Origin of the sequence: Acutalibacter sp. 1XD8-36, assembly GCF_009917525.1 — a bacterium.
Lineage (GTDB): Bacteria > Bacillota > Clostridia > Oscillospirales > Acutalibacteraceae > Acutalibacter.
The window spans coordinates 222,013-275,913 of record NZ_QZDU01000001.1 but is presented as its reverse complement, the minus strand read 5'-3'; the positions used below and the strand labels follow the sequence as shown (position 1 = coordinate 275,913).

Annotated in this window: 69 protein-coding genes and 1 tRNA gene (2 of these 70 cut by a window edge); 59 read left to right on the top strand and 11 right to left on the bottom strand. The window is 53.6% G+C overall.

Annotated elements, in window-relative coordinates; translation table 11 throughout:
* Window positions 1-298: the start of a pyruvate:ferredoxin (flavodoxin) oxidoreductase gene (gene nifJ, locus D5270_RS01660; protein WP_166542453.1), read on the bottom strand. It extends 3,374 nt beyond the left edge of the window; the window shows 298 of its 3,672 coding nt (coding positions 1-298); its start codon is at window positions 296-298; its stop codon lies off the left edge, out of view.
* Window positions 299-536: 238 nt separating this feature from the next.
* Between nifJ and D5270_RS01655 the strand changes: the two genes are divergently transcribed.
* The 3 genes from D5270_RS01655 to D5270_RS01645 are packed head-to-tail and all read left to right on the top strand — an operon-like array spanning window position 537 to window position 2,755.
* On the top strand, window positions 537-1,508 hold the full coding sequence (locus D5270_RS01655) for a ComEC/Rec2 family competence protein (RefSeq protein ID WP_166542452.1): 972 nt from the start codon (window positions 537-539) through the stop codon (window positions 1,506-1,508).
* Window positions 1,480-1,701, top strand: a complete 222-nt coding sequence (locus D5270_RS01650; RefSeq protein ID WP_166542451.1) for a DUF3006 domain-containing protein — start codon at window positions 1,480-1,482, stop codon at window positions 1,699-1,701. Before D5270_RS01655 ends, D5270_RS01650 begins: the two co-directional genes overlap by 29 nt.
* Window positions 1,691-2,755, top strand: a complete 1,065-nt coding sequence (locus D5270_RS01645) for a sugar-transfer associated ATP-grasp domain-containing protein (protein ID WP_166542450.1) — start codon at window positions 1,691-1,693, stop codon at window positions 2,753-2,755. Before D5270_RS01650 ends, D5270_RS01645 begins: the two co-directional genes overlap by 11 nt.
* Before the next feature lie 75 nt (window positions 2,756-2,830).
* On the opposite strand, the gene D5270_RS01640 is transcribed toward D5270_RS01645, so the two are convergent.
* Window positions 2,831-4,027, bottom strand: a complete 1,197-nt coding sequence (locus D5270_RS01640) for an FtsW/RodA/SpoVE family cell cycle protein (RefSeq protein WP_166542449.1) — start codon at window positions 4,025-4,027, stop codon at window positions 2,831-2,833.
* A gap of 203 nt (window positions 4,028-4,230) precedes the next feature.
* Between D5270_RS01640 and D5270_RS01635 the strand changes: the two genes are divergently transcribed.
* The 18 genes from D5270_RS01635 to D5270_RS01550 all read left to right on the top strand — a co-directional run bounded on the left by D5270_RS01635 (window position 4,231) and on the right by D5270_RS01550 (window position 23,673).
* Window positions 4,231-5,901, top strand: a complete 1,671-nt coding sequence (locus D5270_RS01635; protein WP_166542448.1) for a formate--tetrahydrofolate ligase — start codon at window positions 4,231-4,233, stop codon at window positions 5,899-5,901.
* Entirely contained in the window at window positions 5,888-6,337 is a 450-nt protein-coding gene (gene tsaE, locus D5270_RS01630; protein ID WP_166542447.1) for a tRNA (adenosine(37)-N6)-threonylcarbamoyltransferase complex ATPase subunit type 1 TsaE, read from the top strand. The genes D5270_RS01635 and tsaE overlap by 14 nt, the downstream gene beginning before the upstream one ends.
* Entirely contained in the window at window positions 6,337-7,038 is a 702-nt protein-coding gene (gene tsaB / locus D5270_RS01625; RefSeq protein ID WP_166542446.1) for a tRNA (adenosine(37)-N6)-threonylcarbamoyltransferase complex dimerization subunit type 1 TsaB, read from the top strand. The genes tsaE and tsaB overlap by 1 nt, the downstream gene beginning before the upstream one ends.
* Entirely contained in the window at window positions 7,035-7,481 is a 447-nt protein-coding gene (gene rpiB, locus D5270_RS01620; protein ID WP_166542445.1) for a ribose 5-phosphate isomerase B, read from the top strand. The genes tsaB and rpiB overlap by 4 nt, the downstream gene beginning before the upstream one ends.
* A 39-nt stretch (window positions 7,482-7,520) precedes the next feature.
* Window positions 7,521-8,132, top strand: a complete 612-nt coding sequence (gene upp, locus D5270_RS01615; protein ID WP_166542761.1) for a uracil phosphoribosyltransferase — start codon at window positions 7,521-7,523, stop codon at window positions 8,130-8,132.
* An 88-nt stretch (window positions 8,133-8,220) separates the two neighbouring features.
* Window positions 8,221-9,477, top strand: coding sequence for a M16 family metallopeptidase (locus tag D5270_RS01610; protein ID WP_243150048.1), 1,257 nt, complete (start codon window positions 8,221-8,223; stop codon window positions 9,475-9,477).
* Complete coding sequence (gene yfmH, locus D5270_RS01605; protein WP_166542444.1) at window positions 9,477-10,748, top strand: EF-P 5-aminopentanol modification-associated protein YfmH; 1,272 nt, start codon at window positions 9,477-9,479, stop codon at window positions 10,746-10,748. The genes D5270_RS01610 and yfmH overlap by 1 nt, the downstream gene beginning before the upstream one ends.
* A gap of 26 nt (window positions 10,749-10,774) precedes the next feature.
* Entirely contained in the window at window positions 10,775-11,752 is a 978-nt protein-coding gene (gene lgt, locus D5270_RS01600) for a prolipoprotein diacylglyceryl transferase (RefSeq protein ID WP_166542443.1), read from the top strand.
* Window positions 11,730-12,611 (top strand): bifunctional methylenetetrahydrofolate dehydrogenase/methenyltetrahydrofolate cyclohydrolase FolD, encoded by an 882-nt coding sequence (folD, locus tag D5270_RS01595; RefSeq protein ID WP_207709270.1) that lies wholly within the window; start codon window positions 11,730-11,732, stop codon window positions 12,609-12,611. Before lgt ends, folD begins: the two co-directional genes overlap by 23 nt.
* Before the next feature lie 38 nt (window positions 12,612-12,649).
* On the top strand, window positions 12,650-14,551 hold the full coding sequence (dxs, locus tag D5270_RS01590) for a 1-deoxy-D-xylulose-5-phosphate synthase (protein ID WP_330587322.1): 1,902 nt from the start codon (window positions 12,650-12,652) through the stop codon (window positions 14,549-14,551).
* A gap of 1 nt (window position 14,552) precedes the next feature.
* Window positions 14,553-15,341 (top strand): TlyA family RNA methyltransferase, encoded by a 789-nt coding sequence (locus tag D5270_RS01585; RefSeq protein WP_166542442.1) that lies wholly within the window; start codon window positions 14,553-14,555, stop codon window positions 15,339-15,341.
* A 9-nt stretch (window positions 15,342-15,350) separates the two neighbouring features.
* Window positions 15,351-15,887, top strand: coding sequence for a hypothetical protein (locus tag D5270_RS01580; protein WP_166542441.1), 537 nt, complete (start codon window positions 15,351-15,353; stop codon window positions 15,885-15,887).
* 22 nt (window positions 15,888-15,909) lie between these two features.
* Window positions 15,910-16,743 carry an NAD(+)/NADH kinase gene (locus D5270_RS01575; protein WP_166542440.1) on the top strand — a complete coding sequence of 278 codons (834 nt, stop codon included), beginning with the start codon at window positions 15,910-15,912 and terminating at the stop codon, window positions 16,741-16,743.
* Window positions 16,744-16,773: 30 nt separating this feature from the next.
* Entirely contained in the window at window positions 16,774-17,226 is a 453-nt protein-coding gene (gene argR, locus D5270_RS01570) for an arginine repressor (RefSeq protein ID WP_166542439.1), read from the top strand.
* A 51-nt stretch (window positions 17,227-17,277) separates the two neighbouring features.
* Window positions 17,278-18,936: a DNA repair protein RecN gene (gene recN, locus D5270_RS01565; protein ID WP_166542438.1), complete on the top strand. Its 1,659-nt coding sequence runs from the start codon at window positions 17,278-17,280 to the stop codon at window positions 18,934-18,936.
* A gap of 385 nt (window positions 18,937-19,321) precedes the next feature.
* Entirely contained in the window at window positions 19,322-19,786 is a 465-nt protein-coding gene (locus D5270_RS01560; RefSeq protein WP_166542437.1) for a GNAT family N-acetyltransferase, read from the top strand.
* Window positions 19,787-19,800: 14 nt separating this feature from the next.
* Window positions 19,801-21,021, top strand: coding sequence for a tyrosine--tRNA ligase (gene tyrS, locus D5270_RS01555; RefSeq protein ID WP_166542436.1), 1,221 nt, complete (start codon window positions 19,801-19,803; stop codon window positions 21,019-21,021).
* Window positions 21,022-21,114: 93 nt separating this feature from the next.
* Window positions 21,115-23,673 carry a YfhO family protein gene (locus D5270_RS01550; RefSeq protein WP_243150045.1) on the top strand — a complete coding sequence of 853 codons (2,559 nt, stop codon included), beginning with the start codon at window positions 21,115-21,117 and terminating at the stop codon, window positions 23,671-23,673.
* Between the two features lie 46 nt (window positions 23,674-23,719).
* Here D5270_RS01550 and D5270_RS01545 read toward each other — a convergent pair whose 3' ends face one another.
* The 5 genes from D5270_RS01545 to asd all read right to left on the bottom strand — a co-directional run bounded on the left by D5270_RS01545 (window position 23,720) and on the right by asd (window position 28,092).
* Window positions 23,720-24,175 (bottom strand): ACT domain-containing protein, encoded by a 456-nt coding sequence (locus tag D5270_RS01545; protein ID WP_166542434.1) that lies wholly within the window; start codon window positions 24,173-24,175, stop codon window positions 23,720-23,722.
* A gap of 19 nt (window positions 24,176-24,194) precedes the next feature.
* Window positions 24,195-24,953 carry a 4-hydroxy-tetrahydrodipicolinate reductase gene (gene dapB / locus D5270_RS01540; protein ID WP_166542433.1) on the bottom strand — a complete coding sequence of 253 codons (759 nt, stop codon included), beginning with the start codon at window positions 24,951-24,953 and terminating at the stop codon, window positions 24,195-24,197.
* Window positions 24,954-24,955: 2 nt separating this feature from the next.
* Window positions 24,956-25,915 (bottom strand): radical SAM protein, encoded by a 960-nt coding sequence (locus D5270_RS01535; RefSeq protein WP_166542432.1) that lies wholly within the window; start codon window positions 25,913-25,915, stop codon window positions 24,956-24,958.
* A 157-nt stretch (window positions 25,916-26,072) separates the two neighbouring features.
* On the bottom strand, window positions 26,073-26,969 hold the full coding sequence (dapA, locus tag D5270_RS01530) for a 4-hydroxy-tetrahydrodipicolinate synthase (protein ID WP_166542431.1): 897 nt from the start codon (window positions 26,967-26,969) through the stop codon (window positions 26,073-26,075).
* 43 nt (window positions 26,970-27,012) lie between these two features.
* A complete protein-coding gene (asd, locus tag D5270_RS01525; protein ID WP_166542430.1) occupies window positions 27,013-28,092 on the bottom strand; it encodes an aspartate-semialdehyde dehydrogenase in 1,080 nt (359 codons plus the stop codon).
* 177 nt (window positions 28,093-28,269) lie between these two features.
* On the opposite strand from asd, the gene queA reads away from it, so the two are divergent.
* On the top strand, window positions 28,270-29,304 hold the full coding sequence (queA, locus tag D5270_RS01520) for a tRNA preQ1(34) S-adenosylmethionine ribosyltransferase-isomerase QueA (protein ID WP_166542757.1): 1,035 nt from the start codon (window positions 28,270-28,272) through the stop codon (window positions 29,302-29,304).
* Window positions 29,305-29,360: 56 nt separating this feature from the next.
* Here the strand turns inward: queA and D5270_RS01515 are convergent, their stop codons facing one another.
* From D5270_RS01515 to D5270_RS01505, 3 genes are all read right to left on the bottom strand, one after another.
* Window positions 29,361-31,103, bottom strand: a complete 1,743-nt coding sequence (locus D5270_RS01515; protein ID WP_166542429.1) for a recombinase family protein — start codon at window positions 31,101-31,103, stop codon at window positions 29,361-29,363.
* A gap of 84 nt (window positions 31,104-31,187) precedes the next feature.
* Window positions 31,188-31,847 carry a hypothetical protein gene (locus tag D5270_RS01510; RefSeq protein ID WP_166542428.1) on the bottom strand — a complete coding sequence of 220 codons (660 nt, stop codon included), beginning with the start codon at window positions 31,845-31,847 and terminating at the stop codon, window positions 31,188-31,190.
* 45 nt (window positions 31,848-31,892) lie between these two features.
* The gene (locus tag D5270_RS01505) at window positions 31,893-32,288 is read right to left on the bottom strand and encodes a helix-turn-helix domain-containing protein (protein WP_166542427.1); all 396 of its coding nucleotides are present in this window, start codon (window positions 32,286-32,288) and stop codon (window positions 31,893-31,895) included.
* Window positions 32,289-32,435: 147 nt separating this feature from the next.
* Here D5270_RS01505 and D5270_RS01500 point away from each other — a divergent pair, with 147 nt between their 5' ends.
* The 8 genes from D5270_RS01500 to D5270_RS01470 all read left to right on the top strand — a co-directional run bounded on the left by D5270_RS01500 (window position 32,436) and on the right by D5270_RS01470 (window position 36,960).
* Window positions 32,436-32,654, top strand: a complete 219-nt coding sequence (locus D5270_RS01500; RefSeq protein ID WP_166542426.1) for a helix-turn-helix domain-containing protein — start codon at window positions 32,436-32,438, stop codon at window positions 32,652-32,654.
* Window positions 32,655-32,711: 57 nt separating this feature from the next.
* Window positions 32,712-33,209, top strand: coding sequence for a helix-turn-helix domain-containing protein (locus tag D5270_RS01495; RefSeq protein ID WP_166542425.1), 498 nt, complete (start codon window positions 32,712-32,714; stop codon window positions 33,207-33,209).
* 3 nt (window positions 33,210-33,212) lie between these two features.
* Window positions 33,213-33,755 carry a YopX family protein gene (locus D5270_RS01490; RefSeq protein ID WP_166542424.1) on the top strand — a complete coding sequence of 181 codons (543 nt, stop codon included), beginning with the start codon at window positions 33,213-33,215 and terminating at the stop codon, window positions 33,753-33,755.
* Window positions 33,756-33,788: 33 nt separating this feature from the next.
* A tRNA-Gly gene (locus D5270_RS01485) sits at window positions 33,789-33,861 on the top strand.
* A gap of 69 nt (window positions 33,862-33,930) precedes the next feature.
* Window positions 33,931-34,797 carry an anti-CBASS protein Acb1 family protein gene (locus tag D5270_RS01480; protein ID WP_243150043.1) on the top strand — a complete coding sequence of 289 codons (867 nt, stop codon included), beginning with the start codon at window positions 33,931-33,933 and terminating at the stop codon, window positions 34,795-34,797.
* Window positions 34,748-35,095, top strand: coding sequence for a hypothetical protein (locus tag D5270_RS16670; protein WP_243150042.1), 348 nt, complete (start codon window positions 34,748-34,750; stop codon window positions 35,093-35,095). The genes D5270_RS01480 and D5270_RS16670 overlap by 50 nt, the downstream gene beginning before the upstream one ends.
* Window positions 35,082-35,801 (top strand): phage neck terminator protein, encoded by a 720-nt coding sequence (locus D5270_RS01475; RefSeq protein WP_166542423.1) that lies wholly within the window; start codon window positions 35,082-35,084, stop codon window positions 35,799-35,801. Before D5270_RS16670 ends, D5270_RS01475 begins: the two co-directional genes overlap by 14 nt.
* Before the next feature lies 1 nt (window position 35,802).
* Window positions 35,803-36,960, top strand: a complete 1,158-nt coding sequence (locus D5270_RS01470; protein WP_166542422.1) for a DUF3383 family protein — start codon at window positions 35,803-35,805, stop codon at window positions 36,958-36,960.
* A gap of 218 nt (window positions 36,961-37,178) precedes the next feature.
* On the opposite strand, the gene D5270_RS01465 is transcribed toward D5270_RS01470, so the two are convergent.
* Window positions 37,179-37,406, bottom strand: coding sequence for a hypothetical protein (locus tag D5270_RS01465; RefSeq protein WP_166542421.1), 228 nt, complete (start codon window positions 37,404-37,406; stop codon window positions 37,179-37,181).
* 43 nt (window positions 37,407-37,449) lie between these two features.
* On the opposite strand from D5270_RS01465, the gene D5270_RS01460 reads away from it, so the two are divergent.
* The 29 genes from D5270_RS01460 to D5270_RS01325 form a co-directional block, all read left to right on the top strand.
* The gene (locus D5270_RS01460) at window positions 37,450-38,592 is read left to right on the top strand and encodes a phage tail protein (protein WP_166542420.1); all 1,143 of its coding nucleotides are present in this window, start codon (window positions 37,450-37,452) and stop codon (window positions 38,590-38,592) included.
* Window positions 38,593-38,596: 4 nt separating this feature from the next.
* The gene (locus tag D5270_RS01455) at window positions 38,597-39,223 is read left to right on the top strand and encodes a phage baseplate protein (RefSeq protein ID WP_166542419.1); all 627 of its coding nucleotides are present in this window, start codon (window positions 38,597-38,599) and stop codon (window positions 39,221-39,223) included.
* Between the two features lie 11 nt (window positions 39,224-39,234).
* Window positions 39,235-39,543: a phage baseplate plug family protein gene (locus D5270_RS01450; RefSeq protein ID WP_166542418.1), complete on the top strand. Its 309-nt coding sequence runs from the start codon at window positions 39,235-39,237 to the stop codon at window positions 39,541-39,543.
* Window positions 39,544-39,953: 410 nt separating this feature from the next.
* Complete coding sequence (locus D5270_RS01445; RefSeq protein ID WP_166542417.1) at window positions 39,954-40,151, top strand: hypothetical protein; 198 nt, start codon at window positions 39,954-39,956, stop codon at window positions 40,149-40,151.
* Window positions 40,144-40,671, top strand: coding sequence for a hypothetical protein (locus D5270_RS01440; protein ID WP_166542416.1), 528 nt, complete (start codon window positions 40,144-40,146; stop codon window positions 40,669-40,671). The genes D5270_RS01445 and D5270_RS01440 overlap by 8 nt, the downstream gene beginning before the upstream one ends.
* A gap of 74 nt (window positions 40,672-40,745) precedes the next feature.
* On the top strand, window positions 40,746-41,585 hold the full coding sequence (locus tag D5270_RS01435; protein ID WP_166542415.1) for a phage protein: 840 nt from the start codon (window positions 40,746-40,748) through the stop codon (window positions 41,583-41,585).
* Window positions 41,586-41,643: 58 nt separating this feature from the next.
* Entirely contained in the window at window positions 41,644-42,093 is a 450-nt protein-coding gene (locus D5270_RS01430; RefSeq protein WP_166542414.1) for a Gp138 family membrane-puncturing spike protein, read from the top strand.
* A gap of 12 nt (window positions 42,094-42,105) precedes the next feature.
* Window positions 42,106-42,396, top strand: a complete 291-nt coding sequence (locus D5270_RS01425) for a PAAR domain-containing protein (protein ID WP_166542413.1) — start codon at window positions 42,106-42,108, stop codon at window positions 42,394-42,396.
* 4 nt (window positions 42,397-42,400) lie between these two features.
* Entirely contained in the window at window positions 42,401-42,763 is a 363-nt protein-coding gene (locus D5270_RS01420; protein WP_166542412.1) for a hypothetical protein, read from the top strand.
* Entirely contained in the window at window positions 42,745-44,181 is a 1,437-nt protein-coding gene (locus tag D5270_RS01415) for a hypothetical protein (RefSeq protein ID WP_166542411.1), read from the top strand. The genes D5270_RS01420 and D5270_RS01415 overlap by 19 nt, the downstream gene beginning before the upstream one ends.
* Window positions 44,174-44,848, top strand: a complete 675-nt coding sequence (locus tag D5270_RS01410) for a DUF2612 domain-containing protein (protein ID WP_166542410.1) — start codon at window positions 44,174-44,176, stop codon at window positions 44,846-44,848. The genes D5270_RS01415 and D5270_RS01410 overlap by 8 nt, the downstream gene beginning before the upstream one ends.
* 3 nt (window positions 44,849-44,851) lie before the next feature.
* Window positions 44,852-45,583: a hypothetical protein gene (locus tag D5270_RS01405; protein WP_166542409.1), complete on the top strand. Its 732-nt coding sequence runs from the start codon at window positions 44,852-44,854 to the stop codon at window positions 45,581-45,583.
* Entirely contained in the window at window positions 45,583-45,831 is a 249-nt protein-coding gene (locus D5270_RS01400; protein WP_166542408.1) for a hypothetical protein, read from the top strand. Before D5270_RS01405 ends, D5270_RS01400 begins: the two co-directional genes overlap by 1 nt.
* Entirely contained in the window at window positions 45,824-46,426 is a 603-nt protein-coding gene (locus D5270_RS01395) for a hypothetical protein (protein WP_166542407.1), read from the top strand. The genes D5270_RS01400 and D5270_RS01395 overlap by 8 nt, the downstream gene beginning before the upstream one ends.
* A gap of 60 nt (window positions 46,427-46,486) precedes the next feature.
* Complete coding sequence (locus tag D5270_RS17200) at window positions 46,487-46,711, top strand: DUF6273 domain-containing protein (RefSeq protein WP_442858584.1); 225 nt, start codon at window positions 46,487-46,489, stop codon at window positions 46,709-46,711.
* A 247-nt stretch (window positions 46,712-46,958) separates the two neighbouring features.
* Window positions 46,959-48,041, top strand: a complete 1,083-nt coding sequence (locus D5270_RS01390) for a reverse transcriptase/maturase family protein (RefSeq protein WP_166542406.1) — start codon at window positions 46,959-46,961, stop codon at window positions 48,039-48,041.
* Between the two features lie 23 nt (window positions 48,042-48,064).
* Window positions 48,065-49,846, top strand: coding sequence for a DUF6273 domain-containing protein (locus D5270_RS01385; RefSeq protein WP_166542405.1), 1,782 nt, complete (start codon window positions 48,065-48,067; stop codon window positions 49,844-49,846).
* Window positions 49,815-50,087, top strand: coding sequence for a peptidoglycan recognition protein family protein (locus D5270_RS01380; RefSeq protein WP_243150041.1), 273 nt, complete (start codon window positions 49,815-49,817; stop codon window positions 50,085-50,087). Before D5270_RS01385 ends, D5270_RS01380 begins: the two co-directional genes overlap by 32 nt.
* Window positions 50,035-50,370 (top strand): hypothetical protein, encoded by a 336-nt coding sequence (locus D5270_RS01375; RefSeq protein ID WP_166542404.1) that lies wholly within the window; start codon window positions 50,035-50,037, stop codon window positions 50,368-50,370. Before D5270_RS01380 ends, D5270_RS01375 begins: the two co-directional genes overlap by 53 nt.
* Window positions 50,367-50,744, top strand: coding sequence for an aminopeptidase N (locus D5270_RS01370; protein WP_166542403.1), 378 nt, complete (start codon window positions 50,367-50,369; stop codon window positions 50,742-50,744). Before D5270_RS01375 ends, D5270_RS01370 begins: the two co-directional genes overlap by 4 nt.
* Window positions 50,741-50,983 carry a hypothetical protein gene (locus D5270_RS01365; RefSeq protein ID WP_166542402.1) on the top strand — a complete coding sequence of 81 codons (243 nt, stop codon included), beginning with the start codon at window positions 50,741-50,743 and terminating at the stop codon, window positions 50,981-50,983. The genes D5270_RS01370 and D5270_RS01365 overlap by 4 nt, the downstream gene beginning before the upstream one ends.
* Window positions 50,984-50,999: 16 nt before the next feature.
* The gene (locus D5270_RS01360; protein WP_166542176.1) at window positions 51,000-51,488 is read left to right on the top strand and encodes a hypothetical protein; all 489 of its coding nucleotides are present in this window, start codon (window positions 51,000-51,002) and stop codon (window positions 51,486-51,488) included.
* 3 nt (window positions 51,489-51,491) lie between these two features.
* Window positions 51,492-51,809 carry a hypothetical protein gene (locus tag D5270_RS01355; protein WP_166542401.1) on the top strand — a complete coding sequence of 106 codons (318 nt, stop codon included), beginning with the start codon at window positions 51,492-51,494 and terminating at the stop codon, window positions 51,807-51,809.
* A complete protein-coding gene (locus D5270_RS01350) occupies window positions 51,806-52,279 on the top strand; it encodes a helix-turn-helix domain-containing protein (protein ID WP_166542400.1) in 474 nt (157 codons plus the stop codon). Before D5270_RS01355 ends, D5270_RS01350 begins: the two co-directional genes overlap by 4 nt.
* Before the next feature lie 207 nt (window positions 52,280-52,486).
* Window positions 52,487-52,984, top strand: a complete 498-nt coding sequence (locus D5270_RS01345) for a hypothetical protein (RefSeq protein ID WP_166542399.1) — start codon at window positions 52,487-52,489, stop codon at window positions 52,982-52,984.
* An 11-nt stretch (window positions 52,985-52,995) separates the two neighbouring features.
* Complete coding sequence (locus D5270_RS01340) at window positions 52,996-53,193, top strand: hypothetical protein (protein ID WP_166542398.1); 198 nt, start codon at window positions 52,996-52,998, stop codon at window positions 53,191-53,193.
* Window positions 53,194-53,205: 12 nt separating this feature from the next.
* Complete coding sequence (locus D5270_RS01335) at window positions 53,206-53,415, top strand: hypothetical protein (RefSeq protein WP_166542397.1); 210 nt, start codon at window positions 53,206-53,208, stop codon at window positions 53,413-53,415.
* Window positions 53,408-53,839 carry a DUF7659 family protein gene (locus D5270_RS01330; RefSeq protein ID WP_166542396.1) on the top strand — a complete coding sequence of 144 codons (432 nt, stop codon included), beginning with the start codon at window positions 53,408-53,410 and terminating at the stop codon, window positions 53,837-53,839. The genes D5270_RS01335 and D5270_RS01330 overlap by 8 nt, the downstream gene beginning before the upstream one ends.
* Before the next feature lie 4 nt (window positions 53,840-53,843).
* Window positions 53,844-53,901, top strand: the beginning of a protein-coding gene (locus D5270_RS01325) for a hypothetical protein (protein WP_166542395.1). Its footprint extends 458 nt past the window's final position; 58 of the gene's 516 nt are visible here — the first part of the coding sequence; the start codon lies at window positions 53,844-53,846; its stop codon lies beyond the right edge, outside the window.

The following is a 53,901-nucleotide window of genomic DNA, read 5'->3' as shown; positions in this document are numbered from 1 at the left end:
TCTTGTACATATTGGGGATCATCAGCAAGAGGCCCTGGGACGCGGTATAGGTGGTGGTCAGCGCGCCAGCGGCAAGGGAGCCGTGGACAGCGCCGGCAGCGCCGGCCTCAGACTGCATCTCGGTGACACGCACCTCGCGGCCGAACAGGTTTTTACGGCCTGCGGCAGCATACTTATCGGTCTCGTCGGCCATCACGGAAGAGGGCGTGATGGGGTAGATGGCGGCAACGTCGGTAAACGCATATGATACATGCGCGGCGGCGTTGTTGCCATCCATGGTCTTCATTTTTCTTGGCATTTTAACGATTTCCTCCTTTTAGGATGCTCGGTGTGCCGGGCGGACAGAGCCGTGCCTCGCACTTACCAATACATTTTACCATCAATTTCGTTTTCTGTAAAGGGATTAAATCGTTTATTTTGTGATTTTTTTGTACCGGACCCCGAGATTTATTTATGAGGCTGTTGCACAAACATGAATTTTGCGCTATAATACACGTTGCAGGGCAGTAAAAACATCATTCGCGGGGTTATGGGATATGCCAAAACATTTTTCGCCACCAAGAAAACCTGTTCTGGCGGTGTGGCGCAATAGGCTGGGCATGTGTTTTGCGGTCCTAACGCTGGCATTCTCCCTAACGCAGCCTGGACAGAGCTTTTTTAACTGGGCCTGCTACGAGCTGGGCTTCAATGACCATAGGAGTGAAACGGGGCTTCTGGAGGTACACATCATTGATGTGGGCAAGGCAGATGCTATTCTGATACGCAGCGGGGGGCATACGGCGCTGATAGACGCGGGAAAGCCTATATCCTCAGGCACTGTGGTGGATTACCTCATCCGGAATAATGTAAACTATCTGGACTTCCTGATAATGTCACATCCGGACAGTGACCATATAGGAGGTATGCCCGGTTTGCTCAAGGAACTCGGCGTGGGTACGTTTATCCGGTCCGGGACAAGCTATTTTTCCGGCGAGGGCTTTGAGCTGCAAGAGCTTCATGATGTACTGGAGTGGAAAAATATAGACACCGTGAAGCTGGAGCTGGGGGACAGTTTTGCTGTGGGAGAGGCGATATTCACAGTGGTGGGGCCTGTGGGCAGCTTCGAGGATCCTAATAATTCATCACTGGTGCTGCGTATGGACTGCAAGGACTTTTCAGCGATGTTCTGCGGGGATATGGAGTACGAGGCTGAACAGGCGCTGATTCTCAGCGGACAGGATATTGACGTCGACTTGTTGAAGGTGGGGCACCATGGCAGCAATACGTCCAGCAGCCTGCGGTTTGTGTATGAAACCTCGCCCAAATATGCGGCGGTTTCTACTGCGCTGGACAGGAACCAGCTGCCAAAAGACGAGGTGCTGGAGCGCCTGGAAAACTGCGGGGCGGAGATATACCGTACAGATACGGACGGAAATATCGTCTTTATATATGACGGAGAGAACGTCCGGGCCAGATTGGATAAGGAGGAGCGTACAAATTATGAAACAGTTGATAATAGACCGTTTTGAGGGCAAATTTGCTATATGCGAGGACGCAGAGGAGAAATACTTTGCCATAGAGACATCTGAGCTGCCTGATGGGGCTAGGGAGGGGGATGTACTCAGGATAACCGACGAGGGCGAGCTGCTGCTGGACCAGGAGGCCACTAATGCCCGTCGGGAGAAAATCGCCGCAAAGCAGCACAAAGCCTTTGGACTATAAGCAGGGCTGTTGGGCAGACTATAATGCAAAGGATGTGTTTCTAATGGGCAAGCTGAGCTATATCCTGGGCCGAGCGCTCAGGATGGACTATGGCGAGATGTTCCGTACAGTTGGGATCGTCCACGGTATCACCGGGCGAAACAGGCCCGCTGTGCTGGCAGATATTGTCAGCTGTGGACTGCGTTATGGCGCGGGCTTTAACGACTATCTGCTCTGTGAGTTTTACAATCTGACCCCGGAACAGAGAGCGACCTACGTTACACGTAGTGTGAATAATACACTAGTACAGATGCTGAATGACCCGGAGTATTACAAGTATTTTGACTATAAAAGCGCGTTTTACAGCACTTTTGCGGAATTTATAGGCCGGGAATGGCTTGATTTTCCTGCAATTTCCAAGGAGCAGTTCGCCGAGTTTGTTAAAGACAAAGATGCTATTATTGTTAAACCCAACAATGGCACTGGCGGAAAAGGTGTTGAAAAGCTGACAATAGCCGACTACAAAAGCATCGACATGCTTTTCAGCAAACTGAAAGAGGACAATATCGGTGTGGTTGAGGAGGTGCTGAAGCAGCACCCCGGTCTTAACGAGCTGAATCCATACTCGGTAAACACCCTGCGCATTGTAACTATACGCAACGAGACAGGCGGGCATATACTCTACGCCCACCTGCGTATTGGTAATGGAGGCCGCCCAGTTGACAATCTTCATTCCGGCGGCATGTTCGCGCCAATCGACCTGGACACCGGCAGAATACAGTACCCTGCCTACGATAAAGACCGCAAGACCTATGAGAAACACCCAATGAGCGGCGTGACTATACAGGGAATGCAGATACCCCTTTGGGAACAGGCGAAGGAGCTCTGCCTGAAAGCGTCTGAGGTGGTACCGCAAATGCGCTATGTGGGCTGGGATGTGGCGGTAACCCCTGAGCGTCCGGTGCTGGTGGAGGGGAACAACCTGCCGGGATATGACATTCTGCAGATGCCTCCCCATACCCCCGACAAAATAGGTATGCTGCCTAGATTCAGGGAGTTTGTGGACGGTATATGAGCATAAGGAAAAAGCCGGTACGGTAATAAGCCGCACCAGCTTTTTGTGTATATTGTACGTATTTACTTTAGACATTCAGAGTTTCTTTATCTTATAGGCCGGGAGAATAGGAGGACTGTGCTTTAAGTGCAGGCCGTCTATCTCCTTGCGCCTCATGTGAACACTCTGCACCAGCCCGAAGCCCAGATAAAGGCACATGGAGGAGGAGCCTCCAGCGCTGAAGAATGGCAGGGTAATGCCCATGGCTGGAAGGATAACAAGGCACATACCGATGTTCCACACAGACTGTAGGGCTATAATGCCGAAGAAGCCGAAACAGATATATTTCCCCAGGTCGTCCCTTGCGGAGTTTGCAACGTGGAGCACCTTCATCATGAACAGGAACAGCAGTGCGATAATTGCCACACTTCCTATGAAGCCAAGCTCCTCGCCCGCCACAGAGAAGATATAATCGCTCTGCTGGAAGGGCACAATATTGCTGCGGACTCTCGGACCCTGCCCAAGTCCCTGACCTTTAAGGCCTCCGCTCCCAATGGAGATACGCCCCTGCCACTGCTGGAAACCGTCTCCAGCACGGATATCCGGGTCGGTGTCCAGGTTGAACACCGCCACAAAACGGTTTTTCTGGTAGTCCTTCAGCACATACTGCCATACAATAGGCAAGGCAACAAGGACCACGCCGGCAAGCATTGCAAAATATCTCAAAGGTACGCCGGCGGCAAGGGTCATAAACAGGAACATGGCAAAAAATCCGATAGTGGCTCCGGTGTCGCCCTGAAGCTCGCACAGGCCCATGGGGATTGCAGCGTGCAGGCAGAGCATGACAATCTGAGGAAAGCTGCCGATTTCACCGCGTTTTTTGACAATGTCCAGATGTTTTGCAAAGGTTACCATAAAGGCTATCTTCACAAGCTCACTGGATTGGAAGGTCCGGCTGCCAATGCGTATCCACGCCCGGGCATCAACACCGCCGGAGCCCATGATACGCTCGCCGAAAAAATAGGTATATATCATGAGAAATACGGAAAACCCCGCAATGAGATACCAGAAGTTGGCAATATCAGCATAATCCATGGCGCTGACAATTACGGCGCCGACAGCCCCCAACACAATGGGAAAGAGCTGGGCGCGGAAGTAGTTCACTGAGATGGACTGTGAAACGCTGTGGAGCAGCAGCAGGCTGTAGGTGCACATAGATATCAGGAGTATCCAGAGGATAATGTCTGCACGTTTCAGATAACTAAAAATACTTTTTCCAATACTATTAAGCATATATATTCCCTTATTTTTCTCAAAAGCTTGACTTCAATATTATGTTGACCTATTTTGATATTATAACACATTACCCCTCAGAGGGCAAGACAGAAAACCATGTTTGCCCCTTTTTTCCGATTCGCTCTTTACTATTTCGCGAAGATACACTATAATGGTAAGGCCATTTAGAAAAATTTGCTGGAAAGGTGTTGACTAAAGCCATGCTGACAGACATTGAAATCGCCCAGAGTGTGGAACTGAAGCCCATCAAGGAGATAGGCGAAAAGCTCGGGCTCACAGAGGACGAGCTGGAGTTCTACGGCAAGTACAAGGCCAAAATAAGCGAGAGGGCAATGGAGAGGCTTCGGGACCGTCCCGACGGCAAGCTGATACTTGTGACCGCAATTAACCCAACTCCCGCCGGCGAGGGTAAGACCACCACTACTGCTGGACTGGGACAGGCTATGGCGAAGATAGGCAAGAATGCCGTTATAGCCCTCAGGGAGCCATCATTGGGGCCAGTGTTTGGCATTAAGGGCGGCGCCGCAGGGGGCGGCTATGCTCAGGTGCTTCCTATGGAGGATATCAACCTCCATTTCACTGGGGACATGCACGCCATAACCTCAGCCAACAATCTCTGTTGTGCAATGCTTGATAACCACCTGCAGCAGGGGAATACTCTGGGAATAGACCCAAGGCGTATTCTCATAAAGCGCTGTCTTGACATGAACGACCGGGCGCTGCGCAATGTGATAGTGGGCCTCGGCGGGAAGATAAACGGCGTGCCCAGAGAGGACAATTTTATTATCACTGTTGCCAGCGAGGTTATGGCTATACTCTGTCTTGCTAAGGACACGGTAGACCTAAAGGAGCGCCTGGGAAATATTCTGATAGCCTATGACTATGAGGGCAAACCGATTTATGCAAAGGACATTAAGGCCGAGGGTGCAATGGCTGCGCTCCTGAGGGACGCCATAAATCCAAACCTGGTACAGACTATAGAGGGCACACCGGCTATCATGCATGGCGGCCCATTTGCCAACATTGCCCACGGCTGCAACTCGGTGCGGGCCACAAGGCTGGCGTTAAAGCTTGCAGATTACTGCATAACAGAGGCAGGCTTCGGCTCAGATTTGGGTGCGGAGAAATTTATGGATATTAAGTGCCGCATGGCAGGACTTGCTCCGGACTGTGTGGTGGTGGTAGCTACAGTACGCGCCCTGAAGTACAACGGCGGCGTACCAAAGGCCGAGCTGTCAACTGAGAATGTGGAGGCGCTGGAGAAGGGGATTGTCAACCTAAAGGCGCATGTGGAGAACATGCACAAATTTGGTGTACCTGTAGTTGTAGCTATCAACCGCTTTGGTACAGACACTGACGCTGAGCTGAAGGTGATTGACGGCTGCTGCAAGGAGCTGGGAGTGAGCTACGCCCTGTCTGAGGTTTTTGGAAAGGGCGGCGAAGGCGGTATGGAACTGGCAAAGACTGTCTGCGACGTAATAGACAGCAGCGAGAGCAATTTTGCCCCTATCTATCCTGATGATGCCACAGTTGAAGAGAAGATAGGCGCTATTGCCGGGAAAATATACGGTGCTTCCGGCGTGACCTTCACAAATCAGGCCAATAAGTCGCTTAAGGAGATAAAAGCTCTGGGAGGCGATAAAATGCCGGTATGTATTGCAAAGACCCAGTATTCACTGTCCGACGACCCGGCACTGCTGGGGAGGCCCACAGGCTTTACAGTGACTATCAGGGACCTGAAGCTGTCCTCAGGCGCAGGGTTTGTGGTTGCGTACGCTGGCGATATTATGACTATGCCGGGACTGCCCAAGGTGCCTGCCGCAGAAAAAATAGACGTGGACGACAATGCGGTGATTCATGGATTGTTCTGACAAGGAGAAAAGCTTTACAACAAACTTGCCCAGTGAAACCCAGGCCCTGGCAGAACGTATAGCCGCTGGGCTCCACGGTGGTGAAGTGATTGCCTTTACAGGCGGCATGGGGGTGGGCAAAACTGCCTTTACCCGCGGGCTTGCTGTCGGCCTTGGTGCTGGGGATGTTGCCAGCAGCCCAACCTTCGCCATAGTGAATGAGTATGAGGGCAGGCTGACGCTGGAGCATTTTGACATGTACCGCATTGAAACTTGGGACGACCTGTATTCCACCGGCTTCTTCGATTATCTTGACACAGACCGGGTGCTGGCTATTGAGTGGAGCGAGAATATTGAAGGTGCTCTGCCTGAGGATACTATATATGTAGATATCCGTCCGGGCGAGACTGATGACCAGCGGGTGATAACCGTCAGAGGCTGGAAGGGGGAACTATAATGCTTATATTGGGGATAGAATCCTCCGCCGGGCCGGCGTCAGCAGCGGTTGCACAGGATGGCCGCCTGCTGGGGGAGTTCTTTGTAAACACTAAACAAACCCACAGCCAGACGCTCCTGCCCATGGTAGAGGCGCTGCTGCAAAACCTTGGGCTTGGGTGTAAAGACCTTGACTGTATAGCTGTATCCAATGGTCCGGGGTCGTTTACAGGGGTGCGTATCGGAGTGTCGTGTGTAAAGGGGTTGGCCTTGTCGCATGGTATTGCTTGCTGTGGACTGTCTACACTGGAGGTCATAGCTTATAGCGGCGTGGGCTTTGTGGGCAGCATTATTTGTGCGGCAATGGACGCACGGTGCGGGCAGGTATATAATGCTATATTCGAAGCCACTCCAGAAGGGCTTGTGCGCCTGACAGAGGACCGGGCAATTTCAATAGAGGAGTTGGGCAGGGAATGTGAGCATTACGGGCGGCGGCTTGTGCTCTTTGGAGACGGAGCTGCTGTTTGCCATAAGGAGTTTGCCGCCTGGGGCGCTGGATTGGCCCCGGAGGCGGTTAGGTTCCAGAGGGCCGGCAGTGTGGCGCTGCTGGCAGAGGGCAGACAGTGGATTTCTTCCGGGGAGTTGCTGCCAGCCTATCTGCGTATGCCACAGGCTGAAAGGGAACTGAAAGCAAAGCTGAAAAACAGGGAGGAAACAAAATGAAACTTGCAATAGGCTGCGACCATGGCGGGTTTAAGCTTGCCGGGGTATTGAGGGCCCACATGAAGGATAAAGGAATTGAGTATGTGGATTTCGGCACACATAGTACGGATTCAGTGGACTACCCTCTGATAGCAAATCAGGTGGCAAAGGCTGTGTCAGGCGGCGAGGCTGACCTGGGCGTGCTGGTGTGCTCTACGGGTATAGGCATATCCATTGCTGCCAATAAGGTAAAGGGCATACGTGCGGCGGTGGTTACAAACGAGCTCTGTGCAGAGCTTACCCGCAGCGACAATGACTCCAATATCCTGTGTATGGGAGGAAAGGTCGTGGATGAGGAGACTGCTGTGAAAATATTTGACACATTTGTAAATACACGCTTTGAAGGGGGCCGTCACGCAAGGCGTGTCGGGCAGATAACTGATATAGAGGCAGGCAGACTATAAGGAGGGAATACCGTGAAAAAATATGATAATGTCTTTGTTATGGACCATCCGCTTATACAGCATAAGCTGACATTTCTGCGCAGTGTGGAGACTGGCACTAAGGAATTTCGGGAATTGGTGAGCGAGATTGCCAACCTGATGTGCTATGAATCTACCAGGGACCTTCCGCTGATGGATGTTGAGACGGTGACACCCATGCAGAAGACTACCACTAAGGTGATAGCCGGACGCAAGCTGGCATTTGTCCCCATACTCCGGGCGGGCCTTGGAATGGTGGACGGTATGCTTAATCTTGTGCCCTCAGCTAAGGTAGGGCATATCGGCCTTTACCGGGACCATGACACGCTAAAGCCAGTGGAGTATTATAACAAGCTGCCCCAGGATATCACCGAGCGGGACGTTATAGTGCTGGACCCAATGCTGGCGACAGGTGGCTCGGCTATGGACGCCATCACCATAGTGAAGCGCAGCCAGCCCAAGAGTATCAAGTTTTTGTGCATAATTGCCGCCCCCGAAGGGCTGGAGGTGCTGACAAATGCCCATCCGGATGTACAGATATACTGTGCAGCTGTGGACGAGAAGCTAAATGAGAACGGCTATATCCTGCCTGGTCTGGGCGACGCCGGGGACAGGATATTCGGTACTCTGTAAAGAAAGCTTTTCATTTCTGGAAAAATGTGATATAATATACAGGACAATGTATTCTGACCGTATAATTTTAAAATAAGGAAGCGTTTGGATGAGCGAAATTATGACATATCCCATCAGCGACGCGGTTACGCTGAAAAGCTTTACCGACCCAAGATTCAAGACCATGCGGGTGTCGGTAAATATGCTGCTGCCACTTAATAAGTCCACTGCGGCAAGAAATGCTATACTGCCGTCACTGGTGGGCCGGGCCACTCGGGAGTACCCGGACTACACGGCATTGGGCCGCAGGCTGTCATACCTGTATGGCGCTAGCCTGGGCTCAGGGGTGCAGAAGATAGGGGAATACCAGGCCTTGGGGCTGTCCGCAGGGGGGATTGCCAGCAGGTATGCCTTTGGCGGTGAGGATATGTTTGCTGAGCTCAGCGGCCTGCTGCTGGGAGTCCTCTTTGACCCGCTGCAGGATGAGAACGGCCTGTTCCCGGAGGATGGCTTTACGCAGGAGAAGCGTCAGCAGTTGGAGCAGAAGGACGCGGAGTTCAGCGACAAAATGATATACGCCCACCAGCGCTGCCACGAGCTGCTGTTTGAAGGCAGGCCCGCCGGTTTGGACCGCCTGGGCAGCAGAGAGGACATTGAAGCTCTGACTCGTGAGGACCTTCGCGGGGCGTGGGAAGAGCTTTTGGTTGGGGCAAGGTTTGAGATATTCACATTGGGCGACTGCCAGCCGGATGTTGATGCACTGAGGGAGAGATTTTCAAAGATAGGCATGGCCCATAAGCTTCAGCCGGTGCCCTATGAGAAGCCCGAACTGAAAAGGGTGACCGAGTGCCAGCCGGTAGCCCAGTCCAAGCTGACTATGGCCTTTAGAGCACAGGTGCCGGCGGAGGAGCGGCTGCTGTTCCAGCTCACCAGCGCTGTGCTGGGCGAGCCCACCAGTTCTAAGCTTTTTCAGAATGTGCGGGAAAAGCAGAGCCTTTGTTACTATTGCGACAGCGCTTTCTCCTGGGTAAATAACGCCATGTTTATAGAGAGCGGCGTTGAAACAGATAACCTTGACCGGGCCGAGGAAGCTATACTGGCCCAGCTTACCGCAATGCAAAAAGGTGAAGTCAGCGAGGACGAGCTAAAGTATGCTAAACGATATATGTGCAACCATCTGCGCGCTGTGAAGGACTCACTTCACAGGGTGGAGAGCTGGTATATGAGCAGGGCTTTCGACCAGCCGGACATGTCCCCGGAACAGGCGGCAGGCATTTTGACCGAATATACTGTGGATGACGTGGTGCAGGCGGCAAACCGGCTGCAGCCGGCGGTGGTCTACAAGCTGAAAGGGGGCGGGGAATAATGGAGCTTCAAAAAATCGAAAGTGCCAGGACGGGAGATTTTTACTATAAAGGAAGTCACCCATCCGGCCTTGACATCTATCTGTACCCAAAGGAGAACGGCTCCAGTACCCGGGCGATGTTCGGCACAAAATACGGCTCCATTGACAGTTGCTTTCAGCTCAGCGACGAGACAGAGCCGGAGACTGTCCCTGAAGGGATAGCCCACTACCTTGAGCATAAGCTTTTTGAGAGCGAGGACGGCGACGCATTTGCCAGGTATGCGGAGACTGGGGCTAACGCCAACGCTTTTACGGGCTTTGAGTCCACCTGCTATGTGTTCTCATGCACAGACCGGCTGTACGACTCCCTGCGCATACTGCTGGACTTCGTTCAATCTCCCTATTTTACCGAGGAGACGGTGGCTAAGGAGCAGGGCATTATCGGACAGGAGATAAAGATGTATGAGGACCTGCCGGGGTGGAGGGTGTTTTTCAACTATCTTCAGGCCATGTACCATAAGCACCCGGTGAGAGACGATGCGGCAGGGACCATTGAGAGCATTGCAAGGATAACCCCCGAGTACCTGTACCGCTGTTATCACACTTTTTATAACCTGAATAATATGGCCCTGGTGCTTGCAGGCAGGTTTGATGTTGATAAAGTGCTGGAGGTCTGTGACGAGATGTTGAAGCCCTCGCCGCCTGTGAGTGTTAAGCGGGTGTTTCCTGAGGAGCCGGACACAATAGTCAAGCCTGTAATAGAGCAAAAGCTTTCGGTAGCCATGCCGGTGTTCCAGTTTGGATACAAAGGGAGCGCCATGAATAAAACTACAGAAAAGGACCTTGCCGCAATGAGCGCCCTGCTCAACATACTAGCGTCTGACGCTTCTGTAATGTTCCGCAGGCTGCTTGACAGTGGGCTGATTAACGAGGCGAGCTTCAGCAGAGACTATTTTGAGGGCTCCGGATATGCCACCGTAATGTTTGGGGGAGAGTCCAGGGACCCGGAGGCCGCCGCGTCAATTATCCGCGAAGAGGTTTCGAGGCTGCAAAGGGAAGGTATCCCGGAGGAGGATTTCCGGTGGGCCAAGCGCAGCCTGTATGGGGAGAGTATATCAGCCTTAAACCATGCGGCGGGTATAGTAAGCTGGATTATGGATTTTACCTTTAAGGGGTTAGAACTGTTCACATATATTGACGCCCTGGCAGAGCTTACCCTGCCCCAAGTCCAGGAAAAGCTGGACTCACTTCGGGACGACCGCAGCGTGTTGTCGGTGATACGCCCAATTTAGTTCGCAGGAAAGGATGGATTTATCAGGTGGAGCATTTAGTTGAATTTCCCGGTCTGGGGATAAACGTCAAGGTCAACGAAGTGGCGCTCCAGGTGACAGAGAGCTACAGCATCCGCTGGTATGGGGTGATAATTGCCTTTGGCTTCTTACTGGCCATTGTCTATGCTTGGAGCAGCGTAAAGAAAATGAATATAGATTCAAACAAGCTGATAGACGCGGTTATAGCCGGAACTGTCGGCGGAATAGTCTTTGCCCGCCTGTATTATGTGGTGTTTTTCCACGACGGCAGCGGGCATAACAGGTACTTTGAGAATCCCATAGAGATTTTGAAGATACACGACGGCGGCATTGCCATATACGGCGGAATCATAGGCGCTCTTCTGGTAGGTGGCCTTGTAGCCAAGTGGAGGGGGCTGCGGGTACCGGCTGTTTTGGATATAGTCTGTCTTGGCTTCCTTATAGGCCAAGGCATTGGGCGCTGGGGAAACTTTGTAAATCAGGAGTGCTTCGGAGAGCCCACAAATCTGCCCTGGGGAATGGTAAGCGACAATACCGGCGGCGTGGCGGTGCACCCCTGCTTCCTGTATGAATCGCTCTTATGCCTTCTGGGATTTGTGCTGCTGCACATATTTACCCGAAAATACCGGAGGTACGACGGTCAAACCTTCATTCTGTATATCATCTGGTATGGCGTGGTGCGGTTCTTTATAGAGGGCACCCGCACGGACAGCCTGCTCATTTTTGAAAATGGGCCGAAGGTGTCCCAGGTGGTGGCAGCGGGCTGTGTGGTGGTTGGAGTGGTACTGCTGGTACTCTTCCGAAACAGGAACGACCTTTCCGGCTGCGGCAACAGATATGTTATGGAGTCATTAGGGCTGATAAAGACAGAGGTTGACCCAGCCCTGAAGACCAGCACTATCTTTGGGGACCTGCCCCCTGTAGAGGATGATAAAAAGCCTGAGACAAAAACTGAAGCTTCCAATGAAGAAAAAGAAAGCAGGTGAGGAATTGGCACTGCGTATAGACGGAAAGGCCGTTGCAGCCAAAATCAAGGCCCAGGTGGCCGGGGAAGCTGCTATACTGGCGGAAAAGGGCATTGCTCCCGGACTTGCGGTAGTTATAGTGGGCAGCGACCCGGCCTCGAGAATTTATGTAAACAACAAGAAGAAGGCCTGCCAGGAGGTTGGCATATACTCAGAGGAGTATGCCCTGCCGGAGGGGACGACCCAGGAGGAGCTGCTGGCTCTTGTGGATAGGCTGAATCACGAGCCCAAAATCAGCGGTATTTTGGTACAGTCTCCGCTTCCAAAGGGACTCAACGAATCCGCGCTGGTAGAAGCTATCGACCCAAAGAAGGACGTGGACGCTTTTCATCCATATAATGTGGGCAAGCTCATGCAGGGCAGGCAGATATTTTTGCCGTGTACCCCTGCTGGAGTGATTGAGCTGCTTAAATCAGCCAATGTGGAGATAGCCGGGAAAAGCTGTGTGGTGATAGGCCGCAGCGATATTGTGGGCAAGCCAATGGCTATGCTCCTTATGCAAAATAACGGTACTGTTACCATCTGCCACAGCAGAACCCAGAACTTGGCGGAGATATGCCGTGGTGCAGATATCCTGGTGTCCGCAGTGGGCAAGGCAGGCTTTGTCACCGGGGATATGATAAAGCCCGGGGCGGCGGTTATAGACGTTGGCATGAATCGTGACGAGAGTGGGAAGCTCTGCGGCGATGTGGTATTTGAGGAGGCCGAGAAGGTTGCCGGGTGCATTACGCCTGTCCCAGGCGGGGTGGGCCCCATGACTATCGCAATGCTCATGCAGAACACAGTAACCGCAGCAAAGCTGCAAAACGGCATTAGCTGAGAATCTAGTGAAAGGAACGGCCCGGCGTGCCGGACCGTGTGGCGTGGTTTATGGGTAAACTGCTGGAAAAAATCCGCTCGCCCCAGGACCTTAGGCAGCTGAGCCGCCCGGAGCTGGACTCACTATGTGAGGAGATGCGCGAGGCCATAATCCAGACGGTGTCCGACAACGGCGGGCATCTGGCCTCAAACCTCGGGGTGGTAGAGCTTACGGTGGCTCTGGGACTGGTATTTTCGCCTCCTGAGGATGCCCTGGTATGGGATGTGGGTCATCAGAGCTACCCGTATAAGCTGCTTACCGGCCGCTATAACGAGTTCTCAACACTGAGGCGGGAGGGAGGGCTTTCCGGCTTCCCCAACCGGGATGAGAGTCCTTGTGACAGTTTTACCAGCGGACACAGCAGTGCGTCCATATCCTCGGCCCTGGGCCTTTCTGAGGCCTGCCGCCTGCAGAGCAAAGATGGCTATGTGGTGGCAGTTATCGGTGACGGAGCACTCACCGGCGGGCTGTCCTTCGAGGGCCTTAACAACGCCGGACAGCACCGCCGAAATCTTATAGTAATACTCAATGACAATACCATGTCCATATCAAAAAATGTGGGCTCTCTGGCTAGATACCTCACTTACATGCGCACGAAACCAGGTTATATCAAAGCAAAGAGCAGCGTTGAGGACGCACTCGGGCACCTGCCGCTGGTGGGGAAGCCAATAGCCAGGCTTATGCGCAGGGTTAAGAGCAACATCAAGAAAATATTATATAACTCAACTATTTTCAGTGACCTTGGATTTGCCTATTATGGCCCATTTGACGGTCACAATATCAAGGAGCTGTCCGAGACTTTTGAGGCCGCTAAGCTGGTGCGCAAGCCAGTGCTTATCCATGTGCGCACATATAAAGGCAAGGGCTATCAATACGCTGAGCAGTCCCCAACTTTATATCACGGTATATCCAGCTTTGACGTGGATACCGGCGACCCGGGCGAAAAGGCTCAGAGTTTCTCGGATGTGTTCGGGCAGACCCTCTGCCAACTGGCCCGAGAGGACGATAGAATCTGCGCTATTACCGCCGCTATGGCTGAGGGTACAGGTTTAGCTGGCTTCAGGCAGCAGTTTAAAGGCCGCTTCTATGATGTTGGCATAGCTGAGGAACATGCGGTGACTTTTTCCGGGGGGCTGGCAGTTGGAGGTATGCTGCCAGTATTCGCTGTATACTCAACTTTCTTACAGCGCAGCTACGACCAGCTCATACACGATGTTGCCATGCAGAAAATCAAGATACTTCTTGCCATAGACCGTGCCGGGATTGTAGGTGAGGACGGCATGACCCACCAGGGATTGTTTGATGTAGCTTTCCTGCGGACTGTGCCGGGTGTTACACTATACTCACCCACATATTTTCAGGAACTGCGTGAGCAGCTGGCGTACCTGGCAAAGGGCGGCAGCGGGATATGTGCGGTACGTTATCCGAGGGGACGGGAGCTGTATAAGCCCTCATATTTCCATAGCGGAATAGAGCCTTTTTCAGTGTACGGTCCGCCCGAAGCTGAGACATGTATTGTCACCTATGGCAGACTGTTCTCCTTTGCTGCAGAGGCTGCGGACAAACTTAAAGCCTGTGGTACAGACGTGAAGCTTCTGAAGCTAAACCGGGTGATACCCATCGAGTGCGCCGCTGCAAGGGAAGTTATCAGTTGCCGCCAGGTATTTTTCTTCGAGGAGGGTATCCGTCAAGGGGGAGCAGGTGAGCATTTCGCCAGTCTGCTGCTGGAGGAGGGCTTTGCCGGAAAATACGTGCTGCGGGCTATAGACCAGCCTTTTGTGAAGCACGCGCCAATGTTCCGGGCCCTGGAGACGCTAGGACTGAACGCTGAGGGTATTATGAAAACTGTGTTGGAGCACTTCGGAGAGGAGGAAGATAGGCTTGCCGAAAAAGAGGCTTGACATGCTGGTGCTGGACAGAAATCTCGCTCCTAGCCGTGAGCGGGCAAAGGCGCTTATTATGTCCGGGGATGTCTACGTGGACAATCAGAAGGCTGATAAGCCTGGAGACCTCTACTCTGAGGATGCCCAGGTTGAATGCCGGAGTAGCGGGATGAAATATGTGAGCCGCGGTGGATTGAAGCTTGAGAAGGCTATGGAGGTGTTTGGTCTTAAACTAGCTGGATTTACGTGTATGGACGTGGGGGCATCTACCGGCGGTTTTACCGATTGTATGCTGCAAAATGGCGCTAAAAAAGTTTACTCTATTGATGTTGGCTACGGCCAGTTAGCATGGCAGCTGCGGAATGATTTTAGAGTCGTAAACCTTGAGCGCACCAATGCACGATATCTCTCCCAGGAACAGGTGCCGGAGGACATAGACTTCTTCTCGGTAGACGTATCGTTTATATCACTGACTCTGGTGCTTCCGGCTATACGTGAGCTGCTGGGTATGAGTGGACGGGGAGTGTGCCTTATAAAACCACAGTTCGAGGCGGGCCGGGATAAGGTAGGCAAAAAAGGTGTTGTTCGAGACCCGGCGGTGCATTCGGAGGTTATAGAAAAAATAATTGGTTTTGCACTTGGTAACGGTTTTTCGGTGCTGGGACTGGATTTTTCGCCGGTGAAAGGGCCTGAGGGGAATATAGAGTACCTAATTCTGCTGGAGAGGTCGGATTCACCGGAGCTTAGTGTGGAAGTGTTGGGCCTGGGGGATGTCGTGGAGGCGTCCCATAAAAGCTTGGACAAATAGGAGGAAGGCGTGATACTTTACCACTATTTTGACCGAAGGACAGGTCCTTTCCGCACTCTTTCGGATTTACTGGAAGACGAGGCCAAGGCCCTGCTGGAAGAGGTGAAAAGAGAACGTCCAGGCTCCCAATGCGCTCAGAGGCACGATAAATATGTGGAGTACCGGCATAACTGTGAGGCCATACTTCGCAGGGAATTTACAAAGAAGGGCGGGGTTATCCGCAGGCAGTCGCCTTATTATATGGTGGTAGGGCATAGCCCGTGGCTTAGCACCTGGTATGAGGACTGCGGAGTAGTTAAAATCCATGCTAGGGAGTTCGACGTACAAACGCTGTCCTTCACTTACGGAGACTCAATGCCCACATTCAGTCCAACAATAAACGACGGCAGAGAGTACCGGCACCAGCTTTACACATATGACGAGATACTGACAGTTATTGATAAATACGGCCTGCCCCAGGACTGGAACGATGACGGCAGCCAGGGCCCGGAAAGATATATTGAAGTCCACGTGTGGAGCGACGAGACCATATCTCTATATAGATGACCCGGATGGGAGGCATTACCCCATGAAAATAGCCATAGCGCCCAATCCAGCAAAAAAGCAGGCGCCATCCTTAGCAGAAGAGGCCGCCCGGGTACTAAATTCTGCCGGATGTGAAACTGTCCACATAGCTGGAATGTATGAGGAGGGTGTACCGCACAGTGAGGCTGCAAAGCTTATTAACTGCTGTGATGTACTCATAGCCGTAGGTGGGGACGGCACAATTATTAATGCAGCAAAGCTTGCCGCTGAGTTAAATAAACCACTTCTGGGCCTCAACGCCGGGAAGCTGGGTTTTACAGCCGGGCTTGAGCCGGAGCAGATGCACCTGCTGCCAAAGCTGGCCCAGGGGCGGTGGCGGGAAGAGCGCCGGATGATGCTGGAGGTTTCCCTATATTCTGACGAGGGACAGCGAAAATTCTACACGCTGAACGACTCGGTGGTATCAGCTGAGCTTGCGAAGATAGTGGAATATAGGGTAGCTATAGATGATAATTCCGGTTACCTGTACCGGGCCGACGGTTTCATTGTGGCGACGCCCACAGGCTCTACGGCTTACTCCCTGTCTGCCGGTGGGCCGGTGGTAGAGCCCACCTTGGACTGTATGATATACACACCCATTTGTCCTCACTCACTTTTTAACCGTAGTGTGATGTTTGCCCCGGACACCCGGCTGGTAGTGGACATTCCCCGGAACAGAGGCAGGCTATTCTTAACTATAGACGGGGCAGCCCCGGTGGAGCTGAAGGCCGGCGACAGGATGATATTTGCCAGAGCAAGGCGCTGCGCCAGGTTTATAAAACTGACAAATAATAATTTTTACGATATACTAAACCAGAAACTGCTGGAAACTCAATAATTAAGGCTTACCTGCCGGAAAGGAATACCCATGAAAACCCGACGCCATGCCAAGATTTTAGAGCTGATACGAGAGCACGACATAGAAACTCAGGACGAGCTTATCCAATACCTGCGAGAGGCGGGCTTTGATGTGACCCAGGCCACTGTATCCAGGGACATTAAGGAGCTACGACTGATAAAGACCCTGTCCGGCAGCGGCAGGTACAAATATTCCACCGGCAGCGACGGCGGCATGGATATGTCCTCGAAGTTCCATTCACTGTTTACAGACAGCGCAATTTCAGTGGACAGCGCTATGAATATCCTGGTGATAAAATGTATGGTGGGCATGGCTCAGGCGGTCTGCGCGTCTATGGACGCTATGTACTGGAAGGATTTTGTGGGCACCCTGGCTGGTGACGATACCATATTTGTGGTCTGCCGTACAGAGGCCGCTGCCAGAGAGACCCAGGACGAGTTGCGGAAGCTGCTCATGAACTGATTTTTCAGTCAGCAAACTTGATAAAACTGCGGAAACAGGAGGCTTTTGCGCGTGCTTTCAGAGCTTTTTATCAACAATATTGCCGTGATAGAGCGGGCATCTATAGACCTGGAGCCGGGATTTACCGTGCTGACAGGCGAGACCGGTGCGGGTAAATCAATGATAATCGACGCTATCCATGCTGTGCTGGGAGAGCGCACCTCAAAGGAGCTGGTGCGTACCGGCGAGGCTTCGGCATCGGTGTCGGCAATGTTCACCGGCCTGTCAGAGGATGCACTGGAGATACTTGACAGCCTATCCGTGCCCAGAGAGGAGGACGGCTCCCTTTTGGTACAGAGGGACATAAAACTGGAGGGCAGGTCTGCCTGTAAACTCAACAGCGTGCCCGCAACGGTGTCTATGCTAAAGGCTATTGCCCCAAGGCTCGTAGGAATACATGGCCAGCATGAGAGCTATGAATTGCTCTCGCCTGAGCTGCATATGACATATATAGACAGCTTCGGAAAACTGGAGAATCTTTTGGAAAAATACCAGGCAGGCTATAAACGGCTTCGGGAGCTCCAGCGGCAGTTGCGGGAGCTGGATACAGACGAGAACGAAAAGAGCCGCCGTATGGACCTTTTGCGTTACCAGATAGATGAGCTTGAGGCGGCGAACATAAATCCCGGGGAGCGGGAAGCCTTGACGCAGAGCCGGGACATTGCCAGAAACGGAGAGCGCATTTCTTCTGCGGTGGAGATGGTGAAGGCTTTGCTTGCCGGTGACGAGGAGCGCGGAGGGATACTTTCCGATGTTTCGATTGCCGCCGGAGAGCTTGAGCGCATGTCAGGATACATGTCCCAGCTGGAGGAGCCGGTGCAGAAGCTACGGGAGGCTGGGTTCCTGCTGGAGGATGTGGATGCCGTCCTACAGGGCATATCTGTGGACTTTGACCCCGCAGCTTTGGACGAAATAGAGAGCAGGCTTGATATGCTGTACCGGCTGGGGCTGAAGTACGGCGAGAGCGAGGAGCAAATGCTGAGATATCTCGAGGACTGCCAGGAGGAACTGCACAAAATAGAGTTCTCCGACGAGGAAAAAGAGCGCCTGAGCGTTGAGTATGAACAGGAGAAGCAAAAAACTATAGCTCTGGCGAAGGAGCTATCTCAAAAGCGTCACACAGCCGCAGAACGCTTTACAAAACAGGTGAAGTCAGAGCTGGCGTTTCTGAACATGCCCGGGGTGGAGTTTGTTACCCAGATAGAGCGTGTGCCTCTGACACCAACCGGATGTGATAAGCTGCAATTTTTAGTCTCGGCAAATAAGGGCGAGCCTCCAAAGCCCTTGTCGAAGATAGCTTCCGGCGGCGAACTGTCCAGGATAATGCTGGCGGTTAAGACAGTGCTTTCGGGCCGGGACAAGATAGACACGCTTATTTTCGACGAGGTAGACGCCGGTGTCAGCGGCGCGGCGGCAAACCGTATAGGTGAAAAATTGCGACAGGTGAGCAAAAACCGGCAGGTGCTCTGTATCACACATCTGGCTCAGATAGCGGCCATTGCGGACCATCACCTTCGTATCAGTAAGCATGTGGAGAAGGGGCGCACATACACCCAGGTGGACCCTCTGGACCTTGAGGGACGCAAGCAGGAGCTGGCTAGGATAATCGGCGGGGACGAAATAACCCAGCTTCAGCTAGACATGGCTGAGGAAATGCTAAAAAGGACTTGACAAACCACGATTTATAGGGTAGAATAACTTCAATGGCTATGATGGAATAATGTAGGTGCCGCTCTATATGGCAAAGAGAGCCCGCGGCTGGTGTAAGCGGGAGCATGGCAGTGCCGAAGATACCTTCCTGAGCCGCCTTTCGGAACGTAAATACTTTTTTATGGAGAGTATTTACCAGTAGGAAAGGCCGTGAAGCGCACGTTACAGCGCCAGGGTATAACAGGTTTCGGTTCTATTGGGGCTCAAGCTGTCGTACCTGTGGAGACCGTTGCCGTGAGGCTTCGGTGAACTGAGGTGGTACCGCGACGATGTTCGCCCTCTGTTAAAGCTATGCTGGCGCAGGCTTTCACAGAGGGCTTTTTGCGTTGGCAGGAAGGTGATGAATATGGTAACACTAAAGCTTGCGGGCATGAAAGACGCCGGTGCCCTATTGGCTATACAGAAACAGGCGTTTCGAGCGCTGCTGGAGAAGTACCAGGACTACAGCACGAATCCAGCTATGGAGCCGATGACAACCCTGAAGCGCAAGCTTTCTGAGCGCGACTATTATTTTATCCTGATGGATGACGAGAAGGTGGGGTATATTGGCGTTAAGCATACAGAGGGCCTACTGTGTATAACGCCAGTCGGCCTGCTGCCAGAGTATCAGGGGAGAGGGATAGGGCATGAGGCGCTGAGGCTGCTGGAAGGGCTGTATCCTCAGAACCGGAGGTGGTCCCTGGGCACCATCCTGCAGGAGCAGGGGCTGTGCCGGTTTTATGAGAGCCTTGGATATAAACGCACCGGGGAAATTACCAATATTCAGCCGGGCATGGATGAGGTCGGATACGAAAAAATACTAGAAAATTGAAAGGATGACAGGAAATGCAGATTTTTGAGGAGCTGGAGGCAAGGGGGCTTATAGCCCAGACAACGGATAAGGAGCATTTGAGGGACCTGTTCAATAACGGTAAAGCGGTATTTTACATCGGCTTTGACTGTACCGCCGACAGCCTGACCGCCGGACACTTCATGGCACTTACAATGATGAAGCGCCTTCAGATGGCGGGCAACCGGCCCATTGCCCTTATAGGAGGCGCAACTACCATGATAGGCGACCCGTCCGGACGTACGGATATGCGTCCCATGCTTACCAGGGAAGATATCGACCATAATGCCGAGTGCTTTAGGCGGCAGATGGAGAAGTTTGTTGACTTTGGAGAGGGTAAGGCAATAATGCTCAATAACGCCGACTGGCTTACGAGCATTGGATATATTGACATTCTGCGGGAGGTGGGCGCCTGCTTCTCGGTAAACAATATGCTCCGGGCAGACTGCTATAAGCAGCGTATGGAGAAGGGCCTTTCCTTCCTTGAGTTCAACTATATGATAATGCAGTCCTATGACTTCTACCATATGTACCAGCATTACGGCTGCAATGTCCAGGTTGGCGGCGACGACCAGTGGAGCAATATGCTGGGAGGCACGGAGCTCATACGCCGAAAGCTGGGCAAGGATGCTCCGGCCCTGACCATAACCCTGCTTACAGACTCACAAGGAAAGAAGATGGGCAAAACTGCCGGAAATGCTGTCTGGCTGGACCCCAACAAGACTTCTCCTTTCGACTTCTACCAGTACTGGAGAAATGTGGACGACGGCAGCGTTATCAAGTGCCTGCGTATGCTCACCTTCCTGCCAATTGAGCAGATTAACGAGATGGCGGAGTGGAAGGACAGCCAGCTTAATCAGGCAAAAGAGGTTCTTGCCTTTGAGCTCACCAGGATGGTCCACGGAGAGGAAGAGGCTCAGAAAGCCCAGGAGGGTGCAAGGGCCCTGTTCAGCGCCGGAGGCAATACTACTAATATGCCCACAACTCAGCTTGTTGAGAGCGACATGGCAGATGGGCAGATAAGTGTCCTTGACCTGCTGGTAAAAACAGGCCTTGCCAGCTCCAAGGGCGAGGGCCGCAGGCTGGTCCAGCAGGGAGGGGTTTCCGTCAACGAGGAAAAAGTTGCCGATATCTCAGCGAGCTTCACTGAGAGCCAGCTAAAAGAGGGACTTGTTATTAAAAAGGGAAAGAAAGTGTTCCACAAAGCAGTACTGTAAATCTATGGGATGTAAGAATACTGTAAGATATTGTTTTAAAAGTTGAAAGAGAAATTTTGGATTACCGCAATAAAAATATGGCATACTTTCTTTATGAGAAAAGTATGCCATATTCATTTATATGCGGCAATTTGCTGTGCGGTTGTTTTGAGCATTATATACGCTGTCTTTGGCCTCTATCCTTTTGGTGAAAAGACTCTGGCATGGTGCGATATGTCACAGCAAGTGATACCGTTATTGATGGAGCTGAAGGATGTCCTCTCAGGAAATTCCGGATGGTTTCTGAATCTGCAAAATGCCGGGGGTATGAGCTTCTGGGGAGTATTCTTCTTCTTCCTGTCAAGTCCATTCCATCTGTTTGTGCTGTTTGTGGAGAAAGCGGATATTTACCTGCTGGTAAATATCCTTGTGTTGATAAAGTTATCCCTTGCCGCTGCCTCTGCATCTGTATTTTTCAAACGGGAAGCACCCAACCTGCTGCCGCCCGCTCATTTGGCACTATGTATAAGCTATGGGCTATGCGGATATGGGCTGATGTACTACCAGAACTTAGTCTGGCTGGACATGCTCTACCTGTTCCCACTTACAATGCTGGGCTTTGTCAGACTGATAGAGAAGGGGAGAGCAGGATTTCTCACCGTATGCCTGACACTAAGCATTATATTTAACTATTATCTCAGCTATATGCTGTTTCTCGGCATGATAATATGCGGTACTGTCTTCATATTTGGATATGTGCAGAAAGAACGGCGCGGAGAGCTGGCGGGAAAGCTGGGGCTAAGCGCAGTTATTGCATTGCTGCTAACGGCGGCAATCTGGCTGCCATCTTTATTACAGTGCCTGGCCTCTGCCCGCACAGATGGGGGAGTGATGCAATCGCTCCGGTCCGGCAGGCTGCTTACAGATTTGAGGACAACCGCGCCGGTGCTTTTGTGTACTATAGGGGCAGCGTTAGTACCATTTTTCAGCCGCTTTTTTATAAAGACACCAAAAACCCGGGTCATCACAATCTGCTGGGCAATAACTGTTTTACCTATGGTAATAGAGCCCATAAATAAGCTGTGGCATATGGGCAGTTATCAGGCGTTCCCGGTGCGGTATGGGTATGTGCCCATATTCTTAGGCCTTTGGTATCTGGCTCTGGGGCTGGACTCGCCGCATAAAGCCAAGGCAAACCCAAAGGGCATGTTATGGCTGGTGCCAATATTGGCGCTGCCGGCCATAGTTGGAGGGTATGTTCTCTATGCACATTTTGATGAGATAAGTTCATATACCTCAAAGCTATGGGTAAGCACAGAAGGGGCGCTGTACCTGTCGCTGTTCTGGCTTGCATGCTTTATGGCAATGCTTGGGGTGTGCCATGCCGTGGGACGTTCTCATAAGCTTACTTCCTGGGCGCTGATGGGTATTGTGCTCATACAGTCAGCCGTGCAGATACCTGCATTTGTAGGCTCCTCAGCCAATGTACCTTCGCGGAGTCAGGAGGTAATTTCAGCCCCCAAAATCAGTGATGAAGGTCTGTACCGTGTCAAACAGGAGAGAAAATTCTGTCATGTAAATCTGCTGGGAGGCATGGGCTATCCCACTCTAAACCACTATACATCCCTGACCGACGCCAGATATCTGGCTGCAATGAAAAAGCTTGGATATTCGTCATACTGGATGGAAACCTCCGGGTGCTGCGGTACTGCAGCCAGCGATATACTTCTGTCAAATAAATATGTCTTAGATGAAAACTTAAATTGGACTGCAACCAGCAGTGGAAATTTGGGGTATATTGTGCCGTCAGGGATACTTCCGGAGGCACTGAAGCTTGGTGACCGCCTGCAACTGCAAAATGAGCTTTGCAAAAGGCTGACCGGCGGCGAGGAGTTGTTTGCAAAATATGAGCCAATCGATGGGGAGCCAGCTGAAAGCAATAGTGAAATACATCTGGAAGAAGGTATCCTGCGTTACCAAATCAATGTAAAAGAACGGGAAACCTTGTACTTCGACGCTTTTGACTGTATTTCTACAAGGCTGCGTGAGGCTATAAACGACGGCTTTTCGGTATCGGTGAACGGAGAGCAGGTAGCAGAGAGCTATCCGACCCAGCGCTGCAACGGTATACTGAGACTGGGAAGTTTTGAGAACGAGACTGTTGATGTGGAGATAACCGTCCGCAAGCCCATGGAGCTGTGCTCATTTGGAGTGAGGGGCTTGAAGGACACGGATGTTCTGACAAACTCGCTGCCAAATGCCGATTTACAATATAAAAACGAAGATATTGTTGGCTCTGCTGACGCTCAGAGTGGGCAATCACTTTTCCTGTCAGTGCCATGGTACAATGGGATAAAGGTGCGGGTGAATGGACAGACGGTGCATGTGAAACAGGTGTTGGACTGTTTTATGGAGATACCGCTGCCGGAGGGACATAGCGAAATCACGGTCAGCTATATACCAATGGGCATAATACCGGGTACAGTTATAAGTGTCTCCTCAATGCTTTTGGTGATAATATACCGAATGTATAGAGGAAAACATTTGGTACGTGTAGCGACAGATATATGGTATAAGAGTGCACCAACAGCGCTGAAGCTTGGATTTATAGCCGTTATGCTTATCGTATACCTGCTTCCGTTGGTGTTTTGGGCAACAAAGTTTACTATATGAAAGACCTCCCGGAAAGCCGGGAGGTCTTTGTAAACGTACTGAAACTTTACAGAGCGTTTTGTATAGCAGTGAGCACCGTGTCAAAATCAGCCTCGGTAACAAGCAGGGAAATCTCTACCTCGGATGTGGTAATAAGCCGCAGGTCAGCCTTCGTACCCGCTATGGCGGAGAAAACCTTTGCCGCAATGCCGGGGGTGTTCTTCATCGCGGGGTCATATACAGAAATTTTGTGGTTAACAGAGCTGACGATAACATTTACGTCGGTCTCTTTCTTCAGCTTGGTGGTGAAAGCCAGTACATCCACCAGGTCATTGTCAGAGATAGTGAAGGATAGGCCGGTGAAAGCCCCGTGGGTTGGGGCCATGGATATCATGTCGATGTTGATATTATACTCTGCGATGGACTCAAATATGGTCGCGATAGAATCCACTTGAGCTGGGAAGCCAACCAGTGTTACCAGTGTGATATTGTCAACAGTGCTTATAACAGTGCCTGTGCTCATGCTGCTGTGCCCTCCTTTTTTATATTCCTTCGCGGACCAAATCGCCCATATCATAGAGTCCGGGGCCTTTACCAGCCATAAATACTGCAGCATTGACCGCGCCCACGGCGAAAAGCTCCTTTGACTGGGCAGAGTGGGAAAGGGTGATGACCTCGTGCTGTCCTGCAAAGATGACCTGATGCTCGCCTACGATGGTGCCGCCCCGGATAGAATGTATGCCAAGCTCTGCGGGCTCGCGTTTCTTGCGCTGGGAGTGGCGGTCATAGGTATACTTCATGCCGTTTTCCCGGGTACTGTTCACCGCGTCAGCCAGCATTAGGGCGGTGCCGCTGGGGGCGTCTATCTTTTGGTTATGGTGCGCCTCAACTATTTCCACGTCAAAATCCTGCCCCAAAACGCTGCTGGTGGTTTTAGCCAGCTCCATCAGCAGGTTTATACCAAGGGACATATTTCTGGAATAGAAAACAGGCAGTTCCCTGGCAGCGCTCTCAACAGCCTGCACCTGTTCCGGAGAATACCCGGTAGTACAGAGCACGGCTGCAGACTGATTAGCCTTACAGTACCGCAGTATAGGCTCTAGGGCGCTGGGATGGGAGAAATCCACAACAACGTCCACAGGCTCAGTCACAGCGCCGATATCCTGATATAAAGAGAAGCCCGGCTCTGCCGGCGCACGGTCTACCCCGGCAACTATCTTACAGTCACGGCGCTCATTCACAATATTTCTCACAGCCGCACCCATCTTGCCGGCACAGCCACAGAGCAGCAGTTTTGTCATCTTTACACATCCGTTTCTTTTGATTCAGTTAGGTCCCTTATCTGCCTGCAAATATCGCAGACGGAATAACATTTCGAGAAGTCTACTGGGATATCACGCTTCTGGACGGCCTGAATAAGCCCTCTCGCGCCGCCAGTGAGCACAGCTTTGGAGAAAAAATGTTCATATGGGTTGTATCTGTCGGCAATATCCTCCATGCTTTCACGCAGCAGGTTGCCAATGGGGAACGCACAGGCAATTACATCACCGTTAGGCTCAATGGACAGCGAGCTGATTTGGTCCAGCGGCTCAGTGTATGGCTGTGAGCCGCAAGTATCATCCAGGCAGAGACTAGGTTTTGAGTAATACTCAGAGAGATTTTCTATGGCGTTTCCAGCCATGAATATATCATCCCCATGCCCCACCGGTACGCCCAACGCTGTAAATTCAGCTAAAATTTCCTTTGTGCGGGTGTTCCAGGGGTTGTTATTAGTCTCGGTTACCACCCAGGAGGGCTGAAGCTGTATGTTGTCCGGACACATCTCCATTAACTGCCGGGCAAATTCCAGCACTGGAGAAATGGGTATCCTCTCCTGATGAAATGCGTCTACCGACAGCAAAATGTTATTAACCCCCGCCTCTATAAGCATTTCGGCAACCTGCTTAATGCGTTCAGGCCGTTTAGAGAAATAGCCGTTAGTTATCAGCTGCCGGGTAGGAATGCCACAGTCTGTTGCAGCACTGTGCAGGGCACATATAGCCTCCGGATAGAGCAGCGGTTCGCCGCCAAAGGTCATAACGGATTGTATCGGGTAATGTGTCGCAAACCAGTGTATGGCCTCTACAGATTCCTTAACCGGCATATGGTGAGGCCCGGGTTTATTCAGTCTGCCGCCTACAGAGCAGTGCTTGCACCGGCCTGTGCAGTGATAGGTGGATACGAACTCTATACGGTTTAACTTCAAGTATTTTGATAATTTCATAACTATACCTCTTCCATTTATATATATAATTGGGTGAAAAAGGTGCAGTTATAGAGCAGCGCTTATTTCAAACTGTATTCAGCCCGGCACAATCCGCTGCATAACTGCACCGAGCAGATATCTCGCATTCCAATTCTCATGGTTTATATTTTCCGTGTCAATCCTTTATCAGTTCATGCTTTTTGAGCAGCTCACGCAAAACAGCCTGTTTTTCAACTGGCATAGTAGTAAGGGGCATACGGCAGAAGTTTGTGGAAATGAGGCCCATCTGCCAGAGGGCTTCCTTGATTGGAATGGGGTTTACATCCATGAAGAAGCCGTCCATCAAGTCAATATACCTGTTGCTGAGCCCACGGGCAGTGTCTAAATCACTTTTTAGCACGGCCTCGGTCAGCTGGTGCATCTCCCCGGGCATGGCGTTTGAGAAAACGGAGATGACCCCCTTGCCACCCAGTGCCATTATAGCCAGAGCCTGGCTGTCCTCCCCAGAGTATACATCCAGGTCATCGCCGCAGAGGGCAATGGTGCGGGCAACAGAGGTGGTGTCGCCGTTGGCCTCCTTAGTAGCCACGATATAGGGGTTTTTGGATAGCTCCTTATAGGTTGTAGGCTGGATATTGCAGCCCGTACGGCTGGGGACATTATAGAGAATACAGGGCATTTCAACGCAGTCGGCAATATAGTTAAAGCTCTCAATAAGACCTTTCTGCGAGGTCTTATTGTAGTATGGGGTCACCAGGAGCAGGCCATCCGCGCCCAGTTCCTTTGCTTTTAAAGACAAGTCTACACAGAAGCATGTATCATTACTGCCGGTGCCGGCGATAACCGGCACGCGGCCCTTGACCTTCTCAATAATAAAGGCGGTTACTTTCAGGTGCTCCTCTGTATTCATAGTGGCGGCTTCGCCGGTAGTGCCGCAGGCAATTATGGCGTCAACCCCGCCGCTTATCTGCAGCTCAATTAGCTTTTCAAGCTCATCCCAGGCAACTTCGCCGCGATGGTTGAAAGGGGTGATTAAAGCGGTGCCTACGCCGGTAAAAACGGTATGTTTCATATAAGGATTCCTCCAAATATTAAAGTGAAAGGTTTAGCGTATCTCAGTCGAAATACCCCAGCTTGCAGAGCAGCTCGGCCATGAGCAGCCCGCCGCCTGCCGCGCCCCGCAGAGTGTTGTGAGAGAGGCAGACAAACTTGTAATTGTACTGGGTGTCAGGACGAAGCCGGCCCGCGGAGATAGCCATGCCGCCTTCAATATCCCTGTCCAGCTTTGGCTGGGGACGGTTATCCTCATCAAAGTAGTGGATGAACTGCTTTGGGGCGCTGGGCAGCTCCAGCTCCTGGGCGAGGCCCCTGAACTCCTTCCAGCGCCGGATTATCTCATCCTTGCTGACCTTGTTCTCCAGAGAGAAGAACACTGCTGCCATATGCCCGTCACTTACCGGCACCCTCAGGCACTGCGAGGTGATGGAAGGTGCTGTGGCATTGACAATTACGCCGTTCTCCACATGGCCCCATATTTTCAATGGCTCACGCTCGGATTTCTCCTCCTCGCCGCCGATATAGGGTATCACGTTGTCAAGAATCTCCGGCATGGTCTCAAAGGTCTTGCTGGCGCCGGAAATTGCCTGGTAGGTACAGGCAAGTACCTTTGTGACCCCCAAATCCATTAGTGGATGTATAGCAGGCACATAGCTCTGCAGGGAGCAGTTGCACTTCACGGCAATAAAGCCGCGCTTTGTGCCCAGACGCTCCCTTTGGTGCGCAATAACCTCATGATGGCTGGCATTAAGCTCGGGAATTATCATGGGTACATCAGGTGTGCTGCGATGCTCCTTATTGTTGGAGATAACAGGGCACTCCAGCTTGGCGTAGGCCTCCTCGAGGGCTATTATCTCATCAGACTTCATATTTACGGCGCAGAACACAAAGTCCACCAGAGATACTATTTTCTCCATATCAGCCTTGGCGTCAAAAACCGTAAGCTTCGCAATATCAGAGGGGATAGGCTCATTCATGGCCCAGCGGCCTGATACAGCCTCTTCATAGGTCTTGCCGGCAGAGCTGGCGCTGGCGGCAAGGGCAGTTACCTTAAACCAGGGGTGGTTTTTCAAAATAGTAGTGAAGCGCTGGCCTACCATTCCTGTACATCCAATTATACCTACACGATACTGTTTCATTTTCTTCTTCCTTTCATGCCTAAACTAGAAAACCAGTTGAAAAATCTCCGGCAATCATATATAATAGACTCAATTATCCCGTCTATTATACCCTAGTATGTGCCGCTTGTCAATTTTTTCAGCCAGCATATACTATGATTTTTTCGTATGGAGAGTGAATAAATGGACGCGTCACCCATGAAGACCAGTGATTTTTCCTATGACCTGCCCCAGGAGCTCATAGCCCAAACTCCCATAGAGCCCAGGGATTCATCCAGGCTTATGACTCTTGATAAGCACACCGGAGAGACTTGTCACAGGCACTTTTATGATATTGCAGATTTAATACGGCCTGGGGACTGCCTTATATTAAACGATTCCCGGGTACTGCCCGCCAGGATATACGGCGTAAAGGAGGACACCGGTGCCCATGTGGAGTTCTTGCTATTGGAGAACAAGGGCAATGACACCTGGGAGGTCCTATGTAAGCCCGGCAAGCGGGCCAAAGAGGGAAGCAGATTTGCCTTTGGGGGAGGACTCTTTACAGGTGAGATAGTAGGCGTTAAGGAGGACGGAAACAGGCTGGTGCACTTCAGCTATGAAGGGGTATTCTTCGCGCTGCTGGATGAAATAGGGCAGATGCCCCTGCCGCCATATATCAAAGAGAAGCTGGAGGATAAGGAACGCTATCAGACAGTGTATTCAAAGGAGATAGGCTCTGCCGCAGCGCCCACAGCCGGACTGCATTTTACGCCTGGGCTGTTGGACAAGCTGAAGGGAAAAGGGGTGGAACTGGGCTATGTGACTTTACACGTAGGCCTTGGCACTTTCCGTCCGGTAAGTGTGGATAGGATAACAGACCACAAAATGCACGCTGAGCATTACTACATGCCCGCAAGTACGGCTGAACTGATAAACCACACGAAAGAGAGGGGCGGCAGGGTGATAGCAGTGGGCACGACCAGCTGCCGTACAATAGAATCTGTGGCCCAGAGAGAGGGCTGCTTTAAAGAGAGTTCAGGCTGGACCGATATTTTTATTTATCCCGGCTATGAGTTTAGAGGCGTGGACGCGCTTATAACCAACTTCCATCTGCCGGAGAGCACGCTTATTATGCTGGTGTCCGCGCTGGCGGGTAGGGAGAATGTGCTGAGGGCTTATAAGGAGGCGGTGCAAGAAAAGTATCGCTTTTTTAGTTTTGGGGATGCGATGTTTATTGGAGACCTGAAGTGAATATCATCAGCGGGACGCTGAAAAGCCCAGAAGCCAAGCGGTTTCTGGGCTTTTTCTTATTCCTGAGCCTTGTAAGAAAATTGGACTTCGAGTCCGTTTTTGAAGAGAATCGAGGTGGTAAGCCCGTTTTTTATACAAAAGTTTGTGACGACGGAGTTGAGGAAATCCTTGACGATTTGTGGGTCGATTTTGCGGATGAATTTCTCATAGTCCACGAACCGTTTGTCCTGAAGCTGTTGGCTCAGGATGAAGTAGCTGGCTTTCGCCATGAACTCATCATCGGACATGGTGATGGAGGATGCTACTTCGGCTTCCAGCTCTTCGAGCCGGGCATCCTTTTCCTCCAGAGCGTCCATGAGTTGCTTGCGCTCCACAAGATAGTCTTTCTCAGCCATCGCTTCCTCACCGTAGAGGAAGAGCGACTTCAGCCGGTTTAGCGCCCTCTCCAGCCTGCGCTTCTCGGAGAGCAGCAGGTCACGCTCCTGAAGGGCGGCGCCGGACTCGGCGGCGTCAACTGTGCGGGTCTCAAAGGCCAGCGGGTCAAAACCACTCCTGAGATGGGTGTAAAGCTCTTCGAGACCGGGACGTTCGATGTGGTCCACCTGAGAGAACATATCCCCCCGCAGGAGCTTTTTCTCCAGCGTCTCGATGGAGGTGCTTTTGCCGAAGGAGTTGGAGGCCCGGATGAGGTTGGCGATGAAGTTCAGGGCAAAGGGTCCGAGAGTGACATCAGATACGTATTTGTTGTCACAGTCCCCGAAGCGACGCTGCCGGGAGCATTTGTATACTGACGGGCGCCAGCCGTCGGAGCGTTCTCGGTCAGGGGAAGCAATCATAGTGTAGCCGCAGCATCCGCATTTAAGCAGACCAGCAAAGATGTGGATGTTCTTACGCTGGTAGGTCATCCCAGCCCCGGCCCATCCTCGTTGCTTGCTTTGGAGTATGCCTGCGATTATTTCCTGCTGTTCAGGGGTGACGATAGCCGGGTGGTGGTCGAGAACAAGCACCCATTCGTCCTTGTCCTTGACGGTGAAGCTCTTGCTGCTTTCGTCCCGGTAGTTGTAGCGGTATGTCCCAGCGTAGAAGGGGTTGGTGAGCATCGTGCGGACGGTGGTGGGATTCCATGGTTTGCCGGTGCGGGAGCGTACGCCCTTCTCGTTGAGAGCCTTGGCAACTGTAGTGAGAGACTTCACAGATTCGTAGAGGTCATAGATATGCAGCACTACCTGAGCCTCGTCCTCGATGATGGAGAACTGCTTGGAGTCCTTGTCGTAGGCATATCCGAAAGGGACTTTGCCGCCATTCCATATCCCGTCATTAGCACGAGAGAGCATGACGGCGCTGACCCGCTCTGAGGTCATGTTGCGCTCCAGCTCCGCAAAGACGAGGATGATTTTCAGCATGGCCTCGCCCATCGCCGAGGAGGTGTCAAACTGTTCGTTCTTGGAGACGAAGACAATGCCCAGCTTCTTCAGCTCCGCATACATGGCGGCAAAGTCGAGAAGGTTCCGGCTGATTCGGTCAATCTTCCAGACCAGCAGATGGGAAAACTCCCCTGTGCGGACACGGGCCATCATGCGCTGGTAGTCCGGCCGGTCTGTATTCTTGGCGGAATAGCCTGCATCCTCAAAGACCACGCAGTCGGTAATGTCGAGGGCGTACTTGGCGTAGTTGATAAGCTCTTCCCTCTGAACCGGCAGGCTGGCCCGGTCCACCTGATACTGCGTCGATACCCGAATGTAGATGGCAGCCTTCAGCGTAGTCACGGCATCGGCTGCCTTTTTAGCTGGTTTCCTCATGGTCAGACCTCCAGAAAAAGCGAAAATAAGTAGCAAACAAGGCAGCTCGGCTATCGTGAGCTGCCTTGTAATAATATACAAGTATCACGTGGCAAAATGCACAAAAACTATGCAATATGCCGGGGGGGGGGTACACTCATCACCTTGTACACATTGCACAATAGCAGCTTGGATGCCGGAATAATCGGCCCGAATAGGGTCGAGCTGGCGGAGGGAATTGAGAGAGATGGTCTTCTGGGGTCCGCAGATTTCGTCCAGCTTCCATGTCGGGACGATGTAGAACTCCCACCCATCGAGTATGAGGGGGTCGGCCGTACGCCGGTTGGTCTCGGCGTAGAGACAGAACACGTAGACATCCGACTGGCGCTGGCGCTGGCCGGAGCGGAGGCCATCCGGCTCCCATTTCACCGTTGGGCGGATGCTGAAAATGATGTTGGAGAGCTTCTTCTGCTCCCATGGCTGTATGTAGGAGGCGCTCTTGACCTCGATGCGAACCTCGTCGTAAGTCTGGCCCAAAGAATCCTGCCACTGGAAAGGATAGGTCAGGTCCCACGGCAGCCAGTTTTCAAAACCGGTAGACAGGTCAAGGTCGAGCGCCGTTCCCACGATGAACTCGCTGAACGTCCCACGCAGGGTGTTGTCGAGTAGGTCGGAGGAACTCCACCTCCAGAAGTCACTGAGAAGATAGCCAGTCGGCATCCCGTCAAAGCGGATATGCTCATCGCCTGTTTTTAGCGTACTCATGTCATCACCTCTTGAATTTGTCGAAGAAAATAACTTTGACCTGTGTTAAACGGCTTCTGTCTTTTCTTGATTGTTGATGGCCTCGATGACTACCTTCTGCTCAGGCGTGAGGAGCATGAAAGCGGTCATCATAGACCAGATTGCCTCTCGTTGTTCGAGTGCCGCCTTTTCGTAGGCGGAGACCAGAATCTTCACGTCCGGGGCCTGCCGAGCTGTAGCCGGAGGCTCCACCCCTACCAAAGTGTCAAGGCTGACGTTCAAGACCTGTGCCAGTGCCACCAGAGACTCCACGTTGGGAGTGCGACCCTTCGGCCCGGTGGTGACGTAGCGGGAGATGGTAGTCTCGGTGACACCGAGCTTTTCCGCAATCTCCCGCTGAGTAGTGCCGCGTTGTGATATGATTTTCTTCAGATTTTCCGCAAACATGGCCTTTTCGTACATAATAGCTACCTCCTGAAAGTGATGACTTACCAATTATATATCATCTCAAACGCCCAGTAAACAAAACTGACCAAAATTATAAAATACCTATTGACAGTTACCGAAACGGTATGTTAGAATGAAGATACTGAAGGAGGTGAACGCAGAATGAACCAACTGGAACTGGAGTACGCCAGAAAGAGGAAGGGCAAGTCCAAAGAGGACATGGCGGCTGCCATCGGGAAGTCCGTGGTCTCCTATGGCAAGAAGGAGCGAGGCGAGATTAGCTTCAATGACGATGAGAAGCTCGTCATCGTTAGGGAGCTTGACCTTACCCCTGAGCAGTTCAACACTATTTTTTTTGACGGTAGCTTACCGAGTTGGTAAGCATCTGCACAGGAATCATTCACATGGTCATTTTACCGCAGAGAGGAGGTAAAGAAAATGGGGCGTGACGCTATGAAAGCCGGTGAGAATCCATGCTTTCGGTGTAGGAAAGAGGCCGCAAAGTACAACGACAAGCTATCCAGCCGGGAAGGAGCAGCGGAAGCTCTCGGCGTGTCTGCATCCAGCCTTGCCGACTACGAGCTGGGAATCACAAAGGTCATCCCGGTTGACAAGGTGGTGCTGATGGCGGACCTCTACAACGCCCCGGAGCTGAAGGCTTGGTACTGTACGTCGGAGTGTCCCATCGGAAAGAGCTTTCCGATGCCGTCCTCGGAGCTTTCGTCAGTAGAGCGCACAACACTGAATCTGCTGAGGCAGCTCCGGCAGGAGGATGTAGAGGAAGTCAAGGAAAAGCTCATCGACATCACGGCAGATGGAGTCATCTCAGAGGACGAACGGGTGGACCTTCAGCAAATCCTGAGCTATCTCGACGGTCTCATCAAGGCGGCCGGAGAGCTTCGGCTGATTGGCCTGAAGGCCATGAACGGAGGTTGAGCGATGGCGGATATTGCGACCCTCCGGCGGATTCTGGCAGAAGAGTACGGAATCCACTCAGACAAAGAGCTGCATGACGCTCTGAAGAACAACCCAAAGGTGAACATCGGTGCCTGCGTGTCGCCGGTGAGAAAGGAATGTGAACAACATGAAAAAGTGTTTTGGCATCAAAAAACCTCCAGATTCTTGAGGACAGCAACAATATTCTTTGACGATTGCCCGGAGATGACAGAATTTCGTGAGCATGAAGTCGTCGGCAATATTTATGACAATCCTGAGCTTTTGGAACGAACCAGAGAGCTCCAACGCTTTGAGCGGCTCGGCAAAGATGTTGTACTGCTTTGCTACGAAGACATCCGCAAAGGCCCGGACGATTGGTGCCACCGGCGCACGTTCGCTGATTGGTGGCTAAAGAACACCGGGGAGGCACTCCCCGAACTCTTCGACCCGACGCCAGACCCGTCCAAGCCCCGTCAGGCGGTCTCTAAGCGGATTCAAGAGACTCCCCCTACCACTTTCCACATGGAGCAGCTCACGCTGTTCTAAGCGGCCACAGGGCCGAACCACGGCCCTTTCAATGCGAAGTTAGTCTAACGGAGGACGCCGGGCTACCCGCCCGGAGGCGCAGGTCCGAACCCTGCACTTCGCTCCATATCACCGGCAGAAGAGCGGTTGCGATAGCGCAGCCGCTCTTTTGTTATAACTTCGAGGAGGGTAGCTTATGTTCTACGGCTCAGTACCGGCGGAAGCTCAGGCCATCATGAACAAGATAGTGAAGGCGTGGGATGTGACCGACATCTACGTCGGCTGCTCCGGCAACTTCACGCTGGAGAAGTTCATCGGGCCTATGGAGAAGTTCCGCCTGTCCAAGTTCGGACAGCCTGAGTTCTACTATGTGTCCAGCATCTACGGCAGCTTCCAAGTGCATGAGAGCCGGTGCCTCGTGTTCCGCAACGGAGTCCTTCCTGAGCAGACCACGGATTCAACCTACCTGTTCTGGGGTATGCCGGAGTACGTCCGCATCCGCCGGGCACTACGGGAGACTATCACGTCCCACACGGACGCCACGAAGATGCTGGAGCGGTCAGTGCAGGCAATCTACTCCATGAAGGGCCTTGCCGCCCTCTTGACCACCGACGATGGCGAGAACGCCGTCCTGAAGCGGTTGCAGGTCATCGACATGGCACGTGGCCTGCTGAACAGCATCGCCATTGACAGTGAGGGCGAGAACTATGACTTCAAGGTGGCTCAGTTCAGCGGGGTGAAGGATGTCATAGACTCGACCTGCAATATGCTGTCGGCCCTAACGAACATCCCGCAGACCATCCTGTTCGGCCGGTCCCCAGCCGGGGAGAACTCCACCGGCGAGAGCGACATGGAGAACTGGTACAGCTTCGTCGAGCGCATCCAGAAGCTCATGCTGAAACGGAACCTGCGGAATCTGCTGGACGTGATTTTTCGGGCAGGCATCGCCTCCGGGGAAATCGACGAGGAGCCAGATTACAAGCTGAAGTTCAACCCGCTGTGGAGTATGAGCGATGCTGAACAGGCTAGCACACCTGAATGTGCAGCCCTTGTCAAAGGATGAGATTCAAGCCCTCCCCGAAGGCGAGCAACGGGTCAAACGCATGAAGGCGTTTGGAGACCTTGTGTTCACTACCGCAGACCAGTCTACCGGCCGCCGGGGAGACTGGCTGTTTTATCATGGGAAGATGGACCCGGAGGGCCACTGGTACGAGTGCGTGAGTTCTCTCGGCTGGGACCATACGATGCTCAGTCATTGCCGAAGCGAGTTTGTCATCGTGTCGGAGGCTGAGGCGAGGCGGGTCCCCCGGCCGAAAATTGGTCCGGACGGAAAGGAGGAGGCTGCTGATGACGCTGAGTGAGCTAAAGGTGGCACTCCGCCAACTGACCAAGCTGTATTTCAACAGGGCAGAAGTGACGTTTACAAAACAGAGCTTCCGGGCAAAGCCCACAGGGTCGCTTGTGACGCTCTCTATGGCCCCTGTGTCCAGACCCATGAATCCGCCTGTCAAAATCATTGACGGGCGCCCTGTCGCCTTCTATCCAGCCTCCACGTCAATACAGATAGACCTGTTCACGAATGGGGCGCAGGAAGAGGTGGAGCAGGGCTTTACACCCATAGCAGAGAATACCGCAGAGGACGATATGCTTGCTTTTGCGAGCTTCCTAAACTCGGAGTACGTTGTCCAGTGGTGCCATGAGCGGGACATCGCCATTGTGGTGCCGCCGACGGTGCAGGACCTTACCGGCCTCATCCATGATAGCAACTTCCAGTTTCGTGCCATGATGGAGATAATGGTCTACTTCACCATGACGGCCATCGGCTACACTGGGACGCTGGAGGCGGGGAGCGTGAAGCACAGCGGAACTACCGTTGACCCTGAGACCGGCGAGGAAAAGCCGTATGAGTACGAGGGTGGCGACATCCAAGCGGACGACGTTTCGGAGCTGGTGCCTGCCATCAAGCCGACGCCCAGCGGCGGCGGCAACGAGGACATGGCTGCCGATGAGGGTGGCTACTTCTCCAACGTCGAAATCAATGATAAACCCGTGAAGGAGGAAAATTAGTATGAGCGCAAATCTTGACAGGATTTGTACGGTTGACATCTCGCTTGCCAGCCCGATTGCGAACGAGGCCAGCTTTGACAACATCCTGATTCTCGGCCCGGCCCCCAAAGTCCAGAAGGAGGACATCCCCGCTGTGGGTGTGTACCGCAGTCTGAACGAACTGACGGAGCTGGGCTTTGTTGCCACCGGCGCAGATGCCGACCCCGTTGGCGTGGCGGCACGGGTGGCCTTTTCCCAGAGTCCCCGGCCGCATGAGGTGTATGTGGCGGTCATAGCCGACACCGTTCCCGTCCCTGAAGAGCCTACGGACGAGGAGCTGGAGCAGGCCGTCGCTGAAGGCAAGCCGTGGAGCGTGTCCGAGACGCTGGACAACGCCCTCAGCATCAACGGCTGGTACTGCATCTGCCCCGCCGGTTTGGAGAGGTCGCAGGTGGTGGAGGTCATCCAGTGGACCGAGACGCAGAACAAAATCTGCGGGTACATCGACAACGACCCGGATGACCCCATGGTGCAGCCCGGCCTCTATTTCCGCAGTTTTCCCCTCTTCGCCAAGGAGACCGCCGACCAGCCCGACCATGAAGTGCCGGTGGAGAACCAGTACGGCATGGCGGTCGCTCTGGCGTCAAAGGCCATGCACTACCACGCAGGGGAGGAAACGTGGGCGCTGAAGCAGCTCGCCGCCGTGTACCCGGCCAAGCTGAAGTCCACGTTCATCAAGAAGTTGGAGGCGGCTAACATCACCTATCTGACCACCGTTGCGTCGAAGAATCTGACGCAGGGCGGCAAGACCAACGCTGGGGAGTGGATTGATGTCATCCGCTTCCGTGACTGGCTCCAGAACGATATGCAGGTTCGGGTGGTCAACCTGCTGGTGGTGAATCCGAAAATCCCGTACACAGACGGGGGCATAGGTCTGGTGGATAATCAGATGCTTGCCTCACTGAAAGACGGGCAGAAGTACGGCGGCATCGCTCCTACTGAGTACGACGCCGACGGCAACGCCAACCCCGGCTATGTTACATCTGTGCCGCTGGCCTCCGAACTCACCAGCGTCCAGAAGGCGTCCCGTGTTCTGAGCGATTGTCGGTTCTCCGCACGGCTGGCCGGGGCAATCCATGTGGTCAACATCTCTGGGTGCCTGACCTATGAGAATCTGTAAGGGAGGTAGCATAAATGTCTTCCAAAATCAAGACCTATAACCCGAAAGAAGTGGTCATCTCTGCCGGTCCGCATATCGTGACCGGCATCGCCGATTGGAGACTGTGAGCGCAGTCTCGGCTCCTATGAGAGTACGGTCCGGCGATTCAACTCCAAACTGAAGGAGGTCAAGCAGCTCATCGGCCAGTTCTTCATGCCGACGTTCCAGAAGGTCATAAGCTACGGCACACGGGGCCTGACCTCGCTGCGAAACATCATCCAGAAAATCTCCGACTTCGCCGCCAAAGTAGGCGGAGCGGAACGAATCTTGAAGGTACTGGCCGCAGCTCTCGCCGCCACGTTCTTAGTGATGAACGTGAAGAAAATCATGGGGGCGGTGGAGGGATTCCAAAAGCTGGCGAAGGCGCTTGGAGCGGGAGCAGGAAAGGCGCTACTGTTCTTTGCCATTTTCCTGCTGATTGCCCTGATAATTCAGGACTTCATAGCGTTCATGCGTGGAGACAACAGCGTCATCGGAGCTTTGTTCGACAAGGCAGGTATCGGGGCAGACAACGCAAGGCAGACCATATTGAACGCATGGAATACCATCAAGTCGTTCCTGCTGAATGTGTGGGAGGTCATCAAAGGCGCAGCGCAGGCCATCTTCGGCGCTCTGTCCGCATGGTGGGCTGAGAACGGAGAGCAGGTCAAGGAATCCTTCTCCAAGATATGGGAGGGCATCAAGACCATCTGCGAGGTTCTGTGGAACGCCCTGAAGAGCGCAGCAGAGACCATCTTTAGTGCGTTGAAAGCGTTCTGGGACGTGTGGGGCGAGACCATCATCACGGTGTTCAGCAACATCTGGAATATGCTCATCTCGCTGATTCAGCCGTTTCTGGACGCCATAGCCGGTATTATCGACTTTCTCGCAAACGTCTTCACAGGTAATTGGGAAGGCGCATGGAACGCCATTAAGGACATCGCCTCCGCCATCTGGGAGATGATAACGACCATCCTCAGTACCGCATGGGATAACATCTGCGCCGTCTGGAATAAGCTGGCCGAGATTTTCGGTGGATTCTTCCAAGCGGCGTGGGATGTCATCGTCGAGAAGGTCACGGGGATAAAGGACGCCATCGTCAACGGCTTCCAAGTAGCAATCGACTGGATTTTGGCGCTGCCAGCTCAGGCGGTCAAGTGGGGCCAAGACATCATCCAAGGAATTGTGGATGGCATCAAGAGCGCCGTTGGCTGGATAGGTGACGCTGTATCTGGTGTGGCAAGCACTATAAAGGGGTTCCTTGGATTCTCTGAGCCGGAGGTCGGCCCCCTTAGCGATTTCCATACCTATATGCCGGACATGATAGACCTGATGACCAAGGGTATCACAGCAGGTAAGGAGAAGGTCAAGGGCGCTCTGGAGTTGGTGACGGGCGATATGTCCGTCATCGCCAAGTCAAGTGTGGTGTCCAGAGGCACCGCTCAGACTGCCAGTGGCACCGGCGTTTCCAGCCGGACCGTGACGCAGAAGGTAGAAATCAACAACACATTCAACGGCGACCGTGCTGGGCAGGAGAAGAGTGCTGAGGCCATGGATAAGGCTTCGGAGGATTCCACCAGCGCCATGGCACGGGCGTTGGCGACAGCGAGGTGATAGGATGGCAAGAGCAAAGCAGCCAGTCAGCGTCGGCGGCATCGAGTTCGACGCTCTCATAGATTCCGAGGAGAACTATGAGTCCGAGGTCCCTGAGTACCCTACGGAGAAGGGCTTCAAGGTCAGCGATACCATCGTGCTGAAGGCGACCGTCCTGAACATGACGCTGTTTGTCACTGATACCCCCGTAACATGGAAAGGCCGCCTCGGTTCCGGTCCCGGCAAGACCGAGGCAGTCGTGAAGCGGCTGAAGGAGATGTATTTCAAAAAGCTGCCGGTCGAGGTTATCACGTCCGATGCGGTCTACTCCAACATGGCCGTCACCAGCCTCAGCATCAAGAAAACCGCCGAGGTCGGCTATGCTCGTGAAATCCCCATCTCATTCAAAGAGATTGTGGTGACGGAGAGCAAGACCGTCACCATCCCGGCCAGCTATGGCAAGTCAGGCAAAACCGGGGCCTCCGGCGGAACAGCCAACACAAGGTCTGGTTCGTCCGGCGGGGGTTCCGGCTCTGGCAGCTCTGGCGGCGGGTCAAGCAGTTCAGGAGGCGGAGGCTCTGGAAAATCCAGCGGCTCAGGAAAGAGCGGCTCCATCCTCTATAACGCAGCCAGCAGCTTCGGACTGCTGTAAGGAGGTGCAGCATGGACTACATCATCATTGAGGTGCCGGACATGAACGACAGCACCTCCAGAATCACCCTGCGAGGCAAGCAGTACCAGATTCGCTTCACATGGAACGACACCGGCGGATTCTGGACCTTCGGCCTCTCAGACGCCCTTGGAGCGCCTCTGCTTATCGGAGTGAGGATTGTACCGCAGTTCCCGCTCAACCTGTTCTATGGGACGCAGGAACTTCCTGTGGGCGTGTTTGCAGCACTTACCGAGAAGGAAAGCATTGGACGTGCTGATTTCCAAAATGGCACAGTGCAGTTTGTGTTCATTCCAGCGTGAGAGCGCATTGTTCAAACACTGTGCGCCGCACAAAAGACGCACAGTGTAAAGAACCGTGTGCGAAATGTTCAGCGTAACCGTACCGTACCTAAACCGTACCGTACCAATACCTTAAAAGACCTTTTTGTAAGTCTTCGCTACGCTCAGACTTACCGTTGCGGTTGAGCTATAAAAAAGGCGTGATGTCATTGGTAACTTGAATTGACATTACCAAGACGGTAAGTTAGAATGAGAATGTGGACAGGAAAAAAGGGAACGATGCCCCGCCCTCAGAAAGCAAGCATCGTTCCCGAATTGTCCACCCAGCCTTGCGAAGCGTGTTCTGGCAAGAAGGGTGCCTTAACGATTCCCATTGTAGCATATCTGCCGGAACATCGCAAGAGACTTTTTACGAAAGGGCGTTTCGACAGATGAACAGAGCAAGCATTGAGACGGAAGTAGTTCGCATGGGCGACGTTGGCACAGCCATTGACATGATGGACGCCTGCATCGCCGACATGGACGGCGACAAGGTGGAAAGGGCTGTCATCATCCTGAAGGAGATTTTCAGTAGCAGGTATGAGGGGCTGAGGTCCTGCCTCTATGGGGGAGGTGGTCGGGATGCGTGACAACTGCGCTATCTTCACTACCGCCGACCGGCAGGAGTTGCGGGTCGTTTTTGACCCGGACGGCGTGGCCTTTTTCTGCGGGTCAGACCTCGCCGTGATTGCCGGATATGAGATGCCGAGGAAGGCAGTCACCGGCGGCAATCAGGGAGTGAACCGTATCGAGACGGTTCTCAGGAAAGTGCCGTGGGACAACGGCATGAAGAGAGGGCGGTGTGAGCATACCTGCTTCAGCGCCGAGAACGCCGTCAAGTTCCTGTGCAGGAGACCGGCCCCGTATTCGGCGATTCGCTGGTTTGAGGACGAAGTGATTCCGAAAGTCAAGGAAATGGGCGAAGAGGTAGCCAGAGGCTACATGAAATGGCCTGACAAGCCCCAGAAGCAGGTGGAAGCCCAGCCGGTCCAGCCGCCCAGAGACTTCCCGGAAGTGAAAGCCTCGGCCAGAAGCTCGGCACTGGACCGGCTGGATGCCATCATCCTTGAATGTGCGCTCCTGAAGAGGGAGTTGCTCCAAACGAGATAAACTGAATACATCATGGGAAGAGAGTCGCAGCGATGCGACTCTTTTTTCGTGCTTATGCGGAAGGAGGACCCTGAGTGAAAAATTTTGACAGGCAGTACAGGCTGGCCGCCGGGAAAGCCGGGTCGCAGGGATTCGAGATAGGCGGAGACTCCCGCCCCCTGCATATCTCGTTCTCGGTGGAGAAAGCGGACACGGACAGCGCCAACACCGCCAAGGTCTCCCTGTGGAACCTTAGTCCGGCTCACAAGGCGGAACTGAACAAGGATGACTGTGTGGTGGCTCTCCGGGCGGGGTACGGCTCAGTCATGCCACTCATCTTTGCTGGCGTGGTGACGTTTGCCAAGACGAAGCTGGACGGCAGCGATGAGCTGACGGAGCTGGAGCTGGTAGACAACCGCATAGAGCTGAGAGATACCTACGTATCCGTCAGCTACACCGGCGCCGTCAACTGCAAGACGCTCATTCAGGACACCGCCGACCAGATGGGTGTGACGGTCTCGTTCGCCTACAATGCTACCTTCAAGGATATTCCGAACGGGTACAGCTACGTCGGCCCGGCTCGGAATGTGTTGACGAAGGCTTGCGAGACCAGCGGCCTTGTCTGGAGCATCAACAACGGGGTGCTTCAGGTGAAGAAGCCGGGAGACACCATGAGCCGGGAGGTCTATGAGCTGTCTGCTGAGACAGGTCTCGTCGGCACTCCTGAGCGGGTGCAAATCTCGGAGGAGAACGGCAGTTTCAGCTATGGCTGGGACGTGGAGTACCTGATGAACGCTGCTATCAACATAGACGATTTTGTGTACCTGAATAGCAAGTACGTCCGGGGATATTTCCGGGTCTACTCGGTGGTGGTGGAAGGCGACAACATGGAAGGGTCGTGGACCTGCACGGCCCGGCTGCTGGAGGTGAGCTGAGATGATGCAGGAGCTTGTAGACCAGATAAACAGGACGGCGAGGAAGGCGACAGAGGGAATGCACACAGCCCTTCCCGGAAGGATTGAAAAGTTCGACCCCGGAACCGGCCTTGCCACGGTGAAGCCGGTGGCGAAGTTCAAAAAACCGAACGGCGAGACGATGGATTTCCCGGTCGTTTCCGGCGTCCCTGTGATATTCCCTCAGAGCGCCAATGTCGCTATTGCATGGCCCATCAAAGAGGGCGATGGCTGTCTGCTGGTGTTCGCTGAGTCCGCCCTTGATTACTGGATGTACGGGAAAGAGACGGACACGGCTTTGAAGTTCGACCTGAGTAATGCTATTGCTATCCCTGGCATCTCTCCCAAAGGGCGGGACGCCATGCAAACAGCCTGCGCCGAGGATGCAGCCGTCGTGAAAGCTGGGAGTACGGTGCTGAAGGTGAGGGCGGACGGCGTGTTTATTACCGGCAACCTTACCGTGAGCGGCGGTATCGTGAATCTAAATTAGGAGGGGAGAAGAATGGCGCAGGCCACACGACAAGGAGACAACTGTACCGGGCATGATGCCTGTCCGCCCGTTCCGTTGGTGGAGTGCAGCCCGGATGTGAAGATAAACGGGCGGGGCGCCGGGCGCATGGGCGACCACTACTCGGCGCATGGGTGCGTGACCCATTCCAGCCACCAAGATGTGATTGCCACCGGGAGCAGTACGGTTTTTATCAATGGAAAGCCTGCTGCCCGTGTTGGCGACGCCGTTTCCATAAGCGGGGCGGTCCAAGGCGGGAGCGGGGATGTGTTCATAGGAGGGTGATGTGATGGTAGACCTGAAACTCGATAGCAACGGCGATTTGGAGCTGTCAGCAGCGGGAGACGTTATCCCCACGGACAGCATCGCTCAGGCGGTGAGAATCCGCCTGCTGTGGTTTTTCGAGGAGTGGAGGCTGGGACCTGAGCTGGGCTTTCCGTACTTCGAGTATCTCTTCGTGAAGAACCCGAACGAGATGAAGCTGCGGCATCTGATTCGTGAGACCGTGATGGAGGTGGAAGGCGTCACCGATGTCACAGAAATCACCTTCCAGATAGACAAGAAGACCCGGCAGGCGGCTATCGCCGTCACGTTCACGACGGATGAAGATACCTTTAGGGAGGAGGTGAAACTATGCCAGAGTACGGATTGACAGACAGAGGCCCGAATATCAAGCGGCTGGATGTCATCCTTGCGGAGATGCAGGAGAGCATGACGAAGAAGCTGGGCGTCAACATCGGGCAGAACACGCAGTCTTTCCTGAATCACCTGCTGACCAACGCTGCGGACAGGATAGCGGAGCTGTGGGAGTTCGGCGAGGAAGTCTATTACTCGCAGTACCCATCCAGCGCCACCGGCGTCAGCCTGGACAACGCCGCTCAGTTTGGCGGCTCCACCCGTGAGATGCCAGCGAAATCCTACTACCGCATACTCTGCACCGGCCAAGACGGTACAGTGATTCCGGCGGGGACCCTGATTGCGACAGACACCAGCCCGGCCACGAACCTGACGTTGCCGAGCGATTCCATGATTACCCGTGCCGCCTTCAACAAGGCGGCTATTATTTTGGCATCTCCGGGGGCTACGGCGGCGCTGGGGGTGGCTTTGAACGGAACCCTATATACCATCACCCCCGATGCCGCAAAGAGCGTAAGCGAGAATTTAGCGGCATTAGGGGAGGTCATCACTGACCCGGACTTCAGGGTGAGCATGAAGGAGGATGCTCTCCACATCGAGGCTACTGACCCCACCAGCTCAAACGTGATGGTGCTGTCGGAAAACCTGACCACGGCCTCGGTCGGCAGCGTCATCACGTTTGCGACCGTGGATGACGGGGACATCCTGATTCCGAACGGGGTTGTCACGAAGGTCGTGAAGGCTGTGGCCGGTCTGATGGAGGTGGTCAATGTAGGGGACCACATCGCCGGACAGCTCGCAGAAACGGACGTGGAGTTCCGTAGGTCCTATGCCGACAAAATCTATAACCGCTCATCCTCCATGCTGGAGAGCATCAAGAGCGCCATTTTGGAGAACGTGCAAGGTGTCCTGAGCGTTGCCCCCTATGAGAATGACAGCAACGAGGTGGACAGTATGGGACGCTGGCCGCACAGCGTCGAGGTGGTAGTGGACGGAGGAGACGCCACGGAGATAGCCCGTCAGATACTCGACAAGAAATCCGGGGGTATCAGTAGCTTCGGTTCCGTGGAGGTCACGCTCCCCGGAGAGTACGGGGAGCCAATCGTGGTGCGCTTCAATCGGCCCACCTATGTCAAGGTCTGGTTCAAGGTCGGCATCACCCTAAGCCGGAACACCAACCCGCCCATCAACTATGCTGAACTTATCAAAGAGCAGATTTTGGAGAGGGTGGGTAAGCTGGAGTCCGGCGAGAGCGTCATCCCACAGAAGTTCAATTTACAGGTGTCGGGCATTGACTACATCGACGTTTGGATGTTCTCGACCACTGAGGACGGGGAGATGCCGGAGGAGTACACGCAGCGCAGCGTCTCAGTTTCCCCCAGAGAAAGGGCTGTGACCGATGAGAACAGAATCGAGGTGGTCATAGATGCCTGACTATGTGGAGCTGCTGAGGGGAGACCTTGTTGAACAGTTCAAGGAAAAGCCGGTCATCGACGCTCTGGTCTCAGCTATCGGGGAGCAGCTTAACGATGTGCGGCGGTTCTACGAAGACCTGCGGGACCGACGGGGCCTCCAGACTTCGATGGGCCAGCAGCTCGACGGGGTAGGGGACATCGTTGTCCTGAGCCGGTTGGAAGCCGGGGCGCTGGCCTGTATCAACGAATCGGTGTATGTGCTGGATGACGAGAGTTACCGGCGATACCTGATTTTCAAGGTCTGGAAGAACACGAACAACTGCACTTATCACGACGTAATCAAGGCCCTGCGGATGTTCTGGCCCAAGCCTCTGTACTATCGGGAGGACCCGGCGGAACCGGCGACGATGGTATTTGAGACCGATATGCTCTCCCCGGAGGACGATGTGCCGAAGCTGCTGAATGCCCCACTCATCAAGGCGGCTGGCGTCGGCATCAAGGTCATCGCCCGGACAGCATCGCCGGAGATGATGGATTTGCTCACCGTTGAAGGGCTGATGGGCCGGGGGTACACCTCGACCGTCCTGCCGGAAATCCCGGTGGCCGAGAGCATGGAGGACACGGTAAGGCCCATCCCGGCCTTCAGGAATATCACGCAGACAAAACTGCCAGAAATGGAGGAATGACGCATGGAAGATTTCTATGGATTCGTGGTCACGAGAAATGGCCGGGAGCTGATAGCGAAGCTGACCGCCGGGCAGCAGCTCCAACTCTCAAAAATCATGGTCGGGACCGGCGGGGTGCCTGACTTCGGAAATCCGAGAGAAATGGAGGACTTGTCGGAGCCGGTGGCGCTGGCGACCTCCACTGAGCCGGTCTACGACCAGAACACGGTGAGGATGATTGTGGAGTATCGGTCCGACCTGAATGGCGGTCTGGACCACGGCTTTTGGCTGAGGGAGTTCGGCGTGTACGCCTACGACCCGGACAAAGGCGAGGTGATGATTTACTACGGCTGCCTTGGCATCTACCCGCAGTATGTGAGCGCCTACTCCCCACAGGGCGTCGATGTACGCCGGTTCCCGGTCTGCATCGTCATCGGCGAAGACCTCGGCGTGTCGGTGGACTACAAGTGCGAGGCGTGGATGACGGCGGAGGACGTATCGGAGTATTGCAACGTCGTCATGCTCCCCTTGTTCCTGAGCGCAGCGCAGGAGCTTATCAACACCCACGACAGCTCCATTACGGCGCACCCGTATATTCAGGGTATCATCTCAGACCTTGATTCTCGGTTGGCGCTGATGGAGCTGATGTATAACACCGATGTTTCCGGCAACCCGTTCACCGTCACCTTCGCCACGCTGACCGGCGTGGTGGTTGAGGGTGTCTGGAACGAGACGGCAAAGAGGATTGAGTTCTGATGGAAGAGATTGTATTTGCCTGCGCCCCATCGGAGCTGTCCTGCATCATCGGAAACCTGTTCGCTGAGATACGGCCTCCCTGTGATGCTCCCCGCAGCGACCATCTGACCATAACAGGCACCACGCACAGCGGGGTGGACGCCCAGCTTGTGATACTTGGAGACCGCTGCCTCTACAATGGCCCTGTTTGCGATTTAGAGGCGGCAAGAAGCGGTCCCTGTTTAGAAAGAAGGTGTGAGCATGGCTGACAAGGAATACCTGCTGGGGAACCGTGCAAGGGAGCTTCTGAAGTACACCAATCAGGCCACGAAAGTCGTGACCGATGATGTGAGCCAGAAGGATGTCCGGGTCATCCTCCAGAAAATCGCTGCTCTGGATGACATCCGTGAGGTCAAGAGCATCTGCCAGACAACTATCGGCCAGCTCGACCGCAAGGAAAAAGACGGCTTCACGAAGGCGATGTACCGATGCTATGGCGAGGATATGCGTCTGATAGCGAAGGGAATCGTTCGGGACATTCATGCCGCCAACGGCAAGATGTTCGCCACGGAGTACAATGAGCGCTTGCGGCTGATAGGGAAAGTGCTGGACGGATGTTCTCTGCTGCTGGAGTATATCCAGATTGTGCAGGACATGGGCGTCATCTCCCTGAAGAAGAGCGAGATATGGACCAAAAAAGTGCTGGATGTTAAGTACATGACGGCATCGTGGAAGAAGAACGACGGCGCACGGGCGAACAAGCTGCGCTCCGATGAGGAGGCAAAGCAGGACGCCCGGCAAGTCGAGGTCGTGAAGACGGCCATACGGCAGTACAACGCCGAGAAGAAGGTCCAGCAGACATAATTTCAGATACCCGGCGGAGGCATCCGCCTTGTATTAGGGTGTGACCCGTATTTTTCGGCCGTGAACTGGTGGCTCCGCTCTCCCTACTGCAACTCCAACAACGGCGCCACGAACGCCCTGAACGTCAACACCAATGGCAACTGGAACAACAACAACTGCTCCAACTCTTATGGCATCCGCCCCGCTCTGATGGAAAGTGAGACGAGTAGCTCCCAAATGGGAGCGAAAGCGGTACACCATCATCAAAGGGGGTCACATCCTGTCGGAAGCCTGTGCATGGGCTGACGATAAACACATCACACCGAGGCAGGCCGCCCCACAAGGGGCGCAGTCTGCTACCTTGGAGAAGGGGACCGGTGTTAGGCTTTTCTGGCCGGAGCTTCTCCTACTAACCCGGCCAGCCTATGTTGAAAGGCGGTGCGCTTTGACCTATGAAGAGATGTGTTCCTTTGAGACGCTCTACGAAGCGTACCTGACAGCGAGAAAAGGAAAACGAAGCAAGGTTTCCACCGCTCAGTATGAAGCGAACGCTTTGGTCTGTACAGCGAAGCTGTCTGCCATCCTGAGCAAGAAGGTCTATACTCCCAGCAAGTTTGAAATATTCAAGGTCTATGAGCCGAAGGAACGGCTGGTGCAGGCTCCGGCGTTCGTGGACAAGGTGGTTCTCCATGCTGTCGTGGATAACATCTTGTACGACGCCATCTGCAAGAGCTTCATCCGAGACAACTTCGCCAGCCAAAAGCAAAAAGGAACACATGACGGCCTGATGCGCCTGAAGTATCACATGGTCGAGTATTACCGGCGAAACGGTAGTGCAGACGGGTGGGTGCTGAAGTGCGATGTCAGGCATTTTTTCGCATCCATAGACCACAACAAACTGAAAGCCAAGCTCAGGAAGGTATTTGAGCGCCGGGTCCTCGATATGCAGGTCTACGACCTGCTGTGTATCTACATCGACGCCTCAGAGGGCCTTCCGCTGGGCTACCAGACCTCTCAGCTACTCGCCCTGCTGTTCCTCGATGAGTTTGACCACCACATCAAAGAAGTCAAGCGTTATCGGTATTATGGACGGTATATGGATGACTTCTACATTATCGCCCGTACAAAGCGAGAGCTTCAGCGGCTCTTGAAGGAGATTGATGAGTGGATGGACTGCCTCGGTCTGGAGCTGAACCAGAAGACCGGTATCTTCCCGCTGCGGAACGGTATCGACTTCCTCGGCTTCCACTCCTACCTTACAGAGACCGGGGCCTGTGTGCAGAAGCTCCGACAGAGCAACATAGACCGCATGAGTTCTCGTGTCAAGTTCTGGAGGAAGGCTTATGCAGAGGGGACTATCACGAAGGAGAAAACCCTCGGAAAGTTCCAAGCGTGGGATGCTTACGCAGCCCACGGTGACACCTACGCACTACGGCAGAAGTTCGCTGGTCAGGTGAAGGAGATTATCGGTGTGATGCCAGAGGTCCACCGAAAAATCAATTCCACCTTAGAGGCAAGGAACAAGCGGAGAGCAAGGCAGTATCGGAACATCCAAAGGAAGAGAGGTGAGACAGTCAGCCCTGTCCCAATCTCCCGTTCTGAGCCATTCGATGACGACCTTCCGCCGTGGATGTAATACCTACAAGGAGGAAATGAACCATGGCAAATGTGGCTCTCAGCTCCAAAGCCGTCGGCTCTATCGTGAAGCTGAAGGTAGGCGGAGCAGACAAGAACTTTATCGTCGTACATCAAGGGCGGCCGTCCTCGCTGTACGACACGAGCTGCGATGGAACATGGCTGTTGATGGAGGACTGCTACGAAAGTAAGCGGTGGCACAGCTCCAACGTCAACGACTATGCCAACAGCGAAATCCGCAGTTACCTCAACAGCACGTTCCTGAACCTGTTCGATGCCAACATCAAGTCGGCTATCAAGCAGGTCAAGCTCCCGTACCGGGCAGGCTCCGGCTACGGAACGACTATCACCAGCGGGGCTAATGGCCTGTCAACAAAGATTTTCCTGCTGTCCGGCCCGGAGGTGAACTGGACATCAAGCACCCATTCCTATATTCCTAATGACGGTGCTTGCCTGTCATACTTCTCCGGCTGTGCTCAGACGGATGCAAAGCGGATTGCGAAGCTGAACGGTTCGGCCGTGGGCTGGTGGCTCCGCTCTCCCTACTGCAGCTCCAACTACGGCGCCACGCGCGCCCTGTACGTCTACACCAATGGCGACTGGGGCGGCAACAACTGCTCCAACTCTTATGGCGTCCGCCCCGCTTTGGTACTTCCCTCTTCTCTCTTGGTCTCTGATGATGGTAGCATCTCGACTAACACAGCGCCAACCGTCCCCAGCAGCATCACCGTCCCTGGCTCCATCATGGGCGGCAGCACCATCACCGTAAAGTGGGGGACCAGTACCGATAAAGAGAATAATTTGTCGGGGTACAAGGTGGAGAAGAGTACCAACGGCGGCAGCACATGGAGCCAGATATATCAGGGAACCGCCACCCAGACCACCGACGCCGTGGCGTTCGGCACGGCGTCGGTGATGTACCGAGTTCGTGCTTACGATAGTGACGGCCTGCACTCTGGCTATAAGACCAGCTCGCAGGTGACGGTGGTGAACAACGTGGCCCCCGGTGCGCCCCCGGCAATCTCCGTCCCGAACGAAGTGAAGGGAGGGGCCTCGCTGATTGTGTCATGGTCGGCGGCCAGCGACAGCGATGGCAACCTAAGCGGGTACATTCTGGAGCGGTGCATCAACGGCGGAACGGAGTGGACGCAGGTTTACAAAGGGAACGCCCTTAGCTACACTGACACCATCACGAAGGGTTGGACGAAGGTGAAGTACCGGGTCAAGGCGTATGACGCCTACAATGCGGCATCCGGCTACACGACCTCCGCCGAGCGCACGGTAGACAACAACACGCCGCCCACCATCACCTGCTCCAGCGCAGACGGCGCCGACCTCGGCATGAAGGCCAGTGGGTTCTCCATCACCTACTCAGTGGACGATGTGGACACCGCCGACACCCTGACCGTGACAGAGAAAATGGACGGGGCGGTGAAGCGCACCTTCACAGCGACGAGGAAGACCAACAACAGCTTTGCCGTGACTGGCGACTACTTCCAGAAACTCCTGAACGGCCAGCACACGATGGTCATTCAGGTCACGGACGGCAAGGTCACTGTGACCAGGACGCTTAGGTTCACGAAGAAGGTCACAAGGGCGGTCATCACATTGGAGACACCGATGGAAGCGGATGCTCAAATCACCATCTGCGCCATCAACGTCATGGGGTCCATCCCGGCAGATGCCGCATTTTCCGTGAAGGTCACGAACAACGGCAAGGACAGCTCCCCCGTCTGGGAGGATGCTACCACGGCGGCAAAGAACGGGGTAAACCATGTGTTGGTGTACATCGTCCGGGGCCAATGACCACCGGGCTGTCACCATCGAGTGCGCCAGCGATACTACACACCCCTATGCTGTAAACGACAAGGCGTACGCCACGCTCATCAAGCTGTGCGTGGACATCTGCAGGCGGAACGGCAAAAGCAAACTGCTGTGGTTCGGAGATAAGGACAAAACATTGGCCTACACCCCGAAATCCGATGGAGTGCTTCATGGCGGATTTCTGCCAGATGTTCCCCGGTTTCGAGAGGGCCGGAACGAATGAGTGGCTCAGGAATGGGCCGTATGGCGATTTGAGTCGCCGGGTCATTCTGGAGAGCAAGCTGTTCTACGTCTGCGTAGAGGACAACGAGTGGTCGCTGGCGGTGGAGCTGGTCCAGAAGGAGGAACCGTGGGGCCTCCCGTGGATGGAGAACCTCCAGAAACAGCTCTACCAGAAGTACCTTGACGGCATGAAGAAGGCTCTGCTGAACCGGCTGCCGGGTGTCGGTATCAGGACCGGGGCGTGGACATCCGGCAGAATCAAAAAAGAGGAGTGCTTGGTATGAACGAGAAGAAGTACACTGTCCGGCCGCAGATTGATGTCAACCTCAGCCAGCAGGACATCGACGACATCATGGCGGTGGCGCTGGATGGCGGAATTTGCTACTGGTGCCGGAAGGCTGAGGTGGTCGGCGAGTGCCTCGGCGAGTATGCGAGCGACCAGATTTCCCGTGGCGGTGCCCTCATCCTGCACGATGCAGAGAGCGCTCAGACGTGGGAGTTGACGCTGGAGAAATTCCTAAAGGGTGTGAAGCTCTACTTTGAGCAGGGCTGCCATGTGAATGTCGAGGACAACGCCATCGACACCTGCGACATTGACGCCAATGATGCTGACTGCATCATCCAGTTCGCCGTGTTTGGGGAGGTGGTCTTTGGATGAAAGACTGTTTCATTGTGGTTCACAGAAACTTCGCCGAGGGCGCTGATGCCTACGCCTATTGGAGCGAGGATGACGCCAAGAAGAGCATCAACGAAGATGTGGCAACGGTGGTGAAGTCTCTGACTGAAGAAGGATATGAGCCGACAACCCTGCGGGACGCTTGCGATGGCGTTGATGTTTACGTTGCTGATAGCGACATCTACTACGAGTGGAACATCTTCCGCTCCAGCATTCGATGAGAGGAGGTTAAACCTAATGAGCGAGTACAAGAAGCAGGCGATTGATATAATCGACCGACTGCACAAAGAGAACCGCATCGGCTATCAGGACTACCTTGACATCCACGACGGACTGGATGAAATGGAGACCCTGAGAGACCGGGACGAAGTTCTGGAGGAGCTGTGGGGGCAGTTTGCGGATGTCCCCATGAATCCAGATACGGAGTGCATTGAGGAGCGATTCATGGGCTGGGGGCCGGGTATCCATCGTGAGGAAATTTGGCACTGGTTCGACGAACGGCATAGCAAAGGGGTCGCCTATCTGCTATACGGGGGTGCTGAGGACTATGTGCCTGAGACGAAACGGCTCTATGGTCTGAGAAGGTCCTGTTTTGAGTGCGAATCACAGACCTGCCAGTTCAATCACGGTGGTGAGTGCCGGTTCGCTTTGGTCCATGAGCGGAAGCCCCGCATCACCGATGATGACGGCTGCATCGACTACGACTATCGGGAGGGAGATGACTAACTTATGAAAGGTATGCCATACTCCATCCGGCTGATGCTGGCGCAAATGGCCGGAAACAACAAGGAAGCCAGTAGGGTTGTGGATGAGTGCTTTGTTACCATGACAAAGAAGTTTCTGGCAATAGCACATGAATACGACAGCGTTGACCTGCCTTTGGTGATTGCTACCATGCAGATAGCAGCATCCGCTATGATGCCGATTCTGTCAGATAGCGGTCGTGAGCTTGTCGAAAATCTGGTCAGCCATACTCATACCATCACTGTTGATTTGTCGGAAATGCGGCGACAGGCATCTCAAAATAATGAGGAGGAGGAGCGATGAACGCAAGCGACATGGTGCGGGCGGCTCTGTCTGCCAAGAAGCGGACACAGAAGGAGTTGGCAGAGTTCATGGGTTGGAGCCAGCAGAACCTAAGCTACCGGCTGAAGGCTGGAACTCTCACCTTTGATGAGCTGGCGAAGGCCCTGAGCTTTGCTGGGTACGAGGTCAAGATGGTGGAATCAACCGGCGAGGAGCTGCCGGAGCTGGGGAACAGCAGCAGCCCCCGGCTGGTGCAGATGGTGGACGGCGTGACCTATGACACCAGCAAGGCGGAGTCCCTTTGCTCCAGCCGTGCGGAGACTGGTGGCGAGTTTTACATGGAGCTGTTCAAAGACCCGTCAGGGGCCTATTTCATGGCCTATTTCCAGCTTTGGGATGGCGGCTATAATTCCATATCCCCCATGACCAAAAGCGCCTCAGCGAAGTTCTGGGGCCGTTACAGCGGACTTCCTGAGAGCGAGATGAAGTGACCGTTCTGGTCAGCGTGATTGTTAGGCTGTTATGAGCCAGCACAGGCACCGAGAACCTCCAAAAGTGGCTGAAATCAAGCGTTTCACGGACAGCAAAAAATTTTTTGAAAATATTCGATTTTGACTTGACACTACCAAGCCGGTAAGTTAGAATGAGAATGTAGACAAGAAAGTTACCCAGACGGTCAGTTTTTGGAGGTATTGATTATGCTGTATCACGAGTTTTTGGAAGGCACCGGCGCTGTTGACAATCAGGCTTCCTATGATGAGTACAAGCGGGTGGAAGCGTTCTACATGGCCTGCGACGGTATGACCAAAGAGGATGTCTACCGCATGGCAAAGGTCGAGACGGTGGCACAGTATGAGGCAAGAATGGAAAAGGCACGAGAGGACGAGCTGGCGTGGGTGATGCAGAACATCATCCCCGCCGCTGCCTTTATTCGGGGCATGAGCGAGAAGGCCGACTACTTCCGAAAGAACTTCGTGTACGTTTCCGAGTGCGGAAACTGCTTCGAGATTCGGGAAGTCAAGGCCATCAACGGCCGGTCGGTCGTTCTGTACGAGTTCTGGTGCAACGGTAAGCGGATTGACACTGAAATCACGGGCTACGGACTGCTGCCGAGCGCCGAGTTTCAGAGCTACCGGGCCGACTGGCACGACAAGAGCTTGAAAGAGCTGGAAGACCTGTTCGGGTATATTGCGTAAGGAGGACAAAGATGACACGGAACGAGGAAATCGACCTTGAAATCAGGAATCAGGCTGTCCGTCTGTACCCGAAGTGCATAGCCCTTTTCGAGCTTCCCATGATGATATACACGCAGATTATGATGGACAACAGTACCCGTAAGAAACCGTTTCAGGTCAGCGAGACCCGGATTCGCAAAATCATCGGTACAATGCCGGAATTTATGTAACTGGAGGCTTATATGAAGAAGCAAGTCACGAGCGAGGAGTTCTACGAAAAGATAGGCCCTCTCAATGTAATGTTAGAGATAAAGGAGCCAAAAAAACCTTTTACTTGTGGACTTTCCCACCCATACACAACATTGTTTTTCTTAAAGGACGGCAGGAAACTAATTGGTTACGAAGAAGCCGGAAAATATTTCTTATGTGAGGAGGACACAGACCATGAATAAGTACGCAGAGATGCGCCAGCGCCAGCAGAAGGAGTTCAATGCCCTGCCGCTGGGCTTCGCCTTCAGCCGGAAACAGTTCGACGAGATGATGAGAGAATGGGGCCTCGACCCCGATAAGGACGTGGGCAAAATCTACTCCATCGGAGCAGGAGGTTACGTCCAGAAAAAGGACGCTGACCTGCTCCACCAGACGACAGAGCGCCACAGCGCGGAGATGACGGCTGCCATTGCGGAGGACAAGACCGGGGACGACTTCATCTACCAGATGTTTCTTGCGGAGCTGGCCGACCATGAGTATGGCTACACCGGGGACAGCGAGGACACTCTGGACGCGCTCGGCTACACGATGGAGCAGATACAGGCAGACGCAAGGCTCCTGCACGGCTTTGAGAAAGCCCGCAGAGCGATTTGGGAAAGGGGGTAAAACAATGTCCTGCATTGTAATGAACCCGGAGCCGCTGGCGGCGCTGGCAAACGCCGTCGAAA

What these genes read in the sequence shown, in the direction of transcription:
- D5270_RS01655 (WP_166542452.1), top strand. Translation starts at nt 537, where the DNA reads ATGCCAAAACATTTTTCGCCACCAAGAAAACCTGTTCTGGCGGTGTGG.
- D5270_RS01650 (WP_166542451.1), top strand. Translation starts at nt 1,480, where the DNA reads ATGAAACAGTTGATAATAGACCGTTTTGAGGGCAAATTTGCTATATGC.
- D5270_RS01640 (WP_166542449.1), bottom strand. Translation starts at nt 4,027, where the DNA reads ATGCTTAATAGTATTGGAAAAAGTATTTTTAGTTATCTGAAACGTGCA.
- D5270_RS01635 (WP_166542448.1), top strand. Translation starts at nt 4,231, where the DNA reads ATGCTGACAGACATTGAAATCGCCCAGAGTGTGGAACTGAAGCCCATC.
- tsaE (WP_166542447.1), top strand. Translation starts at nt 5,888, where the DNA reads ATGGATTGTTCTGACAAGGAGAAAAGCTTTACAACAAACTTGCCCAGT.
- tsaB (WP_166542446.1), top strand. Translation starts at nt 6,337, where the DNA reads ATGCTTATATTGGGGATAGAATCCTCCGCCGGGCCGGCGTCAGCAGCG.
- rpiB (WP_166542445.1), top strand. Translation starts at nt 7,035, where the DNA reads ATGAAACTTGCAATAGGCTGCGACCATGGCGGGTTTAAGCTTGCCGGG.
- upp (WP_166542761.1), top strand. Translation starts at nt 7,521, where the DNA reads ATGGACCATCCGCTTATACAGCATAAGCTGACATTTCTGCGCAGTGTG.
- D5270_RS01610 (WP_243150048.1), top strand. Translation starts at nt 8,221, where the DNA reads ATGAGCGAAATTATGACATATCCCATCAGCGACGCGGTTACGCTGAAA.
- yfmH (WP_166542444.1), top strand. Translation starts at nt 9,477, where the DNA reads ATGGAGCTTCAAAAAATCGAAAGTGCCAGGACGGGAGATTTTTACTAT.
- folD (WP_207709270.1), top strand. Translation starts at nt 11,730, where the DNA reads ATGAAGAAAAAGAAAGCAGGTGAGGAATTGGCACTGCGTATAGACGGA.
- D5270_RS01585 (WP_166542442.1), top strand. Translation starts at nt 14,553, where the DNA reads ATGCTGGTGCTGGACAGAAATCTCGCTCCTAGCCGTGAGCGGGCAAAG.
- D5270_RS01575 (WP_166542440.1), top strand. Translation starts at nt 15,910, where the DNA reads ATGAAAATAGCCATAGCGCCCAATCCAGCAAAAAAGCAGGCGCCATCC.
- argR (WP_166542439.1), top strand. Translation starts at nt 16,774, where the DNA reads ATGAAAACCCGACGCCATGCCAAGATTTTAGAGCTGATACGAGAGCAC.
- D5270_RS01560 (WP_166542437.1), top strand. Translation starts at nt 19,322, where the DNA reads ATGGTAACACTAAAGCTTGCGGGCATGAAAGACGCCGGTGCCCTATTG.
- tyrS (WP_166542436.1), top strand. Translation starts at nt 19,801, where the DNA reads ATGCAGATTTTTGAGGAGCTGGAGGCAAGGGGGCTTATAGCCCAGACA.
- D5270_RS01550 (WP_243150045.1), top strand. Translation starts at nt 21,115, where the DNA reads ATGAGAAAAGTATGCCATATTCATTTATATGCGGCAATTTGCTGTGCG.
- D5270_RS01545 (WP_166542434.1), bottom strand. Translation starts at nt 24,175, where the DNA reads ATGAGCACAGGCACTGTTATAAGCACTGTTGACAATATCACACTGGTA.
- dapB (WP_166542433.1), bottom strand. Translation starts at nt 24,953, where the DNA reads ATGACAAAACTGCTGCTCTGTGGCTGTGCCGGCAAGATGGGTGCGGCT.
- D5270_RS01535 (WP_166542432.1), bottom strand. Translation starts at nt 25,915, where the DNA reads ATGAAATTATCAAAATACTTGAAGTTAAACCGTATAGAGTTCGTATCC.
- dapA (WP_166542431.1), bottom strand. Translation starts at nt 26,969, where the DNA reads ATGAAACATACCGTTTTTACCGGCGTAGGCACCGCTTTAATCACCCCT.
- asd (WP_166542430.1), bottom strand. Translation starts at nt 28,092, where the DNA reads ATGAAACAGTATCGTGTAGGTATAATTGGATGTACAGGAATGGTAGGC.
- queA (WP_166542757.1), top strand. Translation starts at nt 28,270, where the DNA reads ATGAAGACCAGTGATTTTTCCTATGACCTGCCCCAGGAGCTCATAGCC.
- D5270_RS01515 (WP_166542429.1), bottom strand. Translation starts at nt 31,103, where the DNA reads ATGAGGAAACCAGCTAAAAAGGCAGCCGATGCCGTGACTACGCTGAAG.
- D5270_RS01510 (WP_166542428.1), bottom strand. Translation starts at nt 31,847, where the DNA reads ATGAGTACGCTAAAAACAGGCGATGAGCATATCCGCTTTGACGGGATG.
- D5270_RS01505 (WP_166542427.1), bottom strand. Translation starts at nt 32,288, where the DNA reads ATGTACGAAAAGGCCATGTTTGCGGAAAATCTGAAGAAAATCATATCA.
- D5270_RS01500 (WP_166542426.1), top strand. Translation starts at nt 32,436, where the DNA reads ATGAACCAACTGGAACTGGAGTACGCCAGAAAGAGGAAGGGCAAGTCC.
- D5270_RS01495 (WP_166542425.1), top strand. Translation starts at nt 32,712, where the DNA reads ATGGGGCGTGACGCTATGAAAGCCGGTGAGAATCCATGCTTTCGGTGT.
- D5270_RS01490 (WP_166542424.1), top strand. Translation starts at nt 33,213, where the DNA reads ATGGCGGATATTGCGACCCTCCGGCGGATTCTGGCAGAAGAGTACGGA.
- D5270_RS01480 (WP_243150043.1), top strand. Translation starts at nt 33,931, where the DNA reads ATGTTCTACGGCTCAGTACCGGCGGAAGCTCAGGCCATCATGAACAAG.
- D5270_RS16670 (WP_243150042.1), top strand. Translation starts at nt 34,748, where the DNA reads ATGCTGAACAGGCTAGCACACCTGAATGTGCAGCCCTTGTCAAAGGAT.
- D5270_RS01475 (WP_166542423.1), top strand. Translation starts at nt 35,082, where the DNA reads ATGACGCTGAGTGAGCTAAAGGTGGCACTCCGCCAACTGACCAAGCTG.
- D5270_RS01470 (WP_166542422.1), top strand. Translation starts at nt 35,803, where the DNA reads ATGAGCGCAAATCTTGACAGGATTTGTACGGTTGACATCTCGCTTGCC.
- D5270_RS01465 (WP_166542421.1), bottom strand. Translation starts at nt 37,406, where the DNA reads ATGGCAAAGAACAGTAGCGCCTTTCCTGCTCCCGCTCCAAGCGCCTTC.
- D5270_RS01460 (WP_166542420.1), top strand. Translation starts at nt 37,450, where the DNA reads ATGCGTGGAGACAACAGCGTCATCGGAGCTTTGTTCGACAAGGCAGGT.
- D5270_RS01455 (WP_166542419.1), top strand. Translation starts at nt 38,597, where the DNA reads ATGGCAAGAGCAAAGCAGCCAGTCAGCGTCGGCGGCATCGAGTTCGAC.
- D5270_RS01450 (WP_166542418.1), top strand. Translation starts at nt 39,235, where the DNA reads ATGGACTACATCATCATTGAGGTGCCGGACATGAACGACAGCACCTCC.
- D5270_RS01445 (WP_166542417.1), top strand. Translation starts at nt 39,954, where the DNA reads ATGAACAGAGCAAGCATTGAGACGGAAGTAGTTCGCATGGGCGACGTT.
- D5270_RS01440 (WP_166542416.1), top strand. Translation starts at nt 40,144, where the DNA reads ATGCGTGACAACTGCGCTATCTTCACTACCGCCGACCGGCAGGAGTTG.
- D5270_RS01430 (WP_166542414.1), top strand. Translation starts at nt 41,644, where the DNA reads ATGCACACAGCCCTTCCCGGAAGGATTGAAAAGTTCGACCCCGGAACC.
- D5270_RS01425 (WP_166542413.1), top strand. Translation starts at nt 42,106, where the DNA reads ATGGCGCAGGCCACACGACAAGGAGACAACTGTACCGGGCATGATGCC.
- D5270_RS01420 (WP_166542412.1), top strand. Translation starts at nt 42,401, where the DNA reads ATGGTAGACCTGAAACTCGATAGCAACGGCGATTTGGAGCTGTCAGCA.
- D5270_RS01415 (WP_166542411.1), top strand. Translation starts at nt 42,745, where the DNA reads ATGCCAGAGTACGGATTGACAGACAGAGGCCCGAATATCAAGCGGCTG.
- D5270_RS01410 (WP_166542410.1), top strand. Translation starts at nt 44,174, where the DNA reads ATGCCTGACTATGTGGAGCTGCTGAGGGGAGACCTTGTTGAACAGTTC.
- D5270_RS01405 (WP_166542409.1), top strand. Translation starts at nt 44,852, where the DNA reads ATGGAAGATTTCTATGGATTCGTGGTCACGAGAAATGGCCGGGAGCTG.
- D5270_RS01400 (WP_166542408.1), top strand. Translation starts at nt 45,583, where the DNA reads ATGGAAGAGATTGTATTTGCCTGCGCCCCATCGGAGCTGTCCTGCATC.
- D5270_RS01395 (WP_166542407.1), top strand. Translation starts at nt 45,824, where the DNA reads ATGGCTGACAAGGAATACCTGCTGGGGAACCGTGCAAGGGAGCTTCTG.
- D5270_RS01385 (WP_166542405.1), top strand. Translation starts at nt 48,065, where the DNA reads ATGGCAAATGTGGCTCTCAGCTCCAAAGCCGTCGGCTCTATCGTGAAG.
- D5270_RS01380 (WP_243150041.1), top strand. Translation starts at nt 49,815, where the DNA reads ATGTGTTGGTGTACATCGTCCGGGGCCAATGACCACCGGGCTGTCACC.
- D5270_RS01375 (WP_166542404.1), top strand. Translation starts at nt 50,035, where the DNA reads ATGGCGGATTTCTGCCAGATGTTCCCCGGTTTCGAGAGGGCCGGAACG.
- D5270_RS01370 (WP_166542403.1), top strand. Translation starts at nt 50,367, where the DNA reads ATGAACGAGAAGAAGTACACTGTCCGGCCGCAGATTGATGTCAACCTC.
- D5270_RS01365 (WP_166542402.1), top strand. Translation starts at nt 50,741, where the DNA reads ATGAAAGACTGTTTCATTGTGGTTCACAGAAACTTCGCCGAGGGCGCT.
- D5270_RS01360 (WP_166542176.1), top strand. Translation starts at nt 51,000, where the DNA reads ATGAGCGAGTACAAGAAGCAGGCGATTGATATAATCGACCGACTGCAC.
- D5270_RS01355 (WP_166542401.1), top strand. Translation starts at nt 51,492, where the DNA reads ATGAAAGGTATGCCATACTCCATCCGGCTGATGCTGGCGCAAATGGCC.
- D5270_RS01350 (WP_166542400.1), top strand. Translation starts at nt 51,806, where the DNA reads ATGAACGCAAGCGACATGGTGCGGGCGGCTCTGTCTGCCAAGAAGCGG.
- D5270_RS01345 (WP_166542399.1), top strand. Translation starts at nt 52,487, where the DNA reads ATGCTGTATCACGAGTTTTTGGAAGGCACCGGCGCTGTTGACAATCAG.
- D5270_RS01340 (WP_166542398.1), top strand. Translation starts at nt 52,996, where the DNA reads ATGACACGGAACGAGGAAATCGACCTTGAAATCAGGAATCAGGCTGTC.
- D5270_RS01335 (WP_166542397.1), top strand. Translation starts at nt 53,206, where the DNA reads ATGAAGAAGCAAGTCACGAGCGAGGAGTTCTACGAAAAGATAGGCCCT.
- D5270_RS01330 (WP_166542396.1), top strand. Translation starts at nt 53,408, where the DNA reads ATGAATAAGTACGCAGAGATGCGCCAGCGCCAGCAGAAGGAGTTCAAT.